The sequence below is a fragment of the Streptomyces sp. NPDC040622 genome, assembly GCF_055593965.1.
Map to the genome: position 1 here is coordinate 115,343 of NZ_JBVIXD010000004.1, position 57,671 is coordinate 173,013.

Consider the following 57,671-nt stretch of genomic DNA (forward strand, 5'->3'; position numbering starts at 1 on the left):
GAAGAAGGTCGTCGTCGCCGCCCCGCCCGGCCTCCAGCGGCGCCGCCAAGGCCATCGGCCTGGTTCTGCCCGAACTGGCGGTCCGGCTCGACGCGTTCGCGCTGCGCGTGCCCGTTCCCACCGGCTCGGTCACCGACCTGACCGTCACCACGCGGCGTCCCACGTCCATCGAGGAGATCAAGGAGGCGTACGCCGAGGCGCCCGCGGGACCCCTCAAGAAAACCCTGTCCTGCACCGAGGCGCCCCTCGTCAGCACCGACATCGTCACCGACCCCGCGTCCTGCGTCTTCGACGCCGGGCTGACGCGCGTCATGGGCCCACAGGTCAAGGCCGTCGGCTGGTACGACAACGAGTGGGGCTGCTCCCACCGCCTCGTCGACCTCGCCCTGCTCGCCGGAGCCTCCCTCTGAGGGCTGACGCCCTAGCCGAGGGCGACACGGACCGCGCCGCCCGTGACGTCCACCCTTCCCGTCCAGCTCCCGGTGATCCGGAAGGGCCGGTTCGGCACGGCCGGGCGGCGCGGGCCCGTGCGGTGCAGGGTCCTGCCGTCCTGCGTGATCACCAGCGTCGGACGGGCGACGAACTCGGTGGTCCGCAGCGTGAATCCCTCGGTGGGTTCCTCCAGGGTCAGCCGGTTCGGCGCGATCCAGGCGAGCGGGGCCGTGACCCGCAGCGGCACCGAAGCGGCAGGCCAGTCGCCGTCGGAGAGGTAGCGCCGCACGGCCGCGGAGGCCATCGCTCCTTCGCGCGCCACCGCACGCGCCGGTTCGGCGGCGTGCAGCACGTTGCCCACCGCGAAGACGCCGCGCTCGTCCGTGCGGAAGGCGCCGTCGACGGCGGGACCCCGCGTGCCGGGATCCAGCAACAGGCCGCCGCGCCGGGCCAGTTCGTGGTCGGGGACGAAGTCGCCGGTGAACACGACGGTGTCGCAGGGGACGTGCGCGGTCCTGCCGTCCCGGTGCCGCAGCCGGACCCCCGACAGACGCCCGCGGCCCAGGAGTTCGGCCACGGTGGCGTCCGTGAGCAGAGGCACGCCGCGCCGCAGCCGGGCGTCCAGGGCGCGGGCCCTCGGTGCCTGGTGGCGCGGGTGCTCGGTGACGAGCGCGGCGACGGCGACCCCGGCCCGCCGCAGGGTGTCAAGGGCCGCGAAGCTCACCGGTTCCGCGCCGACCACGACGGCACGCGTGCCGATCCGCTGCCGGTGGAGGTGGGCGGCCTGCTGGAGCTCGCCCGTGGTGTACACGCCGACGGGCCGGGTGCCGGGCACCAGGCGTGCGGCGCGGGGGCGTTCGCGGGCGCCCGTGGCGAGGACGACAGCGCGGGCGGTGATCCGCTCGAGGCCGCGCGGGCTCGTGGTGTCCAGGGTGAGCGGCGCCGCCCAGCCCGTCACGGTGACCCCGGTCCGCAGCACCGCACCGGCGCCCACGGCCGCGGTGACGCAGCGCTCCGCGTACTGCGGTCCCGTCACCCCGATCCGCCCGAAGCCGCCGTGCAAGCAGTGCCGCGGGACACCGCCGGCCTGCCGTTCCCGCTCCACCACCTCGACCTCGCAGGCACCCGCCCCGGCGAGCCCGGCCGCCGCGGCGAGGCCCGCGGGCCCGGCCCCGACGACCAGCACGTCGACGAAGCGTTCGCGCCTCATCCGGTCCCCCACTGCGCACCCCGTTCGTAGAGTTCCCGCACTTCGGCGCCGCAGTAGAAGCCCTGGCAGCGCCCGCCGCGGGCCCGCGTGCGGCGCCGCAGGCCGTCCAGTGAGCCGGGCGGCACCGTCGCCGCGAGGGCGTCGCGGATCTCGCCCCGCGTCACGCGCTCGCAGTGGCAGACCACGGCACCGTACGCGGGATCGGCGGCGATGAGCTCGCCGCGCCGGTAGGGGCGAGGGAAGGCCTCGCCGAGGTTCGGCATCCGCACCGGCGGCAGGTCCCGGGGCCCGGCGAGCTCCAGGCCGGTGGCGGCGAGGAGTTCGGTGACGTGTGCCGCGATGGCCAGGGACGCGGTGAGACCCGTGGAGCGGATGCCGCCGACGGTGACGTACCGCTGCTCCTTGTGGGCGGTGATCCGGTAGTCGTCGTGCTCGGTGGCGGCGCGCAGCCCCGCGTAGGCCGCGGTGACCTCCTCGTCGAGCAGTTCCGGCAGGATCCGCCGGCCCTTCTCGAGCAGGCCGGCGATGCCCTCGGCCGTCGTCCCGGTGGCCGTCTTGTCGTCCAGGTCCTCGGCGGTGGGCCCGAGCAGGACGTTCCCGTACACGGTCGGCGCCACCAGGACGCCCTTGCCGAGCGCGGTGGGGACGGGCAGCAGGATGTGCCGCACCAGGTCGCGGGCGAGCTTGTCGAAGACGAGGAGCTGGCCGCGGCGCGGGGTGACGGTGAAGTCGTCGTGGCCCAGGAGCCGGTCGACGGCATCCGCGCCCAGACCTGCGGCGTTGACGAGGTGGCGGGTGCGCAGGGTGCCGCGGTTCGTGGTGAGCAGGTGGGGGTCGGCGCCCGGATCGATGTCTTCCACGCGGCAGTCGAGGAGGAGGTCCACCCCCGCGCGCACGGCCTGGGTGGCGTACGCGAGCGTGGTGGTCCAGGGGCAGATGATGCTCTCGCCGGGTACGTCGAGCGCGCCGAGGGCGCCGGGGCCGAGGTGCGGCTCGCGGGCCCGGACCTCGGCGGGTCCTATGATGCGTGCCGCGTCGTAGCCGTTGCGCTCCGCCTTCGCCAACAGGCCGGGCAGTGCCGCGAGTTGTTCGGCGTCCCAGGCGACGAGCAGGGCGCCGACCGGCTCCACGGGGATCCCGCATCCCGCGGCGTAGGCGGCGAGCAGCCGCTGCCCCTCGCGGACCAGGCGGGCCTCCAGGGAGTCGGGGACCGCGTCGAAGCCGGTGTGCAGGATCGCCGTGTTCGCCTTCGACGTGCCCTCGCCGACGTCGTTCGCGGCCTCGACCAGGGCGATGCGCAGGCCCGGGTGGCGGGCCAGTTCGCGGGCGACGGCGGCGCCGACGACTCCCGCGCCGATGACGGTCACGTCGTACGTCACGTCCGGCGGTGTCGCCCGCCGCAGCACACGCCCTTCGCGTTCCGACGGCCGTCCGCCGTCCTTCGGCGCGCTCATGAGGGCGCGCGTTCCAGGAGTGACGTCACCGCGGCGCGGAAGCCGGCGAGGCGTTCGGCCGCCCGGTCCGCGCCGATCCTCGGTTCGTAGACGGCGGCGGGCCGCCACCGCGGTACGGCGTCGGCGACCGGAAGGGAGGGGTCGAGGCCGATGCGGGCGACGGCGGCCGCGCCCAGCGCGGTGACGTCGGGCAGCGCCGAGACCTCGACCGGCAGTTGGAGCAGGTCCGCCTGGGTCTGCATGAGCAGGGCCGAGCGGGTCAGCCCGCCGTCGACGCGCAGGCTCGTCAGCGGCTGCCCCAGGTCCGCGGCGGCCGCGGCGGCGAGTTCGGCCACCTGCGCGGCGATGCCCTCGCACAGGGCGCGCACCAGGTGTCCCGCGGTGGTGTCGAGGCCCAGCCCCGTCAGCGAGCCGCGCAGGTCGCCGCGCCACCAGGGAGCCGCGAGCCCGGCGAGCGCGGGCACGAAGGTGACACCTCCGGCGTCCGGGACGGCGGAACCCACCGGGTCGATGTCCTCGGCGCCCCCGATCACGCCGAGGCCGGTGAGCCAGCGCACGGCGGACGCGGCGGTGTAGACCTGCCCGTCGAGGCAGTAGCTGCTCCGTCCCGCGAGCCGCCAGGCCACACAGCTGACCAGGCCCGAGGTGCCGCGGCGCGGGCGCGCGCCGGTCTGCGCGAGCAGGAACGCACCGGTGCCGTAGGTGCACTTGGCGCTGCCGGGCGCGGTCACGTCCTGGGCGAGCAGGGCGGCCTGCTGGTCCACGAGGAGCCCGGTGAGGGGGATCTCGGCGCCGAACGCGGTGGTCGTGCCGACGGGGCCCGCCGCGTCCACGACGTCGGGCAGGCGTTCGTCGCCGAGTCCGTACAGGTCCAGGGCGCGCGGTGACCAGGTGACGGTGTCGAGGTCGAGGAGCTGGGTGCGGCCTGCCGTCGCGGCGTCGGTGACGTAGGCGCCGGTGAGGCGGTGGACGAGCCAGGCGTCGCTCGTCGTCACCACGCCGCGCCGGGTGCGGTGGCGTCGTATCCAAGCCATTTTGGGGGCGGCGAAGTACGGGTCGAGCGGCAGGCCCGTGAGGTTCTGCAACTCCTCCGCATGGTCGGACAGTTCCGCGCAGACGCTCTGTGCGCGCCGGTCCTGCCAGACGAGGGCGTCGGTGAGGGGTTCGCCCGTGTCCGGGTCCCAGGCCAGGACGGTCTCTCCCTGGTTGGCGAGGCCGACCGCGGCGACCGGTTCGCCGGCGTCGGCCAGCGCCCCGCGTCCCGCGTCGACGACGGAGGAGAGCAGCTCGGCCGGGTCGACCTCCACCAGGCCGCCGGGCAGGTACCGCGGGCGCACCGGCGCGGTGCCGGAACCGATCACGCCGCGTTCCGGGCAGACGACGAGGGCCTTGGTGCCCGACGTGCCCTGGTCCACGGCGAGCACGGGGCGCCGCGCCTCAGGCCGCTCATAGGTGATCACCGCGGAGAGCCTGCTACAGCGGCCCGGAAGGCGTCAAGGGACCGAAATGACAGCGACTGCGCATCAAATCACCATCCGGCGCGCCGCGTTGACGAAACAAGGTCATAAAAGATCCACGAAGTGACCTGAAACCAGAAAGGCCGGTTCTACACTGTCGCCCGAGTCACATCAACAACTTCCACCACAACCACCCCTCTTGACCGTTCCATCTCCGCCCTCTTCCCCCAACAGAGGTCTCATGCCCATGCCGTTAGGCCGCCCGGTGTACCACCCGGCAGGCCACGACGAAGCGCTGCGCGCGGTGCTCCAGGACCTCAGGACGGGCCGCTGGGTCTCCACGCGCAACCTGCTGACCGAGACACCCGACTGGGGGCTGTGGACACAGCGCACGCAGATCCTGGGGGCCGCCGTCGCCGGTTCCGACGTGGTGCACGCCTGGCGCGCCGAGGAGCCGCACAGCGCGTCGGCCGCCGTCCTGCACACCCGCGTCCTGGTGGAGCGTGCCCTGCGCGCCCACCGCACAGGACACCGCGGGACCAACGACCTGTGGCGCGACGCGGTCGCCGCGTGCGGCACCGCGTCCGCGATGTCGCCCGAGGACCCCGTGCCGTGGATCTGTCTGCTCACCCTCGCCCAGCTCGACGTGGGGCAGCGGTGGGACGAGCACCGCGTCGCGCCCCCGGAGCCGATGCTCTTCCCCGGCCCCTGGCAGCTGCTCGCGGAGGCCGACAAGCGCGATCCCGGCAATCGCGAGGCGTACCACCGGATGCTCCAGTTCGTGTACGCACGCCGGGCCAGGGGGCCGCTGACCGAGGCGTACAACTTCGTCCAGTGGGCGTCGGCCTCGGCTCCCGCGGGCTCCGCCCTGCACGTCCTGCCGCTCTACGTGCGGGTGGAGCGGTACCGCAGGGAGGCCGGCCAGGAGCAGGCCCTCGACCTGCACTGGATCTCCGAGGACGCCACGCGCTCGGCGCTGCTCGCCCTGCAGCTGTGGTTCGACCACACGGCGCCCGCCACGGCCTCGCTGGTCGACCTGAACCACCTGGCCCACGCCCTCTGGGGCGCGCACCAGTTCCACGACGCGTCACGGGTGTTCCAGTCCCTCGACCCGTTCTTCACCACCGTGCCGTGGACGTACCGCACCCACTCCCCCGGCGACGCGGATGCCGCCGCCGAGGTCTTCGTCCAGGCCCGCACCCGCTGCTTCAGCGCCTCCCGCGGCCCTGGCTGACCCCTACGGGTCCCCGTCCGACCGTCCCCCCGCTCCCCCGTTCTCCCCGTCCCCTCCGGAGGTTCCCACCGTGTCCCGCACCACCTGGTCCTCGAGCCCGGTCCCGGCACAGCGCCAGGACGAGGAAGAGCGACTCCGTGAGCTCGGCTACCAGCCCGTCCTGGCCCGCCGCATGGGCGGCTTCGGCAACTTCGCCATCAGCTTCTCCGTCATCTCCATCCTGTCCGGCTGCATGACGCTGTACGGCTTCGGGCTGAACACCGGCGGCCCGGCCGTGATGCTGTGGGGCTGGGCGGGCGTCGGCCTCTTCGTGCTCTGCGTGGGCATGGCGCTCGCCGAGGTCACCAGCGCGTACCCGACGTCGGGCGCCCTGTACTACATGGCCGACCGGCTCGGCGGGCGCCGCTGGGGCTGGTACACGGGCTGGCTCAACCTGCTGGGACTGCTCGGTGCGATAGCGGGCATCGACTACGGCGCCGCGCTGTTCACCGGCGCGTTCCTGAACCTGAAGTTCGGCTTCACGCCGACGCCCGAGAAGACCTTCCTGATCTTCCTGTGCGTCCTGCTCCTGCACGCCGTCCTGAACCTCTTCAACGTGCGTCTGGTCAGCCTGCTCAACTCGATCAGCGTCTGGTGGCACGTGGCCGGCGTCGCCGTGATCGTCGGCGTCCTCGCGATCGTGCCCGACCACCACCAGTCGCCGTCGTTCGTCTTCGGCGAGTTCGTGAACAACACGGGCTGGGACAACCCGCTCTACGTGACGGCGATCGGCCTGCTCCTCGCCCAGTACACCTTCTGCGGGTACGACGCGTCCGCGCACCTGTCGGAGGAGACCTCGAACGCCTCCGTCTCCGCGGCCCGCGGCATCGTGCGCGCCATCTGGGCCTCCTGGATCGCCGGATTCGTCCTGCTGGCGGGGCTGACCTTCGCCATCCAGAACTACGCGGGCACGGTCGGCACCGACACCGGCGTGCCGCCCGCCCAGATCATGATCGACGCGATCGGCGAGTCCGGGGCGACCGCGCTGCTGCTCATCGTGATCGTGGCGCAGCTGTTCTGCGGCAACGCCGAGACCGCGGCGGCCAGCCGCATGGTGTTCGCGTTCAGCCGCGACAACGCGCTGCCCGGCTCCGCGATCTGGCGCAAGGTCAGCTCCCGTACCCAGGTCCCGGTGCCCGCGGTGTGGCTGTCGGTCGGCCTGGCCGCGGTCATCGCCCTGCCGTCCCTGTACTCGGCGACCGCGTACACGGCGGTGACCGCCATCAACGTCATCGGCATCACCCCGGCGTACGCCATCCCGATCTACCTGCGCCTGCGCGCGGGCGACCGCTTCCAGCCCGGGCCGTGGAACCTGGGCCGCTGGAGCAAGCCCGTCGGCTGGATCGCGGTGCTCTGGGTGGCCTTCGTGACGGTGCTGTTCTGCCTGCCGCAGGTCTCGCCGGTGACGGTCGACTCGATGAACTACGCCTCGATCGCGCTCGCCGCGGTGCTGCTCCTGGCCACCGTGTGGTGGTTCGTGGCGCGCCGCTCGTACAGCACGCCGCAGGCGTACGGCTCGGACCGCGAGCAGGCGGAGGTCGCGGAGAACATCGTCTGATCCGGTCCCGGGACCGCCTCACACCGGGCGGTCGTTGAGGATCTTCTGGAAGAGCCGGTGGTCGCGCCAGGCGCCCTTGATGCACAGGTAGCCCGGCGCGACCCCGTACTCCTCGAAACCGCACTTAGCGAGCACGCGCTGCGACGCGGTGTTGTGGAGCAGGGTGCCCGCCTCGACACGGTGCAGGCCCAGGTCCCCGTCCGCCGCCCCACACACGTACCGGGCGGCGGCGGTGGCCAGACCCCGGCCCACCTGCCCGGCGTCGATCCAGTAGCCGAGGTTCCCGCTGCGGGCCGGGCCCAGCACGATGTTCGACAGGGCGGCGTGGCCGACGACCTCGTCGCCGCTCACGAGCACCCAGTGCGCCGAGCGGCCCGCACGGCCGTCCTCCAGCTGCCCGCGGACCCGGTCCCTCTGGCCCTCCTCGGTGTAGAAGGACTCGGGCCGGTCCGGCTCCCAGGGGTCGAGGTGCACGCGGTTGCGCCGGTGGGCGCGGGCGAGCGCGGGGCCGTCGCCGGGCGCGACGGGTCGGATGGCTACGTCGTGCGCGAGGGCGACCGCTCCAGTGATCATGTGCACAGCGTACGAGCGGCCGCCCGGGGCGCGTCAGCGGCCGCCCGCCACCCGCAGCACCGTGCCGGTCGCGTACGAGGCGTCGTCCGAGAGCAGCCAGGCGACGGCCGCCGCGATCTCCGACGGCTGCCCCGAGCGCCCCATGGGGATGCCCGGAGCGAGCTTCGCGGGACGCTCGGGGTCGGCGTGGAACTCGGTCCAGATGACGCCGGGGGCGACGGCGTTGACGCGGATGCCGTCCGCCGCGACCTCCTTGGCCAGGCCCACCGTCATCGTGTCGACGGCGCCCTTGGCGGCCGCGTAGTGGACGTACTCGCCGGGGGCGCCGAGGGTCGCGGCGGCGGAGGAGATGTTCACGATCGCGCCGCCGCCGGCCGACATGTCGCGCACCGCGCGCCGGGCGCAGAGCAGATACCCGAGCACGTTGACCTCCAGGGCCCGGCGCAGACCCGCGGCGTCGGCCTCCGCGAGCGGACCGACCGGGGCGCCCACGCCCGCGTTGTTGACCAGTCCGGTGACCGGGCCGAGCTCGGCCGCCGCGGTGTCGAAGAGGCGGTCGACGTCGGCCTCGTCGGCGGTGTCGGCCCGGACGGTGACGCAGCGGCGGCCTGCCGCGCGTACCGCGTCGGCGGCCTTCTCGGCGGCGGCCTCGTCCGCGTGGTAACCGATGACGACGTCGTGGCCCTCCTCGGCGAGACGGGCGCTGACAGCGGCGCCGATGCCGCGACTGCCGCCGGTGACGACGGTGACGGGGTGGTGTTGCACGGGGGACCTCCGGCTGTGGGTGGCTGACTGTCGCGCCGCCCGGACGCGGGGATCGCCCGCGTCCGGATCACGTCGTCATCCTACGAAGCGGTGATCTTCGGCGGCGGCCGGGACGAGGCGGGCCCCGGCGGATGCCGTCAGTGATCCGCCGGCTGCGGGGCCACGCAGACCAGCGTGGTGCCCACGGTGTCGCGGCTGAGCCGCAGCAGGTTCCAGCGGGGCTGCCACCGGGCCAGGCCCTTGTGCTCCCGCAGAAGGCCGCGCAGCCGCTCCGGGTCGTGCGTCCACAGGGCCGCGGGGACACCCCTGGTCGGGCCGAGCACATGAAGGGCGATGCGGCCGTCCTCCGCGACGTCGTGCGAGGACAGGAGCACGTCGACCACCGTGCCGGGGTCGCTCGCGCTGTTGCGGGCCTGGGTCCAGTGGACCTGGTGACCGGGGGTGTAGGTGTCGCAGGTGTCGTGCGAGTGCGTCATGGTGCGCCTCCGGAGTCGTGGACCCCGGTGTCGCCGACCCCGGTGATCCGCCGTTCCCCGTGCACGTCGCACGGGGCGGGTCGTCACCCGGGGCACCCGCGACGGAGCGGGGTGCCGTCCAGCGAGCCGGGGCTTGGCGCTGGAACTCGTGACCCGCCCCGACCGTAACACGGCGTCCGGGAGGCCTGCCCGGGCTTTTCCGCACCCCCGGACAGGCCTCTCACCCCACGGTTCTACGGGGTTTCCACCGGCACGACGGCGTCCTCGGGGGCGGCCTTCTCCGCGGGCAGGCTGTCCATGAAGGAGCTGACCGAGAAGACCGCGTTGCCGGGTCCCGCCGGGCCGTAACCGGGCGGCGACGAGAGGCCGTTGGCCTCCATCGTGGCGCGGTAGGCCTCCAGGAGCCGCACGTGGTACTCCAGCGGGGCGCCCTGCGGGTTCGCCTTGCCGAGCGGGGTCGTGGGCTCCGGGCACCAGGTGGTGAAGCGGGGCGTGATGCCGCGCGACATGAAGTACTGCAGGCCCTCGACGGTGGAGTCGATGGCCTCGTCGACCGTCTTGAACCCGAAGGGCTCCGCCATCTCGACGCCCGCCACGAAGTTCGGGATGACGTTGCGCGGCCCGAACACCTCGGCGGAGTCCAGGATGCGGCGGTGCCACTCGTCACGGCCGACGTAGCGCTCCTTGCCGGGGCAGTACCGCTCGAACAGGTACGGGTCCCACACCTCGTAGTTGGGGTGGTAGATCCGCACGCCGTAGTCGTGGAAGCGCTGCACGTCCGCCTTGGGCAGGGCCTGGGCGACGACCTTGCCGATCCAGCGGCCGGGGAAGCGCTCCTCGATGGCCTTGGCGTACTGGCCGTAGAAGTCGGCCTCGTCCTTGCCCTGGAGCTGTGTGGTGATGGCGCCGCCGGTGAGCGTGTACGCGGTGGACGACTTGTTGGTGTCGTACTTGTCGATGATGGCGAGGGCCTCAAGCACCTCGTCCATCGGCTTCACGCCCGTGTAGGGGCGGCCCGCCGCCTTCTGCTGGCGCCAGTTGTGGTTGATGTCGCAATACTGGCACTCCTCCTTGGCGCCGAAGTACTGGCAGACGCGGAAGACCGTCAGGTAGATCAGGTAGCCCCACTGGATGGTGGGGGCCACCTCCATCACGGACTTGCCGTTCTCCAGGGTGTGCCGGTAGTAGTCCGGCATCGGCGGCAGGCCGACGTCGGAGATCCGCACGCCGTCCAGGTAGAGGCCGAGGACGCCGTGGTCGTCGGCGGCCACGCGGTAGGGCGACGCGGGGTTCACGCGCACCGAGACGACGGTGCGGCGCAGCTCGTAGGGACCGCCGGTGAGGACGATCTCCTCCGGCGGGCGGCGCAGCGCGGCGGCCCCCAGCTCGGGGAGCGTGCCGTGGTCGAAGGAGAAGATGAAGTACGACTTCGGCTTGACGTCGCCGCCCTCGTTGTCGCTGAGGGCCGACTCGTCGAAGGCGATGCCGCCGCGCAGCAGGTCTTCCTTGATCACGGCTTCCCGCGGCACGTGCGGGAACCGCTCCATGAGTGACTCGATGAGCTGGGTACGGCTCTCGCTGCGGCTTGGCATGGGCCGGGCACCTCGGATCCTGTCGGTCGATCTGTCCCGTCCACGCTAATACGCGCCCGATCCGTTCCGGATCCGACTCCGGTCTCAGTCCTCATCCGCAGCAGGTCTAGACTCCGGGCGGGCTGCCTCCTTCGTTGACGCGGCCTCCTTCGTTGACGCCGGCCGGCACCACCGGGACCCCCGTGGCCGCGGAGGCGTACCCCGCCGCCACGAGGCGCAGCGTGCGCAGGCCGCCCTCTCCGTCGGCGACGTCCGTGCCGCCCTCCTCGGGTCCGTACAGGAAGGCGCGGAGCATCCGCTCGTCCAGGTCGACGCCGAACGGGACCTCCGTGCCGCGTCCGGCGCGTTCGCTGAAGCCGTGCACCTTCTGGTCGAAGGCGTCCATCTCCAGCGTGGCCCGTTCCCCGACGACGGTGAGCTCCAGGCCGCCCCAGGAGTGGTGGGATCGCGGGTGGGACCAGCTGCAGTCGATGGTGGCGACGGCGCCGTTGGAGTAGGTCACGCTGACCAGGCCGCTGGTCTCGGCGTCGACCTCGTCGGCGTACAGGAGGTTGTTGGTCTGCGCGTACACCTCGACGGCGCGGGCCTCGTCGAAGAGGTCGTCCAGCAGGTCGGCGATGTGGACGGTGTGGTCCATCAGGGCGCCGCCGCCGGAGAGGGCGGGTTCGGCGAACCAGCGGCGGTCCCGGGTCGGCATGCTGCCGTTGTTCGCGCCCGACACCGCGAGGACCGCTCCCGCCTCCCCCGCGTCGACGGCGGCCTTCACGGCGGCGTAGGCGGGGCTGAAGCGGACGGGGTGGGCGACGGCGAGCCGGACGCCCGCCGCGCGGCAGGCGGCGACCATGGCCTCGCCGTCCTCGACCGTCGCGGCCAGCGGTTTCTCGCACAGGACGGCGGCCACGCCGTGGGTGGCGGCCCGTTCGACGAGCGGGCGGTGGCGGGCGTTCTCCGAGCAGACGAGTACGGCGTCCGGGCCCCAGGCGAAGGCCTCCTCGTAGGTCTGCGCGTACGCGGTCCCCGTCGCCTCGGCGAGCGCCCGGCCGCGGACCTCGCCGGGCGCCGCGTGGTCGGTGTCCGGGTCGCTGCCCAGGACCTCGATGCCGGGCATGCGGGCGAGCAGCCGCAGGTAGCCGGCGGCGTGGACGTGGGCGAACGACAGGACGGCGACCTTCATCGCGCTGCCTCCTCGATCTCGACGGCTTTGCCGGTGCGGCTGGATTCCACGGCGGCCTCGGCGATCCGTACCGCCTCGACGCCGTCGCGGGTGCTCACCCGTGGTGCGGGCCCGCCGTCCTGCCAGGACGCGGCGAACTCGCGGAGTTCGGTCAGGAAGGGGCTCTCGGTCATCGGGCCGGCCGGGATGCCTTCGTTGGCCGCGCGCACGCCCTGTGCGGTGATCCGGAAGCCCGGTACGGCGGTGGAGTCGTGGTGCAGGAGACCGTCCGCTCCCGCGACCCGGAACGTCGTGCGGAACGGCTGGTCGGGCAGGCCCCACAGGCCGCTGACGTGGGTGACGGCGCCCGACGCGTGGGTGAGGACGGCGGTCGCGGTGACGACCTCGGGCGGGGTGCCCGTCGCGTGCTCGACGCCCCGGGTGCGCGCGTGCACCCGGACCACGTCGCCGGCGAGCCAGCGGGCGATGTCGAGGTCGTGCACCATCAGGTCCATGATCACGCCGCCGGACTGGGCCGGGTCGCCGAACCAGGGCGCCCACTGGGGCCTGGCCCCGCCGCGGGTGAAGCGCAGCACCGCGAGCTCGCCGAGGTCACCGCGGGCGACGGCCTTCCGCAGGGCCGCGTACGCGGGGAAGTAGCGCACCACATGGGCGGGGTGGAGCCGTACGCCCGCCGTCTCGGCGGCCGCCGCGATCTCCTCGGCGTCGCGGGCGGTCAGGGCCAGCGGCTTCTCGCAGACGACGTGGCGGCCCGCGGCGACGGCGGCGAGGACGAGGTCCTTGTGGGTGGGAGTGGGGGTGCAGACGTCGACCGCGGTCGTGTCGGCGAGGAGGGCGTCCGCGCTGTCGACGGCCCGGACGTCGTGACCGCGCTCGGCGTACTCGCAGGCGAGTTTCTCCGCGGAGCCGTCGACGGTGTGCACGCTCACCCGGGCGCCGAGCGCCAGCCAGCCGGGCAGATGGGCGCGCGCGATACCGCCGGCGCCGAGCAGGCCGATGTGAAGCGGTGGCATAGGGAACGACTGCCTTTCCGTGGGGGTTTGGTGGGGGTGGGGGGGAGCCTCGCTCGGGGGGGTGGGGACGGGTCAGCTCTTGGAGCCGGACAGGGCGACGCTCTGGACGAAGTGCCGCTGCAGGAAGACGTAGACGAGCAGCATCGGCAGACTGGCGATGAGCGAACCGGCCATCATCACCGGGTAGTTGGTCTCGAACTGCCCTTCCAGGGAGGTGAGCCCCGCGCTGATCGGCATCTTCTGCGGGTCGGTGTTGACGATCAGGGGCCACAGCAGGTCGTTCCAGGACCACATGGCGGTGATGACGGCGAGGGCGGCGAGTGCGGGCCGGATCAGCGGCAGCATGATCGACCAGAAGATGCGGAAGGGGCCCGCGCCGTCGATGCGGGCGGCCTCCTCCAGCTCCTTGGGGAGCGTGAGGAAGAACTGGCGCAGCATGAAGGTCCCGAACGCGCTGAACATGCCGGGCAGGAACAGCGCGGGCGCGGTGTTGAGCAGCCCGAGCGCCTGGATGATGTCGTACTGCGGCAGGACCAGCAGCGAACTCGGCACCATCAGGACGGAAAGGAAGAGCGCGAACAGGACGTTGCGGCCGCGGAATTGCATGCGGGCGAAGGCGTAGGCGGCGAGGGAACAGAAGACGAGCTGGCCGAGGGTGCGCCCGACGGTGTTGATCAGGCTGTTGGTGAGCATTTCCCGGAAGGGCAGCGCGGTGAACACCTCCTGGAAGCTGTCCCCATTCCACCGGTCGGGCAGGAAGGTGGGCGGGACGCGCGAGGTTTCCGCGAGGGTTTTCAGCGCTGTGAGCAGTTGCCACAGGAACGGGAAGACCATCACGAGCGCGCCGAGGGAGAGCACGGCGTGGGTGGCGACGGATCCGCCCCTGATGCGTTTCGGGGCGGCGGGGGTGCGCTGCGGCATGCCAGGGGTGCGTTTTGGGGTGTCAGGCATAGTGCACCCACCTCTTCTGGATCCGGAACTGCAGATACGTCAGGGCCGCGATGACCAGCATGAGGAGGAAGGCGAGCGCGGCGGCGGCGCCTTGTGCGTTCTCGATGAACGCCCATTTGTAGAAGAGGCCGACGACGGACTGCGTATCGCCGATCGCGGGGTTCTTCTCGGCCATCATGATGTAGATGAGGTCGAAGGTCTGCAGGGAATTGATCATGCAGATGACGGAGGCGAAGAAGAGGGTCGGGCTGAGCAGCGGGAGCGTGATGGTGAAGAACCTGCGCAGCGGCCCTGCCCCGTCCAGTTCCGCGGCTTCGTAGTAGTCCTGCGGAATTCCCTTGATGCCCGCCATGAAGATGACGAGGTAGTAGCCGGTGGTCGACCAGACCATCACCGTACCGATCGCGTAGACCGCGCTGGACGGGTCGGAGACCCAGTAGTGGCGGTCGATACCGAACCAGGTCAGGACTTCGTTGACGAGGCCGAAGTCGCCGTTGTAGAGCCAGTTCCAGACGAGGCCGACGGCCACCGGCAACGTCACGAACGGGACGAAGTACAGGGCCCGGTACACGGCGACACCGCGCAGGCCGCGACGGTTGAGGAGGGACGCGACGACGATCGCGACCGGCAGTGCGGTCAGCCCTATGACGCTGTATATCAGCGTGTTGCCGAGCGCCTGCCAGACGGTGACGTCCTTGATGACGCGGACGTAATTGTCGGCGCCGATGAACGTGTGGCCGCCGAACGCGCCGAATTCCGTGAAGCTGTAGTAGAGGGTCTGCAGCAGCGGCCAGAAGTAGAAGACGGCGAAGCCGAGGCCGAGTGGCGCGATGAACCAGTAGGCGGCCCGCTGGTTGCGGGGCCCCGGCCGCGTGCCGGAAGCGGACGCGCGGCTGCGCCCTGCCGACTTGGCGGCCGCCGTGGCGGGAAAGACGCTCATGAGTCGCGTTCCTCCTTCAGGGCCCGGTCCATCTGCTCGCCCAGCGTGCGGGCGGCGCTCTCGATGCCGCCCTTTCCGCTGAACGCGGCGCCGAGCAGCGGGTATTGGAGGTTCTCCCAGACGGCGGTGTTCTTGGAGCTCGGATAGGGAACCGCGTACTTCTGCATCTCGATGAAGTGCTTGAGGTCGAATTCGGGCATCGACTTGAGCCAGGCGTCCTGCGTTCCCGCGTACGAGGAGATGGTGACGCCCGCCGCGGCCTGTATCTCGGCGGCCTCCCGGCCCGCCATGAAGTGCACGAACTTCCAGGCGGCCGCCTTCTTGTCGCTCTTGGCGGAGATGACGTTCGCCAGGCCGTGGATGACGGTGGCCCTGCGGCGCCCCTTGGGCAGGACCGCGATGCCGCCGTGGTCCTTGAGCGCGGGCACCGCGTACATCTGCCCGGCCATCGCGGAGAGGTCGTAGTTCATGGCGACCTTCTCCGACCAGTAGCGCACCCGCCCGACGGACTCGATCATGGCGCTCTGCGGGGGTGACCAGCCCCGGTCGATCATGTCGGTGAGGAAGCGCAGCCCCTCGATGGACCGGTCGTCGCCGAAGCCCGAGCGGCCGTCCCGCAGGATGTATCCATCGGCGCCGCACACGGACGGGTAGATCTTGATCTGCCGGTCCATCTCGGCGGCGAAGCCGTGCACGCGCCGGTGGGGGTCGGTGAGTTCGGCCGCCGCGTCACGGACGTCGTCCCAGGTCCAGGTCTCGTCCGGGTAGGCGATGCCCGCCTTGTCGAACAGCTGCTTGTTGTACCAGAGGCCGATGGTGTCGAAGTCCTTGGGCAGGCCGTACTGCGTGCCGCGGTGGGAGTAGAGCTTCATCAGGGCCGGCGGGTGGCGGTCGACGGGGGTGGCGTCGGCCTTGATGTGCCCGGAGAGGGGTTCGAGGACGCCATTGGCCGCGTACAGCTGGAAGTTGACGGCGTTCATCCAGAAGACGTCGGGCGCCGTGCCGCCGCGCATCGAGGTCTTGAGGGTCGTCCAGTAGCTGGCCCAGGGCGTCAGCTGGATCCGCACGGAGATGCGTGGGTTCCGCTGCTCGAACGCGGCGATGATCTTCTCCATGCCCGGCGTCTGCGCCGGATCCCACATCCCGTACGAGAGCGTGGTCCTGCCACCGCCTCCGGTGCCGTCGCCCCCGCCGGAGCAGGCGGCGAGCAAGGGGGCCGCCACCGCCCCGCCGAGCAGAGTCCTTCTGCGCATCTGCGCCTTCGCCTCCCAGGAAGTCGTCGGGCGCCGCCGTGGCCGGGCCCCGCGTCGGGGCGGGCCGTCACGGCGCCGTGTCCGCGAGCAGGTCCTCCTCCACCTCGTCCAGCGCCTTGCGTACGGCGCCGAGGGCCACGTTGCGTTCGCCGAGCGAGCTCAGGGCGATGCGCGGGACGTGCAGGGTCATGGGGCGCAGCCGCTCCTGGAGCAGCGGCACGAGGTACCGGCCGACGGGGGTGGCTCCGCCGGTGAGCACGATCAGTTCCGGGTCGACGGCGAGGGCGAGGGCGGCGATCCCCGGCGCGAGGCGGTCGGCGAAGTCCGCGACGGCGGCCAGCGCCCGGGGGTCCGCCGCGTCCGCGGCGCGGGCGAGCGCCGCCACTTCGGACTCTCCCGCGCGGCGCTCCCCCGGCCAGGCCAGGGCCTCCTGTGCGGTGCTCATGCCGAGCAGCGGCAGCATGCCGAGTTCGCCCGCGCCGCCGCGTCTGCCGCGGTGCAGCCGCCCGTCGATGGTGAGGCCGCAGGAGACGCGGTGCCCGGTCAGGACGCAGACGACGTCGCCGACGAGGGTGGCGGCGCCCTGCCACCGCTCGGCGAGGGTCGCGAGGTTGACGTCGTTCTCGATCAGGGTGCGGCCGGGTCCGTCGTCCGGGAGCAGCCGGCCGAGGTCGACCCCGGACCACTCCGGCACCACCACGGAGGTGATCATCCCGCCCGCGTCCACCGTGCCGGGCACGCCCACACAGCGGGCGAGGACGGCGTCGCGGCGCGGCGCGTGGGTGTCCAGGAAGGTCTCGATGCCGTGGCGCAGCAGGCCGAGCCGGTCACTGCCGCTCATGTCCGGTTCCACCTCACGGCGTTGAGCCGCAAGGACGGTGCCGCCCAGGTCGGCCAGGAGCAGCACCATCTTGTGCAGCCCTATGTCGGCGCCGAGGACGTACCCGGCCTCGGTGCGGAACCGGAAGCGCCGCGCGGGGCGTCCGGGCGGCCGTTCGCCCGCCTCTGCCGTGCACTCCCCGACGAGGCCGCGCACGGTCAGCTCCTCGACGGCGGCTTCCACGGTGGGCCGGGAGAGGCTCGTGCCGGCGGCGAGTCCCGCGAGGGTCTGCGGGCTGCGGCGGTGCAGTGCGCGCAGGACGACGGTGGTGTTGAGGCGCCGCAGCGCGACCAGGTCGTGGCCGCGTGCCGGGTTCCGCATCAGTGCTTCACCTCGAATCCGCCCAGGGGCAGCCCGGTTGACGAGCCCGGAGGCCGGTCGGCCGATCGAATTCCGTAGGAGAGTTGCACATCTGCGACGGCCCGGGAACCCCCTGGGCGACCCCGGCTCGGCGGAGCCCGGTCCACCACTCTTTCCACCCTCTTATTTACGGTCTACTTGACTATAAAGAAGGCTCCTCATACCGTCGTGCCGACGAAAAGAGAGGGGCCGCCATGCCCGACATCACCCGCCGGTTCGGACTGCGCCACCTGCGCTCGGCACCCACCGCCCACATCCGCCACCACAAGCGCGGCAAGCTCGTCCACGACGGCTCCGGGCTCAGCTTCTGGTTCCGTCCGCTCAGCGCCGCCCTGTCCGAAGTCCCGGTCGACGACCGGGAACTGGCGGTCGGCTTCCACGCCCGCACGGCCGACTTCCAGGACGTCAGCGTGCAGGCCACCGTCACCTACCGGATCAGCGACCCGGCGCTCGCCGCCGCCCGCCTCGACTTCTCCTTCGACCCGGACACCGGCGTCTGGCGCGGCGCACCGCTGGAACAACTCGCCACCCTGCTGACCGAGTCGGCTCAGCAGCACGCGCTGGCGGTGCTCGCCCGCACCGACCTCGCCGCCGCGCTGTCCGACGGCGTCGCCACGGTGCGCGAACGGATCGCCGGAGGGCTCGCGGACGAGCCGCGCCTGCCCGCGACCGGCATCGACGTGGTGGCCGTGCGCGTGGTCGCCATCCGCCCCGAACCCGAGGTGGAGCGCGCACTGCGCACCCCCGCGCGCGAGCGCATCCAGCAGGACGCGGACCGAGCGACGTACGAGCGCCGCGCGGTGGCCGTGGAGCGGGAGCGCGCCATCGCCGAGAACGAGCTCGCCAGCCGTATCGAACTCGCCCGCAGAGAAGAGGAGTTGGTGGACCAGCGCGGCACGAACACCCGGCGCGAGGCCGAGGAGAACGCCGCCGCCGACGCCGTGCGCGCCGAGGCCGAGGCCGCCCGCACGGTGCGCCTGGCCGGCGCGGAGGCCGAGTCGGTCCGTGCGGTGGGCGAGGCGCGCGCCGAGGCGCAGGCGTCCTGGCTGCGGGTGCACGGCGACGTGGACGCCGGCACGCTCCACGCGCTCGCCGTCACCCGGCTCGCCGAGAACGTGCCGCGGATCGAGAGCCTCACCCTCTCCCCCGACGTCGTCACCGGACTGCTCGCCAGGCTCGGCGCCCCGGGCGGGGGCGGACAGCCGTGACGCTCGCGCCGCGCGCCGTGCTCGTCCACCGCACGACCGAGTACGAGGAGTTGCTCGCCCGGCACGGCACGCACGGGCAGGCGGCCTTCTTCCTCTCCTCGCGCGGACGCGACATCCGGGAGGTGGCCGAGCGGCACCACCGGGCGCGGCGCGCGCTGGACGAGACCGCCACCGCGGTGCCGCTGGCCTGGCGGCAGAGCCGGGTCGAACGCGCCGACCTGGACCGTTTCCTCTTCGGCCCGGAGGACGTGGTGGTCGTCGTCGGCCAGGACGGCCTGGTCGCCAACGCGGCCAAGTACCTGGCGGGGCAGCCCGTCGTCGGGATCGACACCGACCCCGGACGCAACCCCGGCGTCCTCGTACGCCACCGGGCCGCCGACGCCAGGACGCTCCTGCCGGCCGCCCTGCACCGGCACACCCCCGCCGACGCGCTCACGATGGTCGAGGCGGTCACCGACGACACCCAGCGCCTGCTGGCCCTGAACGAGATCTACTTGGGCCCGCCGGGGCACCAGACGGCGCGCTACTCCCTGGGGTCGGTCGACGAAGGCTCCCACGGAGCGGAGGCGCAGGCCTCCTCCGGCGTCCTGGTCGGCACCGGCACCGGCGCCACCGGCTGGCTGGGCTCGCTCTGGCAGCAGCGGGGCAGCACCCTGCCGCTGCCCGGGGCCGCGGAACCGCGCCTGGTCTGGTTCGTCCGGGAGGCCTGGCCCTCGCCGACCACCGGCACCTCCCGCGTCGAGGGCGCCCTCGCGGCCGGTGAACGCCTGTGCGTCACCGTCGAGTCCGACCGGCTCGTCGCGTTCGGCGACGGAATGGAGAGCGACGCGCTGGAGCTCACGTGGGGGCAGACCGTACGGCTCGGCGTGGCCGACACCGCGCTGCGCCTTGTCGGTTGACGAAACCGCCCGACCTGTGAAGATCCAGGTGGGGGTATGCGCGACCGGCGTGCACGGATGCGGCAGGATGACGTCCGCGCCGGGCCGAGCCCCCGTCCCGGCGTGACCGCACTCCCCGGAATCGAGCAGGTATCACAGACGTGACGACACATCACATACGCCGCGTGCCGGAGCACTCGTCCCGTACGACGGGAGCGAGCCGATGACCCGTGCGCTCACCCTGCACGACTGGATCGTGGCCGGCATCGCGGTCCTCGCCGGCGTCACGGCCGGGCTGCTGCTCCGCATCCTTCTGCGGTGGCTCGGCGAACGGGCGAGCCGGACCAGATGGAGCGGCGACGACGTCATCGTCGACGCCCTGCGCACGCTCGTCCCCTGCGCGGCCATCACCGCCGGGCTCGCCGCCGCGGCCGGCGCGCTGCCGCTCGCGCCCCGCACCGGACGCAACGTCACCATGACGCTGACCGCGCTGCTGATCCTCGCCGCCACGCTGACGGCAGCCCGTATCGTCACCGGCCTGGTCAGAGCCGTGGCCCAGTCCCGCTCCGGCGTGGCAGGGTCGGCCACCATCTTCGTGAACATCACGCGGGTCGTGGTGCTCGCGATGGGCTTCCTCGTCGTCCTGCAGACGCTCGGCATCTCCATCGCGCCGCTGCTCACCGCCCTCGGCGTGGGCGGCCTCGCGGTCGCCCTGGCGCTGCAGGACACGCTCGCCAACCTCTTCGCGGGCGTGCACATCCTCGCGGCGAAGACCGTGCAGCCCGGCGACTACATCCAGCTCAGCAGCGGCGAGGAGGGCTACGTCGTCGACATCAACTGGCGCAACACCACGGTGCGTCAGCTCTCCAACAACCTCGTGATCATCCCCAACGCCAAGCTGGCGAGCACCAACATGACCAACTACAGCCGCCCCGAGCAGGAGCTGTCGATCATGGTGCAGGTCGGGGTGAGCTACGACAGTGACCTGGAGCAGGTCGAGCGGGTCACGACCGAGGTCGTGGACGAGGTGATGAAGGACATCACGGGCGCGGTCCCCGACCACGAGGCGGCCATCCGCTTCCACACCTTCGGCGACTCGCGGATCAGCTTCACGGTGATCCTGGGCGTGGGCGAGTTCAGCGACCAGTACCGCATCAAGCACGAGTTCATCAAGCGCCTGCACCAGCGCTACCGCGCCGACGGCATCCGCGTCCCGGCCCCCGTGCGCACCGTGACCGTCAAGCAGGGCGAGCTGCCCCCGCCCCTCGGCATCCCGCACCAGCGCGACGCCTCCCTCCCGCCCCGGGTGCACTGACCTCCCGGGCACACCGCCTCCTGGGACGCACTGGGCCGACTGGCCGACCCCTCGGTGGCGGGCCCCGCGCCACCGTGATCCACTCGCGGGCATGGGGCACGACCACGGCCCGTCCGCGGCGACGACGGGCGGCACGCTCAGCGGGACGTACCGCAACCGCCTGCTGTGGACCATCGGGATCAGCGGCTCGATCACCGTGATCCAGGTGGTCGGCGCGCTGCTGTCCGGCAGCCTCGCGCTGCTCGCCGACGCCGCGCACAGCCTCACCGACGCGGTCGGCGTCTCGCTGGCCCTCGGTGCCATCACCCTCGCCCAGCGCGCGCCGACACCCCGGCGCACCTTCGGCTTCTACCGGGTGGAGATCTTCTCCGCGGTCCTCAACGCGCTGCTCCTGGTCGCCATCTTCGTCTGGGTCCTGTGGTCGGCGATCGGCCGGTTCAGCGAGCCGGTGGAGGTCAAGGGCGGCCTGATGTTCGTGGTCGCGGTCGGCGGGCTGCTGGCCAATCTGGTGGGCCTGTGGCTGCTGCGGGACGCCAAGGACAAGAGCCTCAATCTGCGCGGCGCCTACCTGGAGGTCCTCGGGGACGCGCTCGGCTCGGTCGCCGTGATCGTGGGCGGCCTGATCATCCTGTTCACGGGGTGGCAGGCCGCCGACCCGATCGCCTCCATCGTCATCGGTCTGCTGATCGTGCCGCGCGCGTACGGGCTGCTGCGGGACTCCGTGCACGTCCTGCTGGAGGCGACCCCGCAGGACGTCGACCTCGACGAGGTGCGCAGGCACCTGCTGGCGGAGCCGGGCGTGAGTTCCGTGCACGACCTGCACGGCTGGACGGTCACCTCGGGGATGCCGGTGCTCACCGCCCATGTGGTGGTGACGGAGGCGGCACTCGCGGACGGCTACGGGGAACTCCTCTCGCGGCTGCAGCGGTGCGTCGGGGGTCACTTCGACGTGGCCCACTCCACGATCCAGCTGGAACCGGCCGGACACGTGGAGGACGGCGGTGCGCTGCACACGTAGCGGGCCCGTACGGCGAGTCGATTCACCCCGCTCCGAGCTGACTTGCCTATGTTGATCCGGACACGGCGCGCGCTCGTCCGCACGCCTCCCGGCACGCCTCTCCGGCACAACACGTAGACATGGATGCCAAGTTGAACTCGAGCATGATCCGCTTGAAGTACCTTCCGCTCCTCGGGATCGCCGCGGCGGCCCTGCTGCTGGGACCGGCGCTCGCCGCGACGGCCGCCCCCGCGCACCGCTCCGCCCACGGGGCCTCGCCCACGGCCTCCCCCGAGGCGCCCCGCCCGACCCTCACCGCCAGGGCGTCGGTGACCAGCGTGCGGGCCTCGCAGGAGTTCCGCGTCTCCGGCGAGAGCCACGACCTGCCGGCCGGTACGCCCGTCACCCTGCAGCAGAAGCAGGGCGAGCGGTGGGTCTCCCTGCCCGCCACGGTGAACACCACGGCGCGCGGGACGTACTCGATGCGCGTGAGACTCCAGCTCCAGGGGAACAACGCCCTGCGCATGAGCGCGGGAGAGACGCTCTCACCGGTCGTCCACGTCACGGTCCTGCCCTGACCCGGACCATGCGCCACCATGTCCCGCATGGGACTGCATGATCAGTACGGGTTGACGCGGATCATCAACGCCCGGGGCACCTACACCCCGTTGGGCGTCTCGCGGAGCGACGGCCGCGTCACGGCGGCCGTCGCCGAGGCCCTCGGCGAGTTCTTCCTCATGGCGGAGGCGCAGGACGTCGCGAGCCGGGTCGCCGCCGAGGTGACCGGGGCCGAGGCAGGGGCCGTGGTGCACTGCACCTCCTCGGGCCTCACCCTCGCCGTCGCCGCGTCCATGACGGGGGACCGCGCCGAGCGGGTCGCGGCGCTGCCGGACGCGACCGGCATGCCCTCGCGCGTGGTGCTGCCCGCGGGGCACGCGGTCGACTACGGGCATCCGCTGGTGCAGGACATCCGGCTGGCCGGCGCCGTCCCGGTGCTCGCGGGCACCGCGGAGGAGTGCACCCTCGCGCAGGTGGAGGAGGCCCTCACGCATCCCGGCACCGCGTGTCTGCTGCTCGTGTCGTCCCGGCTCGTCCGCGGCGCCGGCGTTCCCCTGGCCCAGGCCGTCGCGTCCGCTCACCGCCGTGGGGTGCCCGCCGTCGTGGACGGCGCGGCGCAGGACTTCCGGGTCGGCGAGCTGCTGGCCACGGGGGCGGACCTCGTGCTGGTCAGCGGGCAGAAGTATCTGGGGTCCCCGACGGCGGGCCTGGTGCTGGGCCGGGCCGGACTGGTGCGCGCGGTCCGGGCGCAGGAGAAGGGCATCGGCCGGGCGATGAAGGCGAGCAAGGAGGCAGTCCTCGGTGTGCTCGCCGCGCTGCGGGCCCGGCAGGAGCTCGACCTCGTCGCCTGGCGGCGCGAGCAGGACGACAAGGTGGAGCGGTTCGTCGAGCGGGCCGGCGCGCTGGCGGGCATCACGGCGGCGAGCGTTCCCGATCCGACCGGGCTGCCCTTCTCCCGGGCCCGGATCCGGGTGGACGCCGAGCGGGCCGGGCTGACCGCCGCCGCGCTGGCCGGGGAGCTCCGGGCGGGCTCGCCGCAGATCTGGCTCATGGACGACCGCCAAGACGGCGGGGAGCTCGTCCTCGAACTCCTGCCGCTGGACGGGGAGGAGATCGAGGTGGTCCTTGACCGGCTGGCCGTGCTCGTGACGGCCGCCTGAGCAGCGACCGGGCGGAGCCTCAACTCCCGTTCAAGTTGGGGCCATTGACGTCTGTGGGGCGTCATTCCACGATGGAGCGCCCCTTCCGAAAGGCCCATCGCACTCTCTCGTGGAGGTCACTGTGCGCCTGTCCTCATGGCTCGGCGGTCTCGCCGCGGCCGTGCTGACCCTGACCGTCCTGCCGGCCTCCGCCTCCGGTGCGGCGGCCACCCCCTCCCCGCCCCTGGAGATTCCGGCGGCCGACCTCGCCAAGGGCCTGCACTGCGACACGGACGGCCAGGACGTGCGCGGGGCCGACGACAAGCCGACCGTCCTCTTCCTGCCCGGTACCGGCCTCAAGGGCGAGGAGAACTTCGCCTGGAACTACGTAGCCGAGCTCAAGAAGAAGGGCTACCGGTCCTGTTGGGTCGACACCCCGGGCCGCGGACTCAGGGACATGCAGGAGTCCGTGGAGTACGTCGTGTACGCGACCCGCACCCTCCAGGAGCGGACCGGCCGCAAGGTCGACCTCGTCGGGCACAGCCAGGGCGGCCTGCTCGCCGCCTGGGCCCTGCGCTTCTGGCCCGACCTGGCGGCCAAGGTCGACGACGTGGTGACGCTGGGCTCGCCGTTCCAGGGGACGCGGCTGGCCAGCGGCTGCCTCCCGATCACCGAGCTCACAGGATGCCCGGCGCTGGTCCTGCAGGCCGCCCGGGACTCGAACTGGTCCAAGGCGCTCGGCGCGAACGGCACGCCCATGCCCGCGGGCCCCTCGTACACCACGGTCTACTCCGCCGCCGACGAGTCCGTGATCGCCGACGGCGGGCCTCCGTCACTGCCGGGCGCCCACCGCGTCGGCGTCCAGGACATCTGCCCGGGGCGGCCGTGGCCCACCCACATCGCCATGGTCGTCGACCAGGTCAGCTACGACCTGGTCGCCGACGCGGTCGATCACACCGGCCCCGCCGACGCCGACCGGATCGACCGCGCGCACTGCCTCAAGCCGGTGATGCCGCTCAACAGCGAGGCGGCGGTCAAGGCCCTGCCCGGGCTGTTGGACTACCCGGTCGCGCTCCTGATCCACAGTCAGCCGTGGGCCGACGCGGAACCGCCGCTGCGCGACTACGCGCGCTGAGCCGCGCCGCCCCGGTCAGGCGGTGTACGGAATGATCGTCCGGTACTTGCCGCCGGGCGCCCGCTGCGGTGCCTCCTCGCCCCGCTCCACGGTGACGTTGTCGAGCTTGTTGTCGACGAGCAGGCGGATCAGGCCGTCGCGGGCGGTCTGCCACACCCGGTCCGGGTCGGTGCCGCAGGCCCGGACCAGGCGGACCCGCAGGATCGTCGGCGCGGTCTGCTCGATCTGGAAGAGCTCGACGCCCGGCATGCGGTCGAAGAGGCTGCTGAAGGCGAGGGGCGCGAGCCTGACGTCGTCGTCGCCGCGGCCCGAGGGGAAGCTCAGGATGTCCCCGGCCCGGCCCTGTACCCGGATCGCGGGGGAGGCGACCCCGCACGGACAGGGGTCGGGCCGGAGCATGACGCTGTCCCCGAGGTCGTACCGCAGGAACGGCTGGACGCGATTGGCCAGGTTGCTCATCAGGACGGTGTGCGAGAACTCCCCCGGTGGAGTGGGCCGGTGATCGGCGTCGACCGGCTCGAGCACCGCCCAGTCGTCGTTGACGTGGTACCAGCCCTCGGCGCAGCCGTGGCTGAGGTAGGAGCACTCCGTCGCGCCGTACAGCGGGCGCACCTTGGCGCCGAAGGCCTGCGCGATGCGGTCGGTGTCGCCTTCGCTCATCGTCTCTCCGGCGGGTTCGATCAGCACCGGGTCGATGTGCAGCCGGCCGGCCTCCCGCTCGGCGGTGAGCAGCATGATCGTGCTGGCGTAGCCGATGAGGAAGGCGGGGCGGTACTCGTTGAGCCCCTCGACCAGGCGCTCCATCGGCTGGTGCACGGAGAAGGCGCGGAGCAGTTTGCTGCGCACGCCGCCCTCCCGGGCGAGGCGTGAGTACGCGGCGAAGCCCACGTAGTGCCCGCCGGTGGCGACGAGTTGGGCGAAGCGGCCGCCGTGGGCGACGGCCCGGGCCGTGCCCAGGGGGCCGAGCCAGGAGGCGAGCGCCCGGGAGGAGACGGCGGAGGACACGTCCATGTACCGGTCGTCGAGCACGAAAAGGCCGCGCCTGCCGCTGGTGCCGGAGGTGGTGGCCACCAGGTAGCGGCCGAGGAAGGGCCGGCCGATCAGCTCGGGGTCGTCGGTGAAGGCGCGAATCTTCTCCAGCGTGATGTCACGGTCGGTGGCCCAGTCGTCGAAGCGGTCCATCAGCTGCTTCTTGTCGGTGACCGGAAGCACTGTCGGGTCGTCGACCCGCTCGGGCAGGCCGCTGTAGAGCTCCCGGTAGTACGGCGACGCGGAGCGGGCGTGGGCGACCAGGTCCGCGAGTCGGTCGGCCCGGCGCCGTGCGACCGCGGCGGCGTCCTGCTTACGGGCCCGGCGGGCGTCCCGCGTCAGCCACAACATGCTCTCGCTCATCGTCTCGCGCTCCTTCGGGTGGCAGGACCGGCCGGTGGGCCGGCTGTGCCGGAATGCAGCGGTGAGGTCCGCCTGAGCGTCTCCCCGCCGCTGGTGTGGGGGTGCCGCACGCCGGTGGATACGGCGTACGCCACGACGATCACCGATGCGCCGCGGGCCAGGACACCTTCAACGGGGCACAGTCACCCCAAAAGGTGACACCTTCCTTGCCCCCGGTCCGTCGCGCACGAGTGACCGACCGGCGCTGATGCACACGCGCATGGATCCGGCCACCCGGCGCTCGGCGGCCGGCCCCGCGGCCGCCTCGCCGCCGTGCCGTCACAGCCGCCCGACCGGGTTTGCCACCTGCCGCGCAAGGCCGTCGGCAGCCGATTCAAGGCCAATCCCGAGCAGTCGAGACCACAAGCAAACAACAAGCCACAATCGGAGTCGCGCAGAATCCGCATATCGGCACAGGAAGTAAAACAGACCGTTTCCCGTTCATGGCGCGGAGAAGGAGGGACCGTGCAGGCCAAGCGCAGACTCGGAAAATAAACCACGGGCGCGTAATAATCCCGCAAAGACCACGACCTCAGTACATGGCCCCGCCACACGGTCGCCCGAGATCAACGACAGACCCGAGACGCATTACTTCACCGTCCTGGCAGCAACCGCACCGAACTGCGGCGGGACCCCCGCCGACAACATCCCAGGCCACGCGGCCGACCGCCCGGGGGCACGCCGCACACAGCACACCGTTAAGCATTCATATTGAAATTTACCCTATCCTTGCCGTCCGATATTCGATCACGTCAGAATCGCAACATAAAGAATAGGGAATGTCTCATTCCGCCCTGTTGTTGGCTTACCTACGTTGCCCTTTAAACTTCGAGCTGCGCATGATCAGGAGCGTCTATGTGATGTGGCGACACCATTGTCAGCGCTCCTGACGAAGGGAAAGATCTTGTCTGCCTCCCCCACACCATCCGATATGTCGGACCCATGGATACGCACCTTTCGGCCCCAACCGGAAGCTGATGTTCGCCTGGTCTGCTTCCCCCACGCGGGTGGCTCGGCCTCCTACTTCCACCCCCTGGCGCAGTCCCCCACCCTGCCCGGCACCGAGGTCCTCGCGGTGCAGTACCCCGGACGCCAGGACCGGCGCAGAGAACCCCTCATCGACAACGTCCCCGAACTCGCCGACCGGATCACCGATGCGCTCACGCCCTTCGGTGACCGGCCGTTCGCCTTCTTCGGCCACAGCATGGGCGCCGTCCTCGCCTACGAGGTCGCACAGCGGCTGCGCACGCGGAAGGGCGGGCAGCCCCGCATGCTGTTCGTGTCGGGACGCCGCGCGCCGTCCCGCTTCCGGCGCGGCACCGTCCACCTGCTCAGCGACGGCGAGTTGGCCCAGGAGCTGCGCAGGGCCGGGGGCACGGACCCGATGTTCCTCGACGACGAGGAGCTGCTCGCGGAGATCCTCCCGATCGTCCGCAACGACTACCGGGCGGTCGAGCTCTACCGGTGGACGGCGTCGCCTCCGCTGACCTGCCCCGTCACCGCCCTGGTGGGCGACCGGGACGCACAGGCCCCGCTGGACGACGTCGAGGCCTGGCGGGAGCACACCCGGGGATCCTTCGACTGCAAGGTCTACTCCGGAGGCCATTTCTACCTGAACACGCACCAACGGGCCGTCACGGAGGTCATCTCCACAGCACTGGCCGACCACGCACAACAGCTCGCGACGGCAAGGGGGAACGCGCGGTGAGGTACGAGATGTTGGGCCCACTCCGGATCAGGGACGAAAACAAGTACTCCACCATCAACGCGCAGAAGGTGGAGATCGTCCTCACCGTGCTCCTCATCCGCGCGGACCAGCTGGTCTCCCTGGAACAGCTGATGCGCGAGATCTGGGGTGAAGGCCTGCCCAAACGCGCCACCGCCGGACTCCACGTGTACATCTCCCAGCTCCGCAAGTTCCTCAAGGCCCCCGGCTCCACCGGCAACCCCGTGGAGACCCGCGCGCCGGGATACGTGCTGCACCTGGGCGAGGACCGGATCGACGCCCAGGTCTTCCCGGAACTGGTCGACGTGGGCCGCTCGCTGCTCCGCGAGAAGCGGTACGACGAGGCGGCCTCGCGCTTCGGCCAGGCCCTCGCGCTGTGGCGGGGACCCATCCTCGGGCAGGGCGGGAACGGGACGGAGGCCAACGGCCCGATCATCGACGGATTCTCGACCTGGCTGACCGAGATCCGCCTGGAGTGCCAGGAGATGCAGGTCGAGTGTCAGCTCCAACTCGGCCGTCACCGCGAGGCGGTGGGCATGCTGTACGCCCTCACCGCCGAGAACCCGATGTGCGAGGCGTTCTACCGGCAGCTGATGCTGGCCCTCTACCGCTCCGAGCGGCAGGCCGACGCGCTGAAGGTGTACCAGTCGGTGCGCAAGACCCTCAATGAGGAGCTGGGGCTCGAACCCGGGCGGCCGCTGCAGGATCTGCAGCGGGCCATCCTCTCGGGTGACATGCACCTGATGAGTCCACCCCTGGCGCTGTCCGGCCACTGACCGGCCTGCGCACGGTCGGCACACACCTGCCGGGTGTCTCACGAGTCGTACGTATGCGGAGGAGACGTACGCACTCAGCAGGCGCGGTAAAGCAGCGGGAGCCGGGAGCGGTGAGGCTCAGAAGGCGCAGTGCAGGTGCTTGATGCCTTCGATGAAGCTGGAGTCCAGCCTCCGGGGCTGCCCCACGGCATGGATCTGGGGCAGCGCCGCGAGCAGCTCGCGATAGAGGGCGGTGATCTCCATACGGGCGAGGTGGGCACCGAGGCAGACGTGCGGTCCCACCGCGCCGAACGTCACGTGCGCGTTCGCCCCCCGCGTGATGTCGAAGCGGTACGGGTCCGGGAAGACGTTCTCGTCACGGTTGCCCGACCAGTAGAACAGGAAGATCCGGTCGCCCCTGCGGAACCGGTGCCCGTTCATGTCGCAGTCGCGGGTCGCGACGCGCCGCATCCAGTTGATGGGCGTGGAGACCCGGAGGATCTCCTCGACGGCGCCCGGCGCGTGGGTGTCGAAGTCCGAGAGCAGCAGCTGCTTCTGCTCGGGGTGCTCGGTCAGCAGCACCAGGGCGTGCGAGATCGCGTTGCGGGTCGTCTCCATCCCGGCGATGACGAGCAGGATGAAGAACGATACGAGCTCCTGGCGGGTCAACTGCTCACCGTCGGACTGGACTTGCACCAGCTTGGTGATCAGGTCGCGGCCGGGGGCGGCGAGCCGTTCCTCACGCAGCCCCGCGATGTAGTCGCCCAGTTCCCGTGAGGCCTCGACGACGGCGCGCTCGGAGTCCGCGCGGTCGGGCACGTAGTCCGGGTCGAGAGGACCCACGATCGTGTTGGACCGCTCGAAGAGGAAGTCGTAGTCCGACTCGGGGATCCCCATCATGTCGCTGAGCACGGCGATCGGCATCTCCGCGGCCACGGGCCTGATGAAGTCCCCGGGGCCGCGCGCGACGAGCTCGCCGATGATGCGGCGGGCGGTGCGGGTCGCCACCGCCTCGAACTCGGGCACCATGTTGCGCCCGAAGGAGCGCGAGACGATGCGGCGCAGCCGGGAGTGCTCGGGGTTGTCCATGTTGATCATGGAGCCGTAGTACTCGTCCAGCTCGGGCGGGAGACCGATGATGGTGGTGGCCCCGTTCGAGGAGAAGTCCTGCGGCCGCCGGCTCACCTCCACGATGTCCGCGTACTTCACCAGCGCGTGGTAGCCGAACGCCCAGGGCACCCCGGGCATGCTCTGCTGGATGAACGCCGGATGCGGCAGCCCGCGCAACTCCTCGAACAGCGCCACGCGTTCCTCGTGCGGCCGCGCCCAGAAGGACGGGTCCACCAGGTCGAAAGGGGTGGCGGCCGGCTTGCTATCCGTGATGGGCACGATGCCTCGCTTCGCGTTGTCCGGACCGACGGCCAGGCCCACGAGACCCCGCTCACCGGCTCCGCCCGGCCGCGCAGGGCGAGGGACGACTGCGCCGAGCAGAGCATGACGGCCTGACACCGGCACACCCTGACAGGCGCCGCTTAAGCGCTCCTAAGAAGTCTCTCCTCGCCGCGTCCGAGCCTGCGACCAGCAACGACGTCCCGGCTGTCGCGGCGCGCGCGGACCGGTACGGGGCGTACAGAGCCGAGTATTAGGAGGGCTTTAGCGCTGTCGAGGAGTCTGCGGTCCGGCGGGGACCCACCCGCCCGTTGCCCACGCCGGCCCGCCGGCTGTCCGGTCATCGGGGTCAGGGGTTCGGCTGTTCTCGCGGAGAGGAGCGGTTGTCACCGGGATGGCGCACACCGAAGAGAAGCTTCTTGAGTACCTCAAGCGTGTCACCGCGGACCTGCGTCAGACGGAACGCCGTTTGCAGGACGTCGAGTCGGCGGGACACGAACCGATCGCGGTCATCGGCATGGCCTGCCGCCTGCCGGGCGGGGTCCGCTCTCCCGAAGAGTTCTGGGAGCTGATCTCCGGTGGCGGCGACGCCGTCGCGCCGCTGCCCGGCAACCGCAACTGGGACCTCGACTCCCTCTACGACCCCGACCCCGAGAGCACCGGCACCAGCTACGTCCGCGAGGGCGGATTCGTCTACGACGCGGGCGAGTTCGACTCGACCTTCTTCGGCATCGGCCCCAGCGAGGCCCTCGCCATGGCGCCGCAGCAGCGCCTCGCCCTGGAAACGGCGTGGGAGGCCGTGGAACGTGCCGGCATCGACCCGCTCGGTCTCCGCGGCAGCGACACGAGCACCTTCATCGGCTGCGACGGGCTCGACTACGCCCTCGGCGCCTCGGAGGTGCCCGAGGGCACCGCAGGCTACTTCACCATCGGCAACTCCGGCAGCGTCACCTCGGGACGCGTCGCCTACACGCTCGGCCTGGAAGGCCCCGCGGTGACGGTCGACACGGCCTGTTCCTCGTCCCTGGTCTCCCTCCACCTCGCGGCCCAGTCCCTGCGCACCCGGGAGAGCTCGCTGGCCCTGGCCGGCGGCACGTACGTGATGTCGTCGTCGGCGCCGCTGATCGGCTTCAGCGAGCTGCGGGGCCTGGCCCCCGACGGTCGGTGCAAGCCCTTCTCCGCGAGCAGCGACGGCATGGGCATGGCCGAGGGAACCGGCGTCGTCCTCCTGGAGCGCCTCTCTGACGCCCGCCGCAACGGCCACAAAGTCCTGGCCGTCATCCGTGGTTCGGCGGTGAACCAGGACGGCGCGAGCAACGGTCTCACCGCCCCCAACGGCCCCTCCCAGGAACGCGTCATCCGCGCCGCCCTCGCCAACGCCCGCCTCACCGCCGAGGACGTCGACGTGGTCGAGGCGCACGGCACGGGCACCACGCTCGGCGACCCCATCGAGGCCGGGGCCCTCATCTCCGCCTACGGGCAGGAGCGCGGGGAGGACCGGCCGCTGTGGGTCGGCGCCGTGAAGTCCAACATCGGGCACACGCAGATCGCGGCGGGCGTCGCCGGTGTCATCAAGATGGTCCTCGCGCTGCGCAACGAGCTGCTGCCCGCCATCCTGCACGTCGACGCCCCCTCGCCCCACGTGGAGTGGGACGGCAGCGGGCTGCGCCTGCTCACCGAGCCGGTCAAGTGGCCCCGCGGCGACCGTCCGCGCCGGGCGGGCGTCTCCTCGTTCGGCTTCTCGGGGACGAATGCGCATCTGATCCTGGAGGAGGCGCCCCAGGACGCGCCCGAGGGCGACGTCAAGGAGCCACCGGACGCGGTGCCGGGAACGGTCGTGCCGTGGCTTGTCTCCGGGCGCAACCCGGACGCTCTGCGTGAACAGGCCCGTCGCCTGGACGATTTCGTGGCGGGTGATCCTGAGGCGCTGCCTGCGGAGGTCGGCTGGTCGTTGGCCACGACGCGGTCGGTGTTCGAGCACCGGGCCGTGGTCGTGGGCGAGGACCGCGAGGCCCTGCTCGCCGGACTGCGGTCATTGGCGGCGGGCGAGCCGTCGGCGGGTGTTGTCGAGGGGACCGTTCAGGGTGCCACCGGGGCCGGTCCGGTGTTGGTGTTTCCCGGTCAGGGGTCGCAGTGGGTGGGCATGGGTGCCCGGTTGTTGGACGAGTCGCCGGTGTTCGCGGGGCGGATCGCCGAGTGTGAGCAGGCGTTGTCCGCTCATGTGGACTGGTCGCTGAGTGAGGTGTTGCGCGGGGACGGCTCCGAACTGTCCCGGGTCGAGGTCGTGCAGCCGGTGTTGTGGGCGGTGATGGTGTCGCTGGCCGCCGTGTGGGCGGACTACGGGATTACGCCTGCTGCTGTGGTCGGCCACTCCCAGGGTGAGATGGCCGCCGCGTGTGTGGCGGGGGCTCTCTCCCTGGAGGACGCGGCGCGGATCGTGGCGGTACGCAGTGACGCGCTGCGGCAGCTGATGGGGCACGGCGACATGGCGTCCCTCAGCACGAATGCCGAAGAGGCCGTTGAGCTGATCGGTGAGCGGCCGGGCGTGTGCGTGGCTGCCGTCAACGGGCCTGCCTCCACAGTTATTTCGGGCCCGCCCGAGCATGTCGCCACCGTGGTCGCCGACGCGGAGGCGCGCGGACTGCGGGCCCGCGTGATCGATGTGGGGTACGCCTCCCACGGACCTCAGATCGACGGCCTCCACGAGCTGCTGACCGACCGCCTGGCGGACATTCGGCCGGTCGCCACCGACGTGGCCTTCTACTCCACCGTCACCGCCCAGCGGCTGGCCACGACCACCGCCCTGGACACGGACTACTGGGTCACCAACCTGCGCCAGCCCGTCCGCTTCGCCGACACCGTCGAGGCGTTGCTCGCCGACGGCTACCGCCTGTTCATCGAGGCCAGCCCCCACCCCGTCCTCAACCTCGGCCTCGAAGAGACGATCAGTCAGGCCGAGGTCTCCGCCTCAGTGGTACCCACTCTCCGCCGCGACCACGGCGACGCCACCCAACTCACCCGCGCCGCCGCCCACGCCTTCACCGCGGGCGCCACCATCGACTGGCGCCGCTGGTTCCCGGCCGACCCCACCCCTCGTACCGTCGACCTCCCCACCTACGCCTTCCAACGCCGGCACTACTGGCTGGCCCCTGCCCCGACCGCCGGGAGCGGCGCCGACGGCGGGCACAGTGCCGCGGAGAGTCAGCTCTGGCAGGCCGTCGACGAGCTCGACCTCGGGCTGCTGGCCGAGACGCTGGGTTCGGAGGAAGGGAGCGAGGAGGCGGTCCGGGCGTTGGAGCCCGCGCTGCCGGTGCTGCGAGGCTGGCGGCGGCGGCATCTGGCGCAGGCCACCATCGACTCCTGGCGCTACCGCGTCACATGGAAGCACCACCCCGACTCCGACTCCGCGACACCCGAACTCGGCGGCGACTGGCTGCTGTTCGTCCCCGCGGACCAGGCGGAGCACCCCGCCGTGCGCGCCACGGCCGACGCGCTGTCGGCGCACGGGGCGGCCGTCCGGCTGCGTCCGGTGGAGACCGCTCGGGTTGGGCGCGAGGAACTCGCCTCGGTCGACACGGCGGGTCTCGCCGGGATCGTCAACCTGCTGGCCCTGGACGAGGAACCGCACCCCGAGCACCCCGCCGTACCGGCCGGACTCGCCGCGACCACGATCCTGATCCAGGCCCTGGGCGACAACGGCACGACCGCGCCCCTGCACACGATCACACAGGGTGCCGTGTCCACGAGCGCCACCGACCCGCTCACCCACCCCCTCCAGGCCCAGGTCTGGGGGCTCGGACGCGTCGCCGCCCTCGAACACCCCCGCCTCTGGGCCGGGCTCGTCGACCTGCCCGCCCGCATCGACCGCCAGACCCTCACCCGCGTCGCCGCCGCCCTCATCCCCCAGGAGGAGGACCAGACCGCCGTCCGCCCCACCGGAACCCACACCCGACGCCTCACACACGCCCCCACCGACCGCACCCCCGCCACCGGGACCGCCTGGCGGCCCCGGGGCACCACTCTCATCACCGGCGGCACGGGCGGCATCGGTGCCGTCCTGGCCCGGTGGCTCGCCCGCGAGGGCGCCCCCCATCTGCACCTCACCAGCCGTCGCGGCCCCGACGCCCCAGGCGCCCGGGAGCTCGCCGCCGAACTGGAACGGCTCGGCACCACCGTCACCCTCACCGCCTGCGACGTGGGTGACCCCGAGCAGCTCCGCGGCCTCCTCGACCGCACGCCCGCCGGGCATCCGCTCACGGCGGTCGTCCACGCGGCGGGCATCACCGATCTGACGCCGATCGGCGATCTGACGTCCGCGCGTCTGGGTGACGTCCTCGGGGCCAAGGCGGGCGCGGCCTGGCAGCTGCACGAGCTGACACGGGAGTTGGACCTCTCGGCGTTCGTGATGTTCTCCTCCGGTGCCGGCGTGTGGGGCAGCGGCCAGCAGGGCGCGTACGGCGCCGCCAACCACTTCCTCGACGCGCTGGCCGAACACCGCCGCTCCCTCGGGCTGCCGGCCACCTCCATCGCCTGGGGGCCCTGGGCCGAGGCGGGGATGTCCGCGGACGAGGAGTCGCTCGCGTACTTCAAGCGCTTCGGTCTGCACCCGATCGGCCCGGATCTCTGCGTCAAGGCCCTGCACCAGGCGGTCGACGCGGGGGAAGCGACCCTGACCGTGGCGAACTTCGACTGGGCGAGGTTCACACCGACGTTCACCGCACAGCGGCCGAGTCCCTTCCTCGACGACATTCCGGAGAACCGGCGGGAGGCCGAGCAGACCGGCTCCGCCGCCGAGACCAGTGCCTTCCGCGAGGAGCTGGCCAAGACGCCCGCGTCGCAGCGGCACGGCTTCCTGGTCCAGCACGTGCGGACGTGCGCGGCCGCGACGCTCGGGCGCACGGTCGAGGACATTCCCGCGGTGACGCCCTTCCAGGAGCTGGGCTTCGACTCGCTGACCGCGGTCCAGCTGCGCAATCAGCTCAACACCACGACCGGGCTCTCGCTGCCCGCCACCGTGATCTTCGACCATCCCACGTCGGAGGCGCTCGCCACACACCTGCGCGGACAGCTCGGCGGTGACGGCTCGGCCACCGGCGAAGGCGACGTGCTCGCGGCACTCGACAAGTGGGACACCGCCCACGGCACGGCCGGGGTCGGCGAGGCGGCCCGCCGGCGCGTCGTGGGACGCCTGCAGGTCCTCATCTCGAAGTGGAGTCCGGCGCAGGACGGCCCCGACGGGGCCGAGACCTCCCACGCCGACCTGGAGGCGGCGAGCGCGGACGACATCTTCGACCTGATCTCCAGCGAGTTCGGGAAGTCCTGACCTCCGCCCCGCAAGCCCTCCGGCAACCCGTCCCCGTCCCCGCCCCATCCCGTCGTCACACCTCCCGATCACCACGTAGCGTCAAGGAGCCTGGGTCAGATGTCGAACGAGGAGAAGCTTCTCGATCACCTCAAGTGGGTCACCGCGGAGCTGCGTGAGGCCCGTCAGCGACTCCACGACAAGGAGTCGGCAGAGCCGGTCGCCATCGTGGGCATGGCCTGCCGCTTCCCCGGCGGCACCCGGTCCGCCGAGGACCTGTGGCAGCTGGTGCGCGACGGGGGCGACGCCGTCTCCGGGTTCCCCGAGGACCGGGGCTGGGATCTGGAGGGCCTGTACCACCCGGACCCGGAGCACCCGGGCACCAGCTATGTGCGGGACGGCGCCTTCCTGTACGACGCGGGCGACTTCGACGCGGAGTTCTTCGGCATCAGCCCCCGCGAGGCCGTCGCCATGGACCCGCAGCAACGGCTCCTCCTGGAGACCGCCTGGGAGGCCATCGAGCACGCGGGCATGAACCCGCAGGCGCTCAAGGGCAGCGACACCGGTGTCTTCACCGGAGTCAGCGCCCACGACTACCTGACGCTGATCAGCCAGACCGCCAGCGAGGTCGAGGGCTACATCGGCACCGGCAACCTCGGCAGTGTGGTGTCGGGCCGGATCTCCTACACACTGGGACTCGAGGGACCGGCGGTGACGGTCGACACGGCCTGCTCCTCGTCCCTGGTGGCCATCCATCTGGCGAGCCAGGCGCTGCGGCAGGGCGAGTGTTCGCTCGCGCTGGCCGGCGGCTCGACCGTGATGGCGACGCCCGGCTCGTTCACCGAGTTCTCGCGGCAGCGCGGGCTCGCGCCCGACGGGCGGTGCAAGCCGTTCGCGGCCGCCGCGGACGGGACAGGGTGGGGCGAGGGTGCCGGGGTGGTGGCGCTGGAGCTGCTCTCCGAGGCGCGCCGCCGCGGCCACAAGGTCCTCGCGGTGGTGCGGGGTTCGGCGATCAACCAGGACGGCACGAGCAACGGTCTCGCCGCGCCCAACGGCCCCTCCCAGGAGCGCGTCATCCGCGCCGCCCTCGCCAACGCCCGCCTCTCCGCCGAGGACATCGACGCGGTGGAGGCGCACGGCACCGGCACCACGCTCGGCGACCCCATCGAGGCCAACGCGCTCCTCGCGACCTACGGGCAGGGGCGCACCGAGGACCGGCCGCTGTGGCTCGGTTCGGTGAAGTCGAACATCGGTCACACGCAGGCCGCCGCCGGAGTCGCCGGTGTGATCAAGATGGTCATGGCGATGCGCAACGGCCTGTTGCCCTCCTCCCTGCACATCGACGCGCCCTCACCACACGTCCAGTGGGAGCAGGGCGGCGTACGCCTGCTCGCCGAGCCGGTCGCCTGGCCGGCCGAGGGCACGCGCAGGGCGGGCATCTCGGCGTTCGGGATCTCCGGCACGAACGCGCACCTGATCCTGGAGGAGGCTCCGCGGGACACACCCGACGACTCCGGACGCCCGGCGCCCGAAGCGGTACCGAGCGGCGCGGTGACGCCGTGGGTGGTCTCCGGGAAGACCGGCGACGCCCTGCGTGAACAGGCCCGCCGCCTGGGCGTGTTCACTGCGGACGACACCGGCTCCTCCCCCGTCGAGGTCGGCTGGTCGCTGGCCACGAGCCGGTCGGCGTTCGCACACCGGGCCGTCGTCGTGGGACAGGACAGGGCACAGGCGGTCGCGGCCCTGGGGGCGTTGGCGTCGGGCGAGGCGTCGGCGGACGTGGTGTCCGGGGTGGCCGGGGATGTGGGTCCGGGGCCCGTGCTTGTCTTCCCCGGTCAGGGGTCGCAGTGGGTGGGCATGGGTGCCCAGTTGTTGGACGAGTCGCCGGTGTTCGCGGGGCGGATCGCCGAGTGTGAGCAGGCGTTGTCCGCTCATGTGGACTGGTCACTCACAGCGGTGTTGCGCGGGGACGGCTCCGAGCTGTCCCGGGTCGAGGTCGTGCAGCCGGTGTTGTGGGCGGTGATGGTGTCGCTGGCCGCCGTCTGGGCGGACTACGGGATCACGCCTGCTGCTGTGGTCGGCCACTCCCAGGGCGAGATGGCCGCCGCGTGTGTGGCGGGGGCTCTCTCCCTGGAGGACGCGGCGCGGATCGTGGCGGTACGCAGTGACGCGCTGCGGCAGCTGATGGGGCACGGCGACATGGCGTCCCTCAGCACGAATGCCGAAGAAGCCGCCGAACTCATCGCAGACCGGCCCGGCGTGTGCGTGGCCGCCGTCAACGGGCCTGCCTCCACCGTCATATCGGGCCCGCCCGAGCATGTCGCCGCCGTGGTCGCCGACGCGGAGGCGCGCGGGCTGCGGGCCCGCGTCATTGATGTGGGGTACGCCTCCCACGGACCCCAGATCGACGACCTCCACGACCTGCTCACCGACCGTCTCGCCGACATCCGGCCCGCGGAGACCGACGTCGCGTTCTACTCCACCGTCACCGCCCAGCGCCTCGACAGCGCCACCGCGCTGGACACCGAGTACTGGGTGACGAACCTGCGTCAGCCGGTCCGCTTCGCCGACACCGTCGAGGCATTGCTCGCCGACGGCTACCGCCTGTTCATCGAGGCCAGCCCTCACCCCGTCCTCAACCTCGGCATTCAGGAGACCGTCGAGCAGACCGGCGCTCCCGCCACCACCGTTCCCACACTGCGCCGCGACCACGGCGGTCGCACGCAGCTCACGCACGCCGCCGCCCAGGCGTTCGCGGCGGGCGCGGACGTGGACTGGCGGCGCTGGTTCCCGGCCGAGCCCGTCCCTCGTACCGTCGATCTGCCCACGTACGCCTTCCGGCGCAGGCACTACTGGGTGGAGCCGCCGGCCGCGGTCACGGCCACCGGCGGGCACGATCCCGTCGAGGCCCAGGTGTGGCAGGCGATCGAGGACCTCGACATCGAGGCCCTCGTCAGCAGCCTGGAGATCGAGGACCAGCCGGACACGGTCGGCGCGCTGGAACCCGCGCTGCCCGTCCTCTCGGCCTGGCGGCGACGGCACCGGGAGCAGTCCACGGTCGACTCCTGGCGGTACCACGTCACATGGAAGCACCTGCCGGACGCGGCGGTGCCGGAGCTCGGCGGGACCTGGCTGCTGATCGTGCCCGCTACGCACGCGGAGCACCCCGTGACCCTGGCGACCGCGCAGACGCTGGCCGCGCACGGCGGTGCCGTACGGCGGCACGTCGTCGACGCGGGCGCCGTGGAGCGCGCGGGTCTGGCCCAGGAGCTGCGCTCCCTGGTGGGCGAGGACGGCTGCACCGGAATCGTCAACCTCCTCGCCCTGGACGAGGAGCCCCACCCCGAGCACCCGGCGGTGCCCGCCGGACTCGCGGCGAGCACCGCACTCGTGCAGGCCCTGGCGGACAACGGCGTCGAGACACCCGTACGCACCCTGACCCAGGGCGCCGTGTCCACGAGCGCGACCGACGCCCTCACCCGTCCCGTGCAGGCCCAGGTCTGGGGGCTGGGGCGGGTCGCCGCCCTGGAGTACCCGCGGCTGTGGGGCGGGCTCGTCGACCTGCCCGCCCGCATCGACCACCAGACCCTGAACCGGCTGGCCGCCGCGCTGGCCCCGCAGGACGAGGACCAGCTGGCCGTCCGTCCGGGCGGTGTCCACGCGCGGCGCCTGGCGCACGCGCCCGCCCCCGCGCCGAACAGCGGCGTGAGGTGGCGGCCGGAGGGCACGACCCTCGTCACCGGCGGTACCGGCGGCATCGGTGCCGTCCTCGCCCGCTGGCTGGCCCGCGAGGGTGCGCCGCACCTCCTCCTGACCAGCAGGCGCGGCCCCGACGCGCCGGGCGCCCGGGAACTCGCGGCCGAACTGGAGGCGCTGGGCACGCGGGTCACCGTCACCTCCTGTGACGTCGGCGACCGCGAGCAGGTGCGCGACCTCATCGGCGGTGTCCCCGCCGAGCAACCGCTCACGGCCGTCATCCACGCGGCGGGCGTGCCGAACTACATCGCTCTCGGCGAGGTGTCGGGGGCGGAGCTCGACGAGGTGCTGCGCCCCAAGGCCCTCGCGGCGCTCCATCTGCACGAACTGACAAGGGATATGGACCTTTCGGCGTTCGTGATGTTCTCCTCCGGTGCCGGCGTGTGGGGCAGCGGCCAGCAGGGCGCGTACGGTGCCGCCAACCACTTCCTCGACGCGCTGGCCGAACACCGCCGCGCCCAGGGGCTGGTCGGCACCTCCGTCGCCTGGGGTCCGTGGGCCGAGGCCGGAATGGCCTCCGACAAGGCCGCGCTGACGTTCTTCAGCCGCTTCGGCCTGCACCCGCTCGCCCCGGACCTGTGCGTCAAGGCGCTGCACCAGGCCCTCGACACGGGCGAGACGACGCTGACCGTGGCGAACTTCGACTGGGCGCAGTTCACGACCACCTTCACCGCGCAGCGGCTCAGCCCGCTCCTCGCCGACCTGCCCGAGAACCGGCGGGACACCGCTCCGGCGGCGCAGGACGACTCGGCGGAGGCGTCGTCGCTGCAGCGGGAGCTGACCGACGCGAAACCGGCGAACCAGCGGCAGTTGCTGCTGCAGCACGTGCGCTCCCAGGCCGCCGCCACCCTGGGGCACTCGGACGTCGACGCCGTGCCCGCGACGAAGCCGTTCCAGGAGCTGGGCTTCGACTCGCTGACCGCGGTGGAGCTGCGCAACCGGCTCAACAAGAGCACCGGCCTGACGCTGGCGACCACCGTCGTCTTCGACCACCCCACGCCCGACGCGCTCGCCGACGTGCTGCAGGCCGAACTGTCGGGCGACACCGCGAGCACCGGCGCCGGGCGGACGGCCGCGGCCGCCGACGACGAGCCGATCGCCATCGTCGGCATGGCCTGCCACTTCCCGGGCGACGTCCGCTCCCCCGAGGACCTGTGGGACCTGGTCGCCGCAGGCCGGGACGCGATGGGCGCCTTCCCCGAGGACCGGGGATGGGACCTGGAGGCGCTCTTCGACCCCGACCCCGAGAGCCGCGGCACCAGCTATGTGCGCGAGGGCGGATTCCTGTACGACGCGGGCGACTTCGACGCCGGGTTCTTCGGCATCAGCCCCCGCGAGGCCATCGCCATGGACCCGCAGCAGCGGATGCTCCTGGAGACCGCCTGGGAGGCGGTAGAGCGGGCCGGAATCGACCGGAAGGACCTCAGGGACAGCAACGCCGGGGTCTTCACGGGCCTGACCATCTTCGACTACATGGCGCTCGTCGGCGAGCAGCCCACCGAGGTCCAGGGCTACATCGGCACCGGCAACCTCGGCTGTGTCGCCTCCGGCCGCGTCTCCTACGTACTCGGTCTCCAAGGTCCGGCGCTGACCCTCGACACCGGCTGTTCGTCGTCCCTGGTGGCGATCCACCAGGCGGCGCAGGCGCTGCGGCAGGGCGAGTGCTCACTGGCGTTCGCCGGTGGTGCCACGCTGATGGCCACTCCGGGCGCGTTCGTGGAGTTCTCCCTGCAGCGGGGGCTCGCCAGGAACGGCAGGCCCAAGCCGTTCGCCGCCGCCGCCGACGGCACCGGCTGGGCCGAGGGCGTCGGCCTGGTCCTCCTGGAGCGCCTCTCGGAGGCGCGGCGCAACGGCCACAAGGTCCTCGCGGTGATCCGGGGTTCGGCCATCAACCAGGACGGCACGAGCAACGGGCTCACGGCGCCCAACGGCCAGGCGCAGCAGCGGGTGATCCGGCAGGCACTCGCCAACGCGCGCCTGTCCGCCGAGGACGTCGACGCGGTGGAGGCGCATGGCACGGGCACCATGCTCGGCGACCCCATCGAGGCCAACGCGCTGGCGGCCACGTACGGCAAGGAGCGGCGGGAGGGGCAGCCGCTGTGGCTGGGTTCGATCAAGTCGAACTTCGGGCACGCGCAGGCGTCGGCCGGTGTCGCCGGTGTGATCAAGATGGTGATGGCGATGCAGAACGAGCAGCTGCCCGCCTCGCTGCACATCGACGAGCCGACCCCGCACGTGGAGTGGGACGGCAGCGGCGTCCAGCTGCTCGCCGAGCCGGTGGCCTGGCCGCGCGGTGAACGCCCGCGCCGCGCCGGGGTGTCCGCCTTCGGCATCTCGGGCACGAACGCCCACGTCATCCTGGAGCAGGCCCCGGACGTGCCGGAGCCCTTGACCGACCCGTCGGCCGAGGCGCCGGCCGGGGTGGTGCCGTGGGTCCTCTCGGCACGGGGCGAGAGCGCGTTGCGCGCCCAGGCCGCGCTGCTGGCCGAGCGCACGACCGCCGACCCGCGTCTGGCGTCGCCCCTGGACGTGGGCTGGTCCCTGGTCAAGAGCCGGTCGGTGTTCGAGAACCGCGCCGTGGTCGTGGGCGGCGACCGCGAGGCCCTGCTCGACGGGCTGCGCTCCCTCGCGGCGGGCGAGCCGTCGGCGGACGTCGTCGAGGGTGCCGTGCACGGCGTCTCCGGTGCCGGCCCGGTGTTGGTCTTTCCGGGGCAGGGTGGTCAGTGGGTGGGGATGGGTGCCCGGTTGTTGGTCGAGTCGCCGGTGTTCGCGGCGCGGATCGCGGAGTGCGAGCAGGCTCTGGCGCCGTATGTCGATGGCTGGACGCTGACCGATGTGCTGCGGGGGGACGGCGCAGAGCTGTCCCGGATCGATGTCATCCAGCCGGTGCTGTGGGCCGTCATGATCGGGCTGGCCGCCGTCTGGGCCGATCAGGGGATCACACCCGCCGCGGTCGTCGGACACTCCCAGGGCGAGATAGCCGCCGCGTGCGTCGTGGGCGCCATCTCCCTGCAGGACGCGGCACGCCTGGTCGCCGTCCGCAGCATCCTGCTGCGCCGGCTGTCCGGGCAGGGCGCCATGGCCTCCCTGGGCGTCGACCAGGACCGGGCCGGCGAACTCATCGACGGACACCCGGGCGTGGTCGTCGCCGCCGTCAACGGCCCCTCCTCCACCGTCATCTCAGGATCCCCCGGCGAGATCGAGGCAGTGGTGGCCGCCGCCAGGGAACTCGGACTGCGCGCCCGCGCCGTCGGCTCCGACGTCGCAGGCCACGGACCCCAGCTCGACGCGATCATGGACCAGCTCACCGAAGGCCTCGCCGGTGTCCGGCCCACCACCACCCAGACCGCGTTCTACTCCACCGTCACCGCCGGACACCTCGCCGACACCACCGCCCTGGACTCCGCGTACTGGGTCAACAACGTCCGCCGGCCCGTCCGCTTCGCCGACACCATCAACGCCCTCCTCAACGACGGCTACCGCCTCTTCATCGAGGCCAGCCCCCACCCCGTCCTCAACCTCGCCATGGAAGAGATCATCGAACGGGCCGACGTGCCCGCCACCGTCGTACCCACGCTCCGCCGCGATCACGGCGACGCCGCCCAGCTCACCCGCGCCGCCGCCCACGCCTTCACCGCGGGCGCGGACATCGACTGGACGGGCTGGTTCCCGGCCGTCCCGCTGCCGCGCGTGGTGGACCTGCCGACGTACGCGTTCCAGCGGGAGCGGTTCTGGCTCGAGGCCAAGCGCACGCTCGCCGGGGACCCCGCGGGCCTCGGGCTCGCCTCGGCGGGACACCCGCTGCTCGGGGCCGCAGTGGAGCTCGCGGACGGCAGCAGTCACCTGCTGACGGGACGGATCGCCCCGCGCGACCAGCCGTGGCTGGCCGAGCACCGGGTCATGGACAACGTACTGCTGCCCGGTTCCGCCTTCGTGGAGCTCGCGCTGCAGGCCGCGGTGCGCGCCGGCTGCGCGGAGCTCGCCGAGCTGGCGCTGCACACACCCCTCACCTTCGGCGACGAGGGCGCGGGCGCCGTCGACCTGCAGGTGGCGGTCGGCCCCGTGGCCGAGGACGGCCGACGGCCCGTCTCCGTCCACTCGCGGCCCACGAGCGAGGGCGAGGAGGCACCCTGGACGCGGCACGCCGCAGGCGTGGTCGCCCCCTCGGGGCCCGGGGCCGGGGACGCGTCGTTCGGCGGCGCGTGGCCGCCGCCGGGCGCCACTCCGGTCGGCGGGCAGGACCCGTACGGTGAACTCGCCTCGCACGGTTACGACTTCGGGCCCTCGTCGCAGGGTCTGGTGACGGCGTGGCGGCTCGGGGACGACATGTACGCCGAGGTGCGGCTGCCCGAGACGGAGAGCGTGAAGGCCGGCCGCTATCAGCTGCACCCGGTGCTGCTCGACGCCACTCTGCACGCGCTCATCCTGGACGCGGTCACCTCGTCCGCCGACACCGACCAGGTCCTGCTGCCGTTCTCCTGGAGCGGGCTGCGGGTGCATGCGCCGGGCTCGGACAAGCTGCGGGTACGCATCGCGCGCACGGCACCCGACCAGCTGGCCCTGACGGCCGTGGACGACGCGGGAGCGCCGGTCCTGACGCTGGACTCGCTGACGGTGCGGCCGGTGGCGGCCCATCAGCTCGCGGGCGCCCGGGCGGCGGAGCGTGACGCGCTCTTCCGTCTGGTGTGGAAGCAGGCGGCGGCGAGCGCGGGGGAGGCCGGCGGTGTCGCGCGGCCCGCGATCGTCGCGCCCGTCGGGGATCCGCTGGCCGCGGACCTGTCCGGCGCGTTGCCCGGAGCTCTCGTGCGGGAGACGTTCGCGGCGCTGCGCGAGGCCGTGGCGGACGGCGCGGAGGCGCCCGATGCCGTGCTCGCCGTGTGCGCAACGCCCGGCACGGCCGCGGCCGACGACGCGGGCGGGTACGCGCGGCTTGCCGCCGTGTCCCTGCTCGGGCTGCTCAAGGAGTGGGTCGACGATCCCGCGTTCTCGGCGAGCCGGCTCGTGGTCGTGACCCGGGGCGCGGTCCCGACCCGGCCCGGCGAGGACGCAGGCGATCTGCCGGGCGCCTCGCTGTGGGGCCTGGTGCGCAGCGCGCAGGCCGAGAACCCGAACCGGATCACGCTCCTCGACCTCGACGGCCTGGAGACCTCCCTGGCGGAGCTGACGGGTGTACTGGCCTCCGGGGAACCGGAGTTGGCCGTCCGCGACGGGCGGCCGTTCGTGCCCCGCCTGGTGCGCGACGATGCCGCCGCGCGCCTCGCGCCACCGGTCGGGTCGCCCACCTGGCGTCTGACCGGCGCTGACGGGACGGGCACCGAAAGGGAGTTGGCTCTCGTCGACGCCCCCGAGGCCGGGCGGGTGCTGGAACCGCACGAGGTGCGGGTCGCGCTCCGGGCCGCCGCACCGGACCCGGGACCGCTCGCCGCGGGCCAGGTGCAGGGTGCGGGCGTGGTGACCGAGGTCGGCGGCGCGGCGGGATCGCCGGCCGTGGGCGACCGGGTGATGGGCCTGTTCGACGCGGTCGGCCCGGTGGCCGTCACCGATGCCGCGCTGGTCACCCCGGTGCCGGCCGGGTGGGGTTGGGCGCAGGCGGCCGGGTCCGTGGGGCCCTATGTGGCCGCGTACCACGTCCTGGCGGATGTGGTGGCGCCGAGCGGCGGTACGTCGCTGGTCGTCGAGGAGGCGACGGGTTCCGTCGGTCTCGCCGTCGTGCGCCTCGCGTCACATTGGCGCGCGGAGGTCGTCGGCGGTGCGCCTTCCCCCGACGGGGCGGCCGGCGAGGGGGCCGACGTCGTCATCGGAAGGGAGGACGCGGCCGTGCCCGGCGAGGGCGCGCTGGTGGTCCGCGGGGCCGGAGGCCCGGACGCCGGGCAGCCCGTCTCGCCGCCCGACCCCGCACGCGTACGGGACATCCTCGCCGCGCTCCCCGGACTGGACGACGACGGTGTCCTGGAGCCGCTCGACGTCGCCGTGCGGGACGTCCGGCAGGCACCCGCGGCGCAGGGCGCCGAAGCCTCGGCGGCCCGGACCGTGTTCACGCTGCCCGTGGCCTTCGACCCCGAGGGCACGGTGCTGATCACCGGCGGCACCGGCGCGCTGGGCGCGCTCACCGCCCGGCACCTGGTGGGCCGACACGGCGCCCGGCACCTGCTCCTGTCCAGCAGGCGCGGGGCCGACGCGCCGGGCGCCCTGGAACTGGCCGCCGACCTCTCCGCGCTCGGCGCCCGGGTCACCTTCGCCGCCTGCGAGCCGGGCGACCCGGAGGCGGCCGCCGCACTGGTGGCGTCGGTGCCCGCGGCGCATCCGCTGACCGCCGTCTTCCACTGCGCGGGCATCGTCAGCGACGCGGTCGTGCAGAACCTCACGGCCGAGCAGGTCGAGGACGTGATGCGGGTGAAGTCCGACGCCGCATGGCATCTGCACGAGCTGACCCGGGGCATGGACCTGTCCGCGTTCGTCCTCTACTCCTCGGTCGCCGGACTGCTCGGCGGGCCCGGCCAGGCCAGCTACACCGCCGCCAACGCCTTCCTGGACGCGCTGGCCCGCCACCGGCACGACGGCGGGGCGGCGGCGGCCTCCCTGGCCTGGGGCTACTGGGACCTGGAGACCGGCATGGCGGGACGGCTCACCGACGTGGACCGTACGCGGCACGCCGGCGCCGGTGTCATCGGGCTCGGCGCCGACGAGGGCCTCTCGCTCCTGGACACCGCGTGGGCGAGCGGCCTGCCGCTGCTCGCACCGGTCCGCCTCGACCTGGCCCGGCTGCGCAGGCAGGCACAGAGCCGGCCCGCTCCCGCGCTCCTGCAGGACCTGGTGCGCGGCGCGGGCAAGAGCGGCGGCTCCGGCGTCTCGGCCGGAGCGGCCGCCTTCCTCAAAGCGCTCGGCACCATGTCCGACGCGGAGCGCGAGGAGGCGCTCCTCGACCTGGTGCGCACGCACATCGCGGCGGTGCTCGGCTATGACCCGGCCACACCCGTCAACGCGACGCAGGGCCTGCGCGAGCTCGGCTTCGACTCGCTGACCGCGGTGGAACTGCGCAACCGCCTGTCGACGGCGACCGGTCTCAAACTGCCCGCCACGTTCGTCTTCGACCACCCCAACCCGGCCGAGCTCGCCGCGCATCTGCGCCAGGAGCTGACACCGCGCGCGGCGGATCCCCTCGCCGACGTCCTCGCGGAGTTCGAACGCCTGGAGAGCTCGCTCCTCTCGGTCTCCTCGCAGGACGGCACGGCACGGGCCGAACTGGCCGGCCGGCTGCGCGCCACGCTCTCCCGGCTCGACGTGCCGCGGGACACGGCCGACGAGGCCGCGGTGGCCGCCCGTATCCAGGACTCCTCGGCGGACGAGATCTTCGCGTTCATCGACCGGGACCTCGGCAAGGACTCCGGCAACGGACACAGCGTGGAGGAACAGCGATGAACGAGTTCGCCCGCAAGAAGCGCGTCCTGGAGCTCAGCCGGCGGGTCAACGCCGGGGATGTGGACGCGATCGTCGAACTGTTCGCGCCCGACGCCGTCCTGGAGGACCCGGTGGGCACGCCTCCCCTCACCGGGCACGACGCGCTGCGCGCCCACTACGAGATGCTCGTGGCCGCGCACGTGCGGGAGGAGGCGGCCGAGCCGGTCGCGGGGCAGGACGCCAAGCACGCCCTGCTCCAGATCACCTCCGTCATGGACTACCCGCCGCTGGGCCCCGCGTACGCCGAGCGGGGCTGGCTCAAGGTCCCCGAGTCCCCCGGGACGGCGCGTCTGCGGCGCACGGCGATGCTCGTGGTGCGCATGGACGCGGCCGGCCTCGTCCGGCACCTGAAGTCGTACTGGGGCACGTCCGATCTCACGGTCCTCGGCTGAATCCCGCGGTCCCCGGCCGGAGCGACGGCCGGGGCCGGCCCACCCTTCCTGGAGGTGCAATGCCCGACGAGGCCTCACGCAAGAAGATGGCCACCGACTACGCCCAGCGGATCAACGCCGGCGACATCGAGGGCGTCCTCGACCTGTTCACGGACGACATCGTCTTCGAGGACCCCGTGGGGCAGCCGCCGATGGTGGGCAAGGACGACCTGCGCAGGCACCTCGAACTCGCCGTCTCCTGCGGCACGCACGAGGTGCCCGACCCGCCCATGACGTCGATGGACGACCGCTTCGTGGTGACGCCGACCACGGTCACCGTGCAGCGGCCGCGGCCCATGACGTTCCGCATCGTCGGCATCGTCGAGCTCGACGAGAACGGGCTCGGCCGCCGGGTGCAGGCCTTCTGGGGCGTCACTGACGTGACCATGGACGGGCCCGCCACAAGCGACCCCACCCATCCCGAAGGGATCAGCGCGTGACCACCACCCGACCCGCCCACGCCGTCGTCCTGGGCGCCAGCATGGCAGGCACCCTCGCGGCCCACGTCCTGGCCCGCCACGTGGACACCGTCACCGTCGTCGAACGCGACACGCTGCCCGAGGAGCCCCGGCACCGCAAGGGCGTGCCGCAGGGGCGCCATGCCCATCTGCTGTGGTCCAACGGCGCCCGCCTCATCGAGGAGATGCTGCCCGGCACCACCGATCGGCTGCTCGCCGCGGGTGCCCGTCGCCTCGGCTTCCCCGAGGACCTGGTGACCCTCACCGGACAGGGCTGGCAGCACCGCTTCCCCGCCACCCAGTTCGCGCTGGTCGCCAGCCGTCCACTGCTCGATCTGACGGTACGCAGGGCGGCTCTGGCACCCGCGAACGTCACCGTCCGGCAGCGCACCGAGGCCGTCGAGCTGACCGGTGACGGCCGGCTCGTCACGGGCGTCGTCGTGCGCGACATCGACAGCGGCCGCCAGGAGACGCTGGAGGCCGACCTCGTGATCGACGCCACCGGCCGCGGCTCCCACCTCAAGCAGTGGCTCTCCGGCCTCGGCGTGCCCGCCCTCGAAGAGGACGTCGTGGACGCGGGCGTCGCCTACGCGACGCGGCTCTTCCAGGCGCCGCCCGGTGCGACGACCCGCTTCCCCGCGGTGAACATCGCCGCCGACGACCGGGTCCGCGAGCCCGGCCGCTTCGGTGTGGTCTACCCCATCGAGGGCGGCCGCTGGCTCGCCACGCTCTCCTGCACCAGGGGCGTGCAACTGCCCACCAGCGAGGACGAGTTCATCCCGTTCGCGAAGAACCTCAACCACCCGGTCATCGCCGATCTGCTCCGGGACGCCGAGCCCCTCACCCCGGTCTTCGGCTCCCGGTCCGGCGCGAACCGCCGCCTGTACCCGGAACGGCTCGAGCGGTGGCCCGACGGCCTGGTCGTCATCGGCGACTCGTTGAGCGCGTTCAACCCGATCTACGGGCACGGCATGAGCTCGGCCGCGCGCTGCGCCGACACCATCGACCGGGAGTTCACCCGCGCACCGCTGGGCGGCACCGGTTCCGCCCTGCGCCTCCAGAAGGCGATCGGCGCGGCGGTCGACGACCCGTGGATCCTGGCCGCGACCAAGGACATCGACTACGTCAACTGCCGGGTGTCCGCGACGGATCCACGGCTCAGCGGTGTGGACACCAAGCAGCGCCTGCGCTTCGCCGAAGCCATCACCGCGGCGTCGATCCGCTCCCCGAAGGCGTCCGAGATCGTGACGGACGTGATGAGTCTGAACGCGCCGCAGGCTGAGCTGGGTTCCAACCGGTTCCTCATGGCGATGCGCGCCGACGACCGCCTTCCGGAGCTGACGGCGCCGCCGTTCCACCCGGAGGAGCTGGACGTGGTGAAGCTGGACGCGGCCACGATCACGGCGGAGGCGATCCGCTCCTGACGGAGGCCGTCCGGCCGCAGGTGAGGCATGCGCCAGGGGCGGCCGCGCCGGATGCGGCGCGGCCGCCCCTCGCCCACGTACGGAGCACGCGAGGCAGGTCCAGGGCGCGCACCCGACGACGGGAAGCACCCGTCGGCCGCTACCGGAGTGCCGCCTCCAGGTCCAGCCGCTTGACGTCGAGCTTGCGGTAGATCCGGGTCAGGTGCTGTTCCACGGTGCTGACCGTGACGCACAGCTTCCGGGAGATCTCCCGGTTGGTGAACCCTTCGGCGGCCAGCTCGGCCACGCGACGCTCGGCGCCGGTCAGTTCGGCGTCCGGCCCGGGGGCGTGGTTCTCGGGCGGTTCGGGGACGGTGCCGGGTGCGCTGCCCCAACGCCGGGTGAGGAGCTGTGCCTTGCGGGCCAGCAGCCGGGCGCGTTCCGCCTCACCCGCGTCGCGTACTGCCACGCTCTGGTCGGCCACGGCCCGCGCCAGCTCGAAGGCGTCGCCGCCCTCCTGGAGCACCGCCACGGCCTCGTCCAGCAGCTCGGCCCGTACCGGCGCGGGGGACGTCGCCGCGCACAGGCGCAGCGTCATGCCCCGGGTGCGGCCGGCGGCCGGCGTGGGCAACGCCAGCTGCTCGTGCACGAGTTGGCGGGCCAGGAGTGTCTCCCCGAGGGCCAGGTAGGCCTCGGCGGCACCGAGGCGCCACGGCTCCAGGGCGGGCAGGTCGATGCCCCAGCTGCTCATCCTCGTACCGCAGGCGTAGAAGTCGCACAGGGCCGCGTAATGGCAGCCGGTCGCCAGGTGGTAGCGGCCCCGCGCCGCAAGGTAGTGGAGCCCGGTGCGGGACTGGAACACCGCCTGCGGTACGGGGCGTTCGAGCAGGGCGGCCGCTCCGTCCACGTCACCCAAGGCCGCTCTGGCCTGCACGGCGGCCGCCAGGGGAAGGCCGATCGCGGCGCCCCAGCCCTTCGGCCCGAGCAGGGCGAGCGCCCTTCCCGCACACTGTTCCGCGGCGGCCGGGTCGCCCTGCCGCAGGTGGAGCAGGGCCCGCCAGCCGCTGAACAGCGCCTGCCAGGTGGGACTGTCACGCTCGCCGGCCTGCGCGAGGAGCCCGTCGCACCAGGCGGCGGCCCGGTGCGGCCGGTCGCGGTAGGTCAGGGCGGCCAGCGCCGCGGTCTGGACGGCGACGGTACGCGGGCCGAGACGGTAGCGGTTCAGGGCACGTTCGGCCGCTTCGGTGGCGTCGCGTTCCGCGCCGTGCAGCAGATCGTTCATCAGCGTGCCCGCGCCCTGAAGCTCCGGGGTGACGGCGGGTGGCGCGGCACCCTGGGCGCTCAGAAGGCCGGCCCCCAGGCGCTCCTTGACGTGCCCGGGGTAGAGGAAGGCGCCCCACAGCCAGGGCGTGTCCAGGTCCGCCGCGTTCACCGGCGGCGCACCGGCCGGGTTCGGCCCGGTCAGCGTGCCGATCGCGGCCAGGCCCTCCTCGATCCGGCCGTGCCACAGCAGGTGGGTGGGCAGGGGCGGCGCGCTGCCGTCGGCGGGCGCCGCGCCGGTGGGATCGGGCAGGTGGCGCAGGACCTTCGCGGGGTCCAGGCGCCACTCCGCGTCGGCGAGCGCGCCGACGACCGCGGCACGCTGCTCGGCACTCCGGCACCGCTGGTGCGCGGCGCGCAGGAAGTCGACACCGGTCGCCACCCGGTCTTCCTCCAGGGCGAGTTGGGCAGCCTCCTGAAAGACGGGCACCGCCCAGGGGATGTCGGAACGGTCGGCGGCGACGAGGTGGGCGGCGACCTCGGTGGCCGGTGCCCCCTCCTCGTGCAGCAGGCCCGCCACCCGCCCGTGCAGGGCACCGCGCTCCTCGGCCGGCATGCCGTCGAGGACGGCCGCCTCGAACCCCGGATGGCACAGGCGCCCCTCGTGCAGCAGCTCCGCGACGGCCAGCCGCCGCATGGCCCGTGCGACGGACGCCGCGTCCACGTCGAGCAGCCGCGCGACCAGGACCGGGGTGGCGTACGCGCCCAACGCCGCGATGGCGCAGGCCACTTGAGTGACGGGCATCTCCTGCCGGTACAGGAGGCCGAGCACCGCGCGGCCGTACGCCTCCCCGACACCGCCCGTCGTACGGTGGTCCTCGGCCAGGGCCCGGACGAGGAGCGGGTAGCCCGCGCTCATGCCGTGCACGACAGGGGTCAGGTCCTGAGCCGTCCGCTCGTCCAGCTGCCGCGCGAGCACGGCCTCCACCCCGGCCTTCGACAGCGGGTCCAGGCGGATCCGGCGCAGGGCCGGTTCGCGCGGGAACTCGCTGCCGAGCAAGGCGTTCGCCGCCTGCTGCTGGACGTACTCGGTGAACACCACATGCAGTCGGGCCGACCGCAGCCGGCGCACCATGTAGTGCAGGTACTGCAGGGAGGCCGCGTCGGCGTGGTGCGCGTCGTCGACGGCGACCACGACGGGCCGCTCGGCGACCATGCCCCGCACCACCTCGCACAGTCCGCGCAGGGCGGGCGAGGGTGAGAGATCCGGGGGCGCGGTGGCTGACGTCGAGGTGCCGGGCAGCGGGGTGGCTCGGCGCGGGGCGCCCCCGGTCGATGCGGCCGCCTCCTCGTACCACGCCTGCGCGCGTTCGGCACTCCCGGCGGGCAGGCCGGGGCTTCGCACCAGCTGCTCGAGGACGCCGAGCGGCAGGTCGCGCTCGGCCCGGCAAGCGGTCGCGGTCAGTACGGTCGCACGTGCGCCGAGGCCATCGGTCCACGCCCGGAGCAGTGCGGTCTTGCCGGTGCCGACCGCGCCGCTCAGCACCAGCAGGCTGCCGCCTGCGTCACTGCCACCAGAATCCGGGGAGCCGTCGAAGGCTGCCTGCAGGACGACCAGCTGCTCTTCCCGTTCCACCAGGTTCACCGCTCTGCCCCTTCCGTGGTCACTTCCCGTGTCCCTCGGCGTTCCGTGGTCACTGTTCCGTGGTCACTTGCCGTGCCCCGGGGCGTAGTTCACCGGGTGCCCCACTCGCGGTCGATCAGCGCGAACATGTCGTCGGCGCTCGCCGCGGTGAGGTCCGCCGTACCGTTCTCCGGGTCCCCGTCGGTCGGCGTAGCCGCCCCCTCGGCATCCGGCTGTTTCCACAGCAGGGTCTGCAGCCGCCGGATCAGGCCCTTGCGGCGCGGATCGTCCGCCGCGAGACCGGCGAGGGCCGACTCCAGGTCGTCCAGGTGCCCGGCCACCGGCAGCTCCCCCGCGCCGCCGTCGGGCAGCACCCTGTCCAACAGGTGTTCCGAGAGGGCGCGGGGCGTCGGATAGTCGTAGACGAGGGTGGCGGGCAGCCGGAGCCCGGTGGCGGCGCGCAGCCGGTTGCGCAGCTCGACCACGACGAGGGAGTCGAAGCCGAGGTCCTTGAAGGCCTTCTCCGGCTCCACCTCCTCCCCCGGCCCGTAGCGCAGGACGGCGGACACCTGGGCGCGGACCATGTCCAGGAGCGCACCGGTTCGCTCCCGCACGGGCAGGGCGGCCAGTTCGCGGCGCAGCGCCGAAGCGTTCTCCGCCCCCTCTGCGCTCTCCGACGAGGCGTCGAGGACACGCCGGACCTCGGGAACCCCGTCGAGCAGCCGCGTGGGGCGGGCCAGCGTGAACAGCGGCGCGAACCGCTCCCACTCTATGTCGGCGACCACCGTGTGTCCCTTGCCGCCGGCGAGCACCGCGCGCAGCGCACCGAGCGCCAACTGCGGTTCCAGCGGCGGAAGTCCCTGCCGTCGGGAGAGTCCGGCGGCGGTGCGCGCCGGCTCCCCGTCGTCCGGCAGGTCCCAGATGCCCCATCCCACGGAGACCGTGCGGGGACCCTCGGCCCGGTGCCGCTGTGCGAGCGCGTCGAGGTAGGCGTTGGCTGCGGCGTACGCGCCGTGTCCCCTGCTGCCGAGCGCGGCCGCCACGGAGGAGAAGTACAGCACGGTGTCCACGGGCCGGGATCCGCCGCCGAGGGCGTCCGGGTCACCCAGCTCGCCCAACCCCACGGCCGCGGAGGCCGCTGCGGCAAGCGCTTCGGGCGTGACCTCGGCCAGCGGCGCGAGCTCGCCGGGCAGTGAGGTGTGGATGACCGTACGTATCTCCACGTCCTTCAGGTCGTCGAGGACCCGCGCGACCGCACCCGGCCCGTCGACCGGGCCGCCCGCGAGGACGGTCAACTCGGCTCCATGTTCGGCGACTTGCGCCGCGAGGTCACCGCCCCTGCGGCGGCCGGTCGGGGCCGAGTCCGAGTCCGAGTCCGGATCCAGGTCCAGGTCCAGGTCCAGGAGTACGACGTGTTCGGCGCCCGAGGCGGCAAGCCACCGTACGACCTGGTCCGCCAGCCGACCGACGCCACCCGTCACCAGGACGGCGCCGTGCGGCCGCCACTCCCCCGGGATCTCCGCCCCGGAGGCCGCCTCGGGCACCAGACGGCGGCCGAGGACACCCGCGCGGCGCAGCGCGACCTGGTCCTCGCCGCTGTCCCCGCGCAGTACCGCGTACAGCGCGCCCGCGTCGAGCGCCGCCGGATCGGCGGGCAGGTCGACGAGGCCACCCCACAGCTCCGGGTGCTCCAGCGCGGCCACGCGGCCGAGTCCCCAGACCGGGGCCTGCTCCGGGGAGACGACGGGGTCACTCTCGTCGCAGGCGACGGCGCCACGGGTGGCACACCAGAGGGGCGCCCGGACCTCCGCGTCCAGCAGGCCGTGCAGCAGCGTCAAAGTACTGGTCAGGCCGTCGGCCGACTTGGCATCGGGGGTCTCCTGCCGCTCGTCGAGGGCCAGCAGGGACAGCACGCCGGCCAGGGGGCGGTCGTCCGGGATCGCGGCCTGGTGCGACCGGAGCAGGTCCGCCAGGCCCGCGCGGTCGGCGCGCGGGCCGAGCTCCACGAGGACCGTCGAGGCACCGGCCTCCTCCAGAGCCCGGGCGCAGATCTCAGACCAGGATCCGCCGCTCGGCTCGGGGACGACGATGAGCCACGTACCGGCGCCCAAGACATCCGGGGCTCCCGGAGCGTCACGGCCTTCCGGAGCGTCACGGCCTTCCGGAGCGCGGGCGGCCGTTTTCGGAAAGTCGACACGCTGCCAGTCGACGCGGTACCGCCAGCCCTCGACGACCGACCGCTCCCGCCGTTCGCGCCGCCATGCGGACAGCGCGGGGAACACCGTCTCCAGGGCCGTCCTGTGTTCGTCGTCCTTCAGATGCAGGGTGTCGCACAACGCCTGGACGTCCGCGCCTTCAACGGCCGCCCAGAAGCCGGCCTCCTCAGCGTCCGCCTGCGTCGCGGCTTCGGGGGCCGAGACGTCCGCGAGCCAGAAGCGCCGCCCCTGGAAGGCGTACGTCGGCAGGTCGACGGTGCGGGGCTTCGGATCGGTCGGGAAGTACATGGACCAGTCCACGGCGACTCCCGCCGTGTGCAGGCGGGCCATGGCCTGCGCGAAGGCGACGTCGTCCGGCTGACCTGGGCGGAGGGAAGCGGTGACGACGGGCTCCGGGCCGTCGTCGGCCTCGGCCGGGTCGGCGTCGAGGGTGTACTGGGCGGCGGTGGTCAGGACCGGGGCAGGACCCAACTCGATGAACACACCCGCCCGAGGGGCCAGTTGGGCGATGGCGGGCTGGAAGAGAACGGTCTGACGCACATGCCGCGCCCAGTACTCCGGGGTCGTAATCTCCTCCCCCGCCTCCCCACCCGAAACATTGCTCATCAACGGAATCAAAGGCCGCCTGAACTCCACCTCACGCAAAGCCCCGACGAACTCATCAAGCATCGGCTCCATCAACACCGAATGAAAAGCATGACTGACAGACAGCGGCTTCGCCTTACGACCCCGCTCCTTCCACACCTCCGCGACTCGCTCCACCTCCTCCGAGGGCCCCGATATCACCGTGGAATCAGGAGTATTGACAGCAGCAACACTCACCCCCGTCCCCTCCAGACAAGCAGCAAGCTCCCCCACCGTCGCCTGCACCGCACACATCGCCCCACCCTCAGGCAACCCACCCATCAACCGAGCCCGCGCACCCACCACCCGACACGCATCCCCCAGACTCAACACACCCGCCACATGAGCAGCCGCAATCTCCCCCACCGAATGCCCCACCACCACATCCGGCCGAACACCCACCGACTCCCACAACCGCGCAAGACCCACCTGCAACGCAAACAACCCCGCCTGCGCCCACACCGTCCGATCCAACCGCCCCCGCGGACCCCCAAACACCACCTCCCGAACCGACCCACCCAACTCAACATCCAACAGACCACACACCTCATCAAACGCAGCAGCAAACACCGGGAACCGCCCATACAAGCCAGCCCCCATCCCCACCAACTGACTCCCCTGACCACTGAACAGCCAGACCACGTCCCTGTTCACGCCAACCTGCGACACAGCCGGACCGACCAGCGCCGGATGCGTCTCCCCCGCCGCCAACGCCTCCAACCCGGCCACCAACTCGGCGCGCTCCGAGCTCACGACCACCGCCCGCCGTCCGTGCAGCGCCCGAGTGCCGAGCAGGGACCATCCGACGTCCGACGGCCGGGCCAACTCGGCGTCGTACAGGGCCCGTTCGGCGAGCGCGGCAGCTTGGGCACGCAGTGCGTCGTGGCCTCGTGCCGAGACCACCCAGGGCACCGCGAGAGCGTCGTACGCGCCGGTGGTCTCAGCACCTTCCAGCTCTGACTCCTGCCCCTGCCCCTGTTCCTGCCCCGCGTCCGACGGGGCGGGAGCCTGTTCCACGATCAGGTGGGCGTTGGTGCCGCTGATGCCGAAGGAGGAGACGCCCGCCCGGCGTGCCCGGTCGGTCCTGGGCCACGGCACGGGGTCGGTGAGCAGCCGTACTCCCCCGCCCTCCCAGTCCACGTGGGGTGTGGGCCGGTCGATGTGGAGCGAGGCGGGGAGCTCTCCGTGGCGCATGGCCATGACCATCTTGATGACGCCCGCGACACCCGCGGCGGCCTGCGTGTGACCGATGTTCGACTTCACCGAACCGAGCCACAGCGGCCGGTCCGCCGGGCGGTCCTTTCCGTACGTCGCGAGGAGCGCGTTGCCCTCGATCGGGTCGCCGAGCGTGGTGCCCGTACCGTGCGCCTCGACGGCGTCGACGGCGTCCGGGGTGACGCGGGCGTTGGTGAGGGCCTGGCGGATCACCCGTTCCTGGGCGACGTCGTTCGGGGCGGTCAGGCCGTTGCTCGCGCCGTCCTGGTTGACGGCGGACCCGCGTACGATCCCGAGCACTTGGTGCCCGTTGCGGCGCGCGTCGGAGAGGCGCTCCAGGAGGATCATGCCGACGCCCTCGGAGAATCCGGTGCCGTCGGCGGCCTCGGCGAACGGCTTGCAGCGGCCGTCCGGGGCGAGGCCACGCTGGCGGGAGAACTCCACGAACGCCGTGGGCGTGGACAGGACCGTCACTCCGCCCGCCAGGGCCAGGCCGCAGTCGCCCTGGCGCAGCGCCTGGCAGGCCAGGTGGATCGCCACCAGTGAGGCCGAGCATGCCGTGTCGAGCGTCACCGCCGGCCCGGCCAGGCCGAACGTGTAGGCGATGCGGCCGGAGATGACGCTGGACAGGGTGCCCGTGGTCGCGTACCCCTCGACCTCCGGCGGCACCTGCCCCCCGGACATGTGGTCCTGGCTCGACATTCCCGCGTACACACCGGTCAGCGTGTCCCTGAGCGTGGTGGGGTCGATGCCCGCGCGCTCGAACAGTTCCCAGGACACTTCGAGAAGGACGCGCTGCTGCGGGTCGGCGGCGAGCGCCTCGCGCGGATTGACGCCGAAGAAGTCGGCGTCGAAGCGTGCGGGGTCCCGCAGGAACCCGGCCTCCCGTACGTAGGTCGTGCCCGGGTGGTCCGGGTCGGGGTGGTAGAGGCCGGCCACGTCCCAGCCGCGGTCGGTGGGGAACGCCTCGATGGCGTCGCCGCGCGAGGCGATCAGGTCCCACAGCTGTTCCGGCGACGCGACACCACCCGGGTACCGGCAGGCCATCGAGACGATGGCCACCGGCTCGTGCTGCCGCTCCTCCACGTCGCGCAGGCGCTGACGGGTCTGCCCGAGATCCGCCGTCACTCGCTTCAGATAGTGGCGGAGCTTTTCCTCCGTACCCGGCGTGTCCTGCGTACCCGGCATCTCTTCTCCACTCCTGATCAAGAAGGCAGTTCTCGGTCGATCAGCTCGAAGAGCTCGTCGTCGGACGCGGACGAGAGGTCTCCGTTCCCGGCGGCGTCACCGTCGGCGTCCCCGCTGCCGCCCGCCGTGTCGTCCAGGCGCCACAGCAGGCTCTGCAGGCGTGCCACGAGACGCCCGCGGGTGTCCTCGTCGTGTGCGTGCCCCGCGATCACCGTCTCCAGCTTGTCCAGCTCGCCGAAGAGCGGCGCCGACGGGTCGGCGCCCGCCGGGCACAGCTGCGTGCGCAGTTCTTCGGCGATGGCGGACGGGGTGGGGTGCCGGAAGATGAATGTGGCGGGCAGGCGCAGGCCGGTGGACGCGGAGAGCCGGTTGCGCAGTTCGACCGCGGTGAGCGAGTCGAAGCCGAGGTCCTGGAAGGCCGCGTCGGCGCGCACGGCGTCGGTCCCGGTGTGCCCGAGAACCGCTGCCGCGTGCGTGCGCACCAGGTCGAGCAGGGTGCGGTGCTGTTCGTCCACGGTCAGCGCGGACAGTTTTCCGGCCCAGTCGATGTTCTGCCGGGCCACGCCGCCCGCCGTCGGCCGTGCGGAGCCCTGGCCTCCCGCGAAGGCCCGCAGGAGGGACGGCAGGGCCACTGCGGGTTTGCCCGCCAGGATGCGCGGGTTCAGGTCCGTGGCGACGAGGTGGGGGTGGCCATGGCGGTGCGCGGCGTCGAACAGGGCCAAGCCGTGCGCGTTGGTCATCGCCTTGACGCCGATGCGGCTCATCCGGGCCACGTCGGTCTGACTCAGACCGCCGGACATGCCGCCGGTCGCGCCGCCCGCCTGGTCCCCCTTCGACGGGCCCT

Annotated in this window: 34 protein-coding genes, 1 pseudogene and 1 riboswitch (1 of these 36 cut by a window edge); of the genes and pseudogenes, 17 read left to right on the top strand and 18 right to left on the bottom strand. The window is 72.6% G+C overall.

The genetic code is table 11. The annotated features are described in order from the left end of the window. The first annotated feature begins 53 nt into the window (after positions 1–53). Entirely contained in the window at positions 54–410 is a 357-nt protein-coding gene (locus tag ACZ592_RS12540; protein WP_471581912.1) for a hypothetical protein, read from the top strand. A gap of 11 nt (positions 411–421) precedes the next feature. On the opposite strand, the gene ACZ592_RS12545 is transcribed toward ACZ592_RS12540, so the two are convergent. From ACZ592_RS12545 to ACZ592_RS12555, 3 genes are read right to left on the bottom strand one after another with little or no spacing between them, the layout of a single operon-like run. Next, a complete protein-coding gene (locus tag ACZ592_RS12545; protein WP_471581508.1) occupies positions 422–1,642 on the bottom strand; it encodes an NAD(P)/FAD-dependent oxidoreductase in 1,221 nt (406 codons plus the stop codon). Then, positions 1,639–3,096: an FAD-dependent oxidoreductase gene (locus ACZ592_RS12550; protein ID WP_471581509.1), complete on the bottom strand. Its 1,458-nt coding sequence runs from the start codon at positions 3,094–3,096 to the stop codon at positions 1,639–1,641. The genes ACZ592_RS12545 and ACZ592_RS12550 overlap by 4 nt, the downstream gene beginning before the upstream one ends. Beyond that, a complete protein-coding gene (locus ACZ592_RS12555; protein ID WP_471581510.1) occupies positions 3,093–4,556 on the bottom strand; it encodes an FGGY family carbohydrate kinase in 1,464 nt (487 codons plus the stop codon). Before ACZ592_RS12555 ends, ACZ592_RS12550 begins: the two co-directional genes overlap by 4 nt. 238 nt (positions 4,557–4,794) lie before the next feature. Here ACZ592_RS12555 and ACZ592_RS12560 point away from each other — a divergent pair, with 238 nt between their 5' ends. Then, positions 4,795–5,787, top strand: a complete 993-nt coding sequence (locus ACZ592_RS12560) for a hypothetical protein (RefSeq protein ID WP_471581511.1) — start codon at positions 4,795–4,797, stop codon at positions 5,785–5,787. A 70-nt stretch (positions 5,788–5,857) separates the two neighbouring features. Next, entirely contained in the window at positions 5,858–7,384 is a 1,527-nt protein-coding gene (locus ACZ592_RS12565) for an amino acid permease (RefSeq protein ID WP_471581512.1), read from the top strand. Positions 7,385–7,402: 18 nt separating this feature from the next. On the opposite strand, the gene ACZ592_RS12570 is transcribed toward ACZ592_RS12565, so the two are convergent. From ACZ592_RS12570 to ACZ592_RS12615, 10 genes are all read right to left on the bottom strand, one after another. Continuing rightward, a complete protein-coding gene (locus ACZ592_RS12570; protein ID WP_471581513.1) occupies positions 7,403–7,957 on the bottom strand; it encodes a GNAT family N-acetyltransferase in 555 nt (184 codons plus the stop codon). A gap of 33 nt (positions 7,958–7,990) precedes the next feature. After that, on the bottom strand, positions 7,991–8,722 hold the full coding sequence (locus tag ACZ592_RS12575; protein WP_471581514.1) for an SDR family oxidoreductase: 732 nt from the start codon (positions 8,720–8,722) through the stop codon (positions 7,991–7,993). A gap of 137 nt (positions 8,723–8,859) precedes the next feature. Continuing rightward, positions 8,860–9,198, bottom strand: coding sequence for a hypothetical protein (locus ACZ592_RS12580; protein ID WP_471581515.1), 339 nt, complete (start codon positions 9,196–9,198; stop codon positions 8,860–8,862). Positions 9,199–9,242: 44 nt separating this feature from the next. Next, a riboswitch (SAM riboswitch) is annotated at positions 9,243–9,352 on the bottom strand. A 79-nt stretch (positions 9,353–9,431) separates the two neighbouring features. After that, complete coding sequence (locus tag ACZ592_RS12585) at positions 9,432–10,790, bottom strand: radical SAM protein (protein WP_471581516.1); 1,359 nt, start codon at positions 10,788–10,790, stop codon at positions 9,432–9,434. Positions 10,791–10,896: 106 nt separating this feature from the next. Then, positions 10,897–11,964, bottom strand: coding sequence for a Gfo/Idh/MocA family protein (locus ACZ592_RS12590; protein WP_471581517.1), 1,068 nt, complete (start codon positions 11,962–11,964; stop codon positions 10,897–10,899). Continuing rightward, positions 11,961–12,977 carry a Gfo/Idh/MocA family protein gene (locus ACZ592_RS12595; protein ID WP_471581518.1) on the bottom strand — a complete coding sequence of 339 codons (1,017 nt, stop codon included), beginning with the start codon at positions 12,975–12,977 and terminating at the stop codon, positions 11,961–11,963. Before ACZ592_RS12595 ends, ACZ592_RS12590 begins: the two co-directional genes overlap by 4 nt. Positions 12,978–13,049: 72 nt before the next feature. After that, positions 13,050–13,928, bottom strand: coding sequence for a carbohydrate ABC transporter permease (locus tag ACZ592_RS12600; RefSeq protein WP_471581519.1), 879 nt, complete (start codon positions 13,926–13,928; stop codon positions 13,050–13,052). Next, positions 13,921–14,868 (bottom strand): carbohydrate ABC transporter permease, encoded by a 948-nt coding sequence (locus tag ACZ592_RS12605; protein WP_471581520.1) that lies wholly within the window; start codon positions 14,866–14,868, stop codon positions 13,921–13,923. The genes ACZ592_RS12600 and ACZ592_RS12605 overlap by 8 nt, the downstream gene beginning before the upstream one ends. Then, complete coding sequence (locus ACZ592_RS12610; RefSeq protein ID WP_471581521.1) at positions 14,865–16,121, bottom strand: ABC transporter substrate-binding protein; 1,257 nt, start codon at positions 16,119–16,121, stop codon at positions 14,865–14,867. The genes ACZ592_RS12605 and ACZ592_RS12610 overlap by 4 nt, the downstream gene beginning before the upstream one ends. Positions 16,122–16,188: 67 nt before the next feature. Next, positions 16,189–17,322 (bottom strand): ROK family protein, encoded by a 1,134-nt coding sequence (locus tag ACZ592_RS12615; RefSeq protein WP_471581522.1) that lies wholly within the window; start codon positions 17,320–17,322, stop codon positions 16,189–16,191. A gap of 233 nt (positions 17,323–17,555) precedes the next feature. Here ACZ592_RS12615 and ACZ592_RS12620 point away from each other — a divergent pair, with 233 nt between their 5' ends. From ACZ592_RS12620 to ACZ592_RS12650, 7 genes are all read left to right on the top strand, one after another. Further along, on the top strand, positions 17,556–18,569 hold the full coding sequence (locus ACZ592_RS12620; RefSeq protein WP_471581523.1) for an SPFH domain-containing protein: 1,014 nt from the start codon (positions 17,556–17,558) through the stop codon (positions 18,567–18,569). Further along, positions 18,566–19,468: a diacylglycerol kinase catalytic domain-containing protein gene (locus tag ACZ592_RS12625; RefSeq protein ID WP_471581524.1), complete on the top strand. Its 903-nt coding sequence runs from the start codon at positions 18,566–18,568 to the stop codon at positions 19,466–19,468. Before ACZ592_RS12620 ends, ACZ592_RS12625 begins: the two co-directional genes overlap by 4 nt. 202 nt (positions 19,469–19,670) lie before the next feature. Further along, on the top strand, positions 19,671–20,762 hold the full coding sequence (locus ACZ592_RS12630) for a mechanosensitive ion channel family protein (protein WP_471581525.1): 1,092 nt from the start codon (positions 19,671–19,673) through the stop codon (positions 20,760–20,762). Positions 20,763–20,853: 91 nt separating this feature from the next. Continuing rightward, entirely contained in the window at positions 20,854–21,780 is a 927-nt protein-coding gene (locus tag ACZ592_RS12635) for a cation diffusion facilitator family transporter (protein ID WP_471581526.1), read from the top strand. Between the two features lie 143 nt (positions 21,781–21,923). After that, positions 21,924–22,337 (top strand): hypothetical protein, encoded by a 414-nt coding sequence (locus ACZ592_RS12640; protein WP_471581527.1) that lies wholly within the window; start codon positions 21,924–21,926, stop codon positions 22,335–22,337. Between the two features lie 27 nt (positions 22,338–22,364). Continuing rightward, positions 22,365–23,477, top strand: a complete 1,113-nt coding sequence (locus tag ACZ592_RS12645; protein WP_471581528.1) for an aminotransferase class V-fold PLP-dependent enzyme — start codon at positions 22,365–22,367, stop codon at positions 23,475–23,477. Between the two features lie 121 nt (positions 23,478–23,598). Next, positions 23,599–24,591, top strand: coding sequence for an esterase/lipase family protein (locus ACZ592_RS12650; RefSeq protein WP_471581529.1), 993 nt, complete (start codon positions 23,599–23,601; stop codon positions 24,589–24,591). Between the two features lie 15 nt (positions 24,592–24,606). Here the strand turns inward: ACZ592_RS12650 and ACZ592_RS12655 are convergent, their stop codons facing one another. After that, complete coding sequence (locus tag ACZ592_RS12655; protein WP_471581530.1) at positions 24,607–25,983, bottom strand: phenylacetate--CoA ligase family protein; 1,377 nt, start codon at positions 25,981–25,983, stop codon at positions 24,607–24,609. Between the two features lie 970 nt (positions 25,984–26,953). On the opposite strand from ACZ592_RS12655, the gene ACZ592_RS12660 reads away from it, so the two are divergent. Beyond that, positions 26,954–27,730 (top strand): thioesterase II family protein, encoded by a 777-nt coding sequence (locus ACZ592_RS12660; RefSeq protein ID WP_471581531.1) that lies wholly within the window; start codon positions 26,954–26,956, stop codon positions 27,728–27,730. Then, the gene (locus ACZ592_RS12665) at positions 27,727–28,524 is read left to right on the top strand and encodes an AfsR/SARP family transcriptional regulator (RefSeq protein ID WP_471581532.1); all 798 of its coding nucleotides are present in this window, start codon (positions 27,727–27,729) and stop codon (positions 28,522–28,524) included. The genes ACZ592_RS12660 and ACZ592_RS12665 overlap by 4 nt, the downstream gene beginning before the upstream one ends. 117 nt (positions 28,525–28,641) lie before the next feature. On the opposite strand, the gene ACZ592_RS12670 is transcribed toward ACZ592_RS12665, so the two are convergent. After that, on the bottom strand, positions 28,642–29,892 hold the full coding sequence (locus tag ACZ592_RS12670) for a cytochrome P450 (protein WP_471581533.1): 1,251 nt from the start codon (positions 29,890–29,892) through the stop codon (positions 28,642–28,644). Between the two features lie 394 nt (positions 29,893–30,286). Between ACZ592_RS12670 and ACZ592_RS12675 the strand changes: the two genes are divergently transcribed. The 5 genes from ACZ592_RS12675 (at position 30,287) to ACZ592_RS12695 (ending at position 48,721) form a co-directional block, all read left to right on the top strand. Continuing rightward, the gene (locus tag ACZ592_RS12675; protein ID WP_471581534.1) at positions 30,287–35,215 is read left to right on the top strand and encodes a type I polyketide synthase; all 4,929 of its coding nucleotides are present in this window, start codon (positions 30,287–30,289) and stop codon (positions 35,213–35,215) included. Positions 35,216–35,314: 99 nt separating this feature from the next. Beyond that, positions 35,315–46,369: a type I polyketide synthase gene (locus tag ACZ592_RS12680; RefSeq protein ID WP_471581535.1), complete on the top strand. Its 11,055-nt coding sequence runs from the start codon at positions 35,315–35,317 to the stop codon at positions 46,367–46,369. Further along, entirely contained in the window at positions 46,366–46,800 is a 435-nt protein-coding gene (locus ACZ592_RS12685; protein ID WP_471581536.1) for a nuclear transport factor 2 family protein, read from the top strand. Before ACZ592_RS12680 ends, ACZ592_RS12685 begins: the two co-directional genes overlap by 4 nt. Before the next feature lie 59 nt (positions 46,801–46,859). Beyond that, the gene (locus ACZ592_RS12690; RefSeq protein WP_471581537.1) at positions 46,860–47,279 is read left to right on the top strand and encodes a nuclear transport factor 2 family protein; all 420 of its coding nucleotides are present in this window, start codon (positions 46,860–46,862) and stop codon (positions 47,277–47,279) included. Continuing rightward, the gene (locus ACZ592_RS12695; protein WP_471581538.1) at positions 47,276–48,721 is read left to right on the top strand and encodes an NAD(P)/FAD-dependent oxidoreductase; all 1,446 of its coding nucleotides are present in this window, start codon (positions 47,276–47,278) and stop codon (positions 48,719–48,721) included. Before ACZ592_RS12690 ends, ACZ592_RS12695 begins: the two co-directional genes overlap by 4 nt. Before the next feature lie 139 nt (positions 48,722–48,860). Here ACZ592_RS12695 and ACZ592_RS12700 read toward each other — a convergent pair whose 3' ends face one another. The 3 genes and pseudogenes from ACZ592_RS12700 to ACZ592_RS12710 all read right to left on the bottom strand — a co-directional run. Next, on the bottom strand, positions 48,861–51,605 hold the full coding sequence (locus ACZ592_RS12700; RefSeq protein ID WP_471581539.1) for an AAA family ATPase: 2,745 nt from the start codon (positions 51,603–51,605) through the stop codon (positions 48,861–48,863). An 89-nt stretch (positions 51,606–51,694) separates the two neighbouring features. Then, positions 51,695–56,806: pseudogene (locus ACZ592_RS12705) on the bottom strand (type I polyketide synthase); the annotation flags it as partial. A 38-nt stretch (positions 56,807–56,844) separates the two neighbouring features. Then, a protein-coding gene (locus ACZ592_RS12710) for an SDR family NAD(P)-dependent oxidoreductase (RefSeq protein ID WP_471581540.1) crosses the window boundary here: on the bottom strand, positions 56,845–57,671 show its 3' portion. The gene runs 11,383 nt beyond the window's last position; the window shows 827 of its 12,210 coding nt (coding positions 11,384–12,210); the start codon falls outside the window, past its right edge — the gene reads right to left on this strand; the stop codon is at positions 56,845–56,847.

Bases quoted from the DNA above. Each gene is read 5' to 3' on its own strand.
- ACZ592_RS12545 (WP_471581508.1), bottom strand. From the start codon at position 1,642: ATGAGGCGCGAACGCTTCGTCGACGTGCTGGTCGTCGGGGCCGGGCCC.
- ACZ592_RS12550 (WP_471581509.1), bottom strand. From the start codon at position 3,096: ATGAGCGCGCCGAAGGACGGCGGACGGCCGTCGGAACGCGAAGGGCGT.
- ACZ592_RS12560 (WP_471581511.1), top strand. From the start codon at position 4,795: ATGCCCATGCCGTTAGGCCGCCCGGTGTACCACCCGGCAGGCCACGAC.
- ACZ592_RS12570 (WP_471581513.1), bottom strand. From the start codon at position 7,957: ATGATCACTGGAGCGGTCGCCCTCGCGCACGACGTAGCCATCCGACCC.
- ACZ592_RS12580 (WP_471581515.1), bottom strand. From the start codon at position 9,198: ATGACGCACTCGCACGACACCTGCGACACCTACACCCCCGGTCACCAG.
- ACZ592_RS12585 (WP_471581516.1), bottom strand. From the start codon at position 10,790: ATGCCAAGCCGCAGCGAGAGCCGTACCCAGCTCATCGAGTCACTCATG.
- ACZ592_RS12590 (WP_471581517.1), bottom strand. From the start codon at position 11,964: ATGAAGGTCGCCGTCCTGTCGTTCGCCCACGTCCACGCCGCCGGCTAC.
- ACZ592_RS12595 (WP_471581518.1), bottom strand. From the start codon at position 12,977: ATGCCACCGCTTCACATCGGCCTGCTCGGCGCCGGCGGTATCGCGCGC.
- ACZ592_RS12600 (WP_471581519.1), bottom strand. From the start codon at position 13,928: ATGCCTGACACCCCAAAACGCACCCCTGGCATGCCGCAGCGCACCCCC.
- ACZ592_RS12605 (WP_471581520.1), bottom strand. From the start codon at position 14,868: ATGAGCGTCTTTCCCGCCACGGCGGCCGCCAAGTCGGCAGGGCGCAGC.
- ACZ592_RS12610 (WP_471581521.1), bottom strand. From the start codon at position 16,121: ATGCGCAGAAGGACTCTGCTCGGCGGGGCGGTGGCGGCCCCCTTGCTC.
- ACZ592_RS12615 (WP_471581522.1), bottom strand. From the start codon at position 17,322: ATGCGGAACCCGGCACGCGGCCACGACCTGGTCGCGCTGCGGCGCCTC.
- ACZ592_RS12620 (WP_471581523.1), top strand. From the start codon at position 17,556: ATGCCCGACATCACCCGCCGGTTCGGACTGCGCCACCTGCGCTCGGCA.
- ACZ592_RS12630 (WP_471581525.1), top strand. From the start codon at position 19,671: ATGACCCGTGCGCTCACCCTGCACGACTGGATCGTGGCCGGCATCGCG.
- ACZ592_RS12635 (WP_471581526.1), top strand. From the start codon at position 20,854: ATGGGGCACGACCACGGCCCGTCCGCGGCGACGACGGGCGGCACGCTC.
- ACZ592_RS12640 (WP_471581527.1), top strand. From the start codon at position 21,924: ATGATCCGCTTGAAGTACCTTCCGCTCCTCGGGATCGCCGCGGCGGCC.
- ACZ592_RS12645 (WP_471581528.1), top strand. From the start codon at position 22,365: ATGGGACTGCATGATCAGTACGGGTTGACGCGGATCATCAACGCCCGG.
- ACZ592_RS12655 (WP_471581530.1), bottom strand. From the start codon at position 25,983: ATGAGCGAGAGCATGTTGTGGCTGACGCGGGACGCCCGCCGGGCCCGT.
- ACZ592_RS12660 (WP_471581531.1), top strand. From the start codon at position 26,954: ATGTCGGACCCATGGATACGCACCTTTCGGCCCCAACCGGAAGCTGAT.
- ACZ592_RS12675 (WP_471581534.1), top strand. From the start codon at position 30,287: ATGGCGCACACCGAAGAGAAGCTTCTTGAGTACCTCAAGCGTGTCACC.
- ACZ592_RS12680 (WP_471581535.1), top strand. From the start codon at position 35,315: ATGTCGAACGAGGAGAAGCTTCTCGATCACCTCAAGTGGGTCACCGCG.
- ACZ592_RS12685 (WP_471581536.1), top strand. From the start codon at position 46,366: ATGAACGAGTTCGCCCGCAAGAAGCGCGTCCTGGAGCTCAGCCGGCGG.
- ACZ592_RS12690 (WP_471581537.1), top strand. From the start codon at position 46,860: ATGCCCGACGAGGCCTCACGCAAGAAGATGGCCACCGACTACGCCCAG.